General features: G+C 69.5%; 38 protein-coding genes and 1 tRNA gene (2 of these 39 only partly in view). 19 read left to right on the top strand and 20 right to left on the bottom strand.

Going from position 1 to position 57,671, the window contains the following annotated elements:
- On the top strand, nt 1-847 hold the 3' portion of the coding sequence (locus ACIA8G_RS02960; RefSeq protein WP_396416554.1) for a 5'-nucleotidase. It extends 26 nt beyond the left edge of the window; 847 of the gene's 873 nt are visible here — the last part of the coding sequence; its start codon lies off the left edge, out of view; the stop codon is at nt 845-847.
- Here the strand turns inward: ACIA8G_RS02960 and ACIA8G_RS02955 are convergent, their stop codons facing one another.
- The 5 genes from ACIA8G_RS02955 to ACIA8G_RS02935 all read right to left on the bottom strand — a co-directional run bounded on the left by ACIA8G_RS02955 (nt 848) and on the right by ACIA8G_RS02935 (nt 9,233).
- Nucleotides 848-1,504 carry a DUF2625 family protein gene (locus ACIA8G_RS02955; RefSeq protein ID WP_396416553.1) on the bottom strand — a complete coding sequence of 219 codons (657 nt, stop codon included), beginning with the start codon at nt 1,502-1,504 and terminating at the stop codon, nt 848-850.
- Nucleotides 1,505-1,553: 49 nt separating this feature from the next.
- On the bottom strand, nt 1,554-7,022 hold the full coding sequence (locus ACIA8G_RS02950; RefSeq protein WP_396416552.1) for a carboxyl transferase domain-containing protein: 5,469 nt from the start codon (nt 7,020-7,022) through the stop codon (nt 1,554-1,556).
- Nucleotides 7,023-7,182: 160 nt separating this feature from the next.
- The gene (locus ACIA8G_RS02945; RefSeq protein ID WP_396416551.1) at nt 7,183-8,409 is read right to left on the bottom strand and encodes an MFS transporter; all 1,227 of its coding nucleotides are present in this window, start codon (nt 8,407-8,409) and stop codon (nt 7,183-7,185) included.
- Nucleotides 8,410-8,416: 7 nt separating this feature from the next.
- Entirely contained in the window at nt 8,417-8,908 is a 492-nt protein-coding gene (locus ACIA8G_RS02940) for a Gmad2 immunoglobulin-like domain-containing protein (protein ID WP_396416550.1), read from the bottom strand.
- Nucleotides 8,909-9,153: 245 nt separating this feature from the next.
- Nucleotides 9,154-9,233, bottom strand: a tRNA-Tyr gene (locus ACIA8G_RS02935).
- A 133-nt stretch (nt 9,234-9,366) separates the two neighbouring features.
- On the opposite strand from ACIA8G_RS02935, the gene ACIA8G_RS02930 reads away from it, so the two are divergent.
- Entirely contained in the window at nt 9,367-11,943 is a 2,577-nt protein-coding gene (locus tag ACIA8G_RS02930; protein WP_396416549.1) for an ATP-binding protein, read from the top strand.
- Between the two features lie 69 nt (nt 11,944-12,012).
- On the top strand, nt 12,013-12,291 hold the full coding sequence (locus ACIA8G_RS02925; protein ID WP_396416548.1) for a hypothetical protein: 279 nt from the start codon (nt 12,013-12,015) through the stop codon (nt 12,289-12,291).
- Here the strand turns inward: ACIA8G_RS02925 and ACIA8G_RS02920 are convergent.
- The 3 genes from ACIA8G_RS02920 to lnt form a co-directional block, all read right to left on the bottom strand.
- Entirely contained in the window at nt 12,284-12,565 is a 282-nt protein-coding gene (locus ACIA8G_RS02920) for a hypothetical protein (RefSeq protein ID WP_396416547.1), read from the bottom strand. The two genes, ACIA8G_RS02925 and ACIA8G_RS02920, sit on opposite strands and share 8 nt — an antisense overlap.
- Nucleotides 12,566-12,655: 90 nt before the next feature.
- Nucleotides 12,656-13,423 (bottom strand): polyprenol monophosphomannose synthase, encoded by a 768-nt coding sequence (locus ACIA8G_RS02915; protein ID WP_396416546.1) that lies wholly within the window; start codon nt 13,421-13,423, stop codon nt 12,656-12,658.
- Nucleotides 13,407-14,954 (bottom strand): apolipoprotein N-acyltransferase, encoded by a 1,548-nt coding sequence (gene lnt / locus ACIA8G_RS02910; RefSeq protein ID WP_396416545.1) that lies wholly within the window; start codon nt 14,952-14,954, stop codon nt 13,407-13,409. The genes ACIA8G_RS02915 and lnt overlap by 17 nt, the downstream gene beginning before the upstream one ends.
- Before the next feature lie 235 nt (nt 14,955-15,189).
- Between lnt and ACIA8G_RS02905 the strand changes: the two genes are divergently transcribed.
- Nucleotides 15,190-15,795: a TetR/AcrR family transcriptional regulator gene (locus ACIA8G_RS02905; RefSeq protein ID WP_396416544.1), complete on the top strand. Its 606-nt coding sequence runs from the start codon at nt 15,190-15,192 to the stop codon at nt 15,793-15,795.
- Here ACIA8G_RS02905 and ACIA8G_RS02900 read toward each other — a convergent pair.
- A complete protein-coding gene (locus ACIA8G_RS02900) occupies nt 15,699-16,961 on the bottom strand; it encodes a hypothetical protein (RefSeq protein ID WP_396416543.1) in 1,263 nt (420 codons plus the stop codon). The genes ACIA8G_RS02905 and ACIA8G_RS02900 overlap by 97 nt on opposite strands.
- A gap of 133 nt (nt 16,962-17,094) precedes the next feature.
- Between ACIA8G_RS02900 and ACIA8G_RS02895 the strand changes: the two genes are divergently transcribed.
- Complete coding sequence (locus tag ACIA8G_RS02895) at nt 17,095-17,289, top strand: PspC domain-containing protein (protein WP_319971939.1); 195 nt, start codon at nt 17,095-17,097, stop codon at nt 17,287-17,289.
- Nucleotides 17,290-17,338: 49 nt separating this feature from the next.
- Here the strand turns inward: ACIA8G_RS02895 and ACIA8G_RS02890 are convergent, their stop codons facing one another.
- Genes ACIA8G_RS02890 through ACIA8G_RS02860 form a run of 7 tightly spaced genes read right to left on the bottom strand, consistent with a single transcriptional unit; the run spans nt 17,339 to nt 23,270 of the window.
- Nucleotides 17,339-18,271 (bottom strand): glycoside hydrolase family 6 protein, encoded by a 933-nt coding sequence (locus ACIA8G_RS02890; protein ID WP_396416542.1) that lies wholly within the window; start codon nt 18,269-18,271, stop codon nt 17,339-17,341.
- Nucleotides 18,272-18,295: 24 nt separating this feature from the next.
- On the bottom strand, nt 18,296-18,586 hold the full coding sequence (locus ACIA8G_RS02885; protein ID WP_396417332.1) for a hypothetical protein: 291 nt from the start codon (nt 18,584-18,586) through the stop codon (nt 18,296-18,298).
- Nucleotides 18,507-19,022, bottom strand: coding sequence for a phosphotransferase (locus ACIA8G_RS02880; protein WP_396416541.1), 516 nt, complete (start codon nt 19,020-19,022; stop codon nt 18,507-18,509). The genes ACIA8G_RS02885 and ACIA8G_RS02880 overlap by 80 nt, the downstream gene beginning before the upstream one ends.
- Before the next feature lie 11 nt (nt 19,023-19,033).
- On the bottom strand, nt 19,034-19,336 hold the full coding sequence (locus ACIA8G_RS02875) for a hypothetical protein (protein WP_396416540.1): 303 nt from the start codon (nt 19,334-19,336) through the stop codon (nt 19,034-19,036).
- 1 nt (nt 19,337) lies between these two features.
- Nucleotides 19,338-20,942: a glycerol-3-phosphate dehydrogenase/oxidase gene (locus ACIA8G_RS02870; protein WP_396416539.1), complete on the bottom strand. Its 1,605-nt coding sequence runs from the start codon at nt 20,940-20,942 to the stop codon at nt 19,338-19,340.
- A 21-nt stretch (nt 20,943-20,963) separates the two neighbouring features.
- Nucleotides 20,964-22,481 carry a glycerol kinase GlpK gene (glpK, locus tag ACIA8G_RS02865; RefSeq protein WP_396416538.1) on the bottom strand — a complete coding sequence of 506 codons (1,518 nt, stop codon included), beginning with the start codon at nt 22,479-22,481 and terminating at the stop codon, nt 20,964-20,966.
- 33 nt (nt 22,482-22,514) lie between these two features.
- Nucleotides 22,515-23,270, bottom strand: a complete 756-nt coding sequence (locus ACIA8G_RS02860; RefSeq protein ID WP_396416537.1) for an MIP/aquaporin family protein — start codon at nt 23,268-23,270, stop codon at nt 22,515-22,517.
- Nucleotides 23,271-23,514: 244 nt separating this feature from the next.
- On the opposite strand from ACIA8G_RS02860, the gene ACIA8G_RS02855 reads away from it, so the two are divergent.
- Nucleotides 23,515-24,279, top strand: coding sequence for an IclR family transcriptional regulator (locus ACIA8G_RS02855; protein WP_396416536.1), 765 nt, complete (start codon nt 23,515-23,517; stop codon nt 24,277-24,279).
- Nucleotides 24,280-24,304: 25 nt separating this feature from the next.
- Complete coding sequence (glpK, locus tag ACIA8G_RS02850; protein ID WP_396417299.1) at nt 24,305-25,798, top strand: glycerol kinase GlpK; 1,494 nt, start codon at nt 24,305-24,307, stop codon at nt 25,796-25,798.
- Here glpK (ACIA8G_RS02850) and ACIA8G_RS02845 read toward each other — a convergent pair.
- Entirely contained in the window at nt 25,795-27,171 is a 1,377-nt protein-coding gene (locus tag ACIA8G_RS02845) for an aminopeptidase P family protein (protein WP_396416535.1), read from the bottom strand. The two genes, glpK (ACIA8G_RS02850) and ACIA8G_RS02845, sit on opposite strands and share 4 nt — an antisense overlap.
- A gap of 416 nt (nt 27,172-27,587) precedes the next feature.
- Between ACIA8G_RS02845 and ACIA8G_RS02840 the strand changes: the two genes are divergently transcribed.
- The 3 genes from ACIA8G_RS02840 to ACIA8G_RS02830 are packed head-to-tail and all read left to right on the top strand — an operon-like array spanning nt 27,588 to nt 29,718.
- Nucleotides 27,588-27,851, top strand: a complete 264-nt coding sequence (locus ACIA8G_RS02840; protein WP_396416534.1) for a hypothetical protein — start codon at nt 27,588-27,590, stop codon at nt 27,849-27,851.
- 3 nt (nt 27,852-27,854) lie between these two features.
- The gene (locus ACIA8G_RS02835) at nt 27,855-28,748 is read left to right on the top strand and encodes a hypothetical protein (RefSeq protein ID WP_396416533.1); all 894 of its coding nucleotides are present in this window, start codon (nt 27,855-27,857) and stop codon (nt 28,746-28,748) included.
- A gap of 28 nt (nt 28,749-28,776) precedes the next feature.
- A complete protein-coding gene (locus ACIA8G_RS02830) occupies nt 28,777-29,718 on the top strand; it encodes a LysR family transcriptional regulator (RefSeq protein WP_396416532.1) in 942 nt (313 codons plus the stop codon).
- On the opposite strand, the gene ACIA8G_RS02825 is transcribed toward ACIA8G_RS02830, so the two are convergent.
- Entirely contained in the window at nt 29,702-31,039 is a 1,338-nt protein-coding gene (locus ACIA8G_RS02825) for a collagenase (RefSeq protein ID WP_396416531.1), read from the bottom strand. The genes ACIA8G_RS02830 and ACIA8G_RS02825 overlap by 17 nt on opposite strands.
- Nucleotides 31,040-31,224: 185 nt before the next feature.
- On the opposite strand from ACIA8G_RS02825, the gene ACIA8G_RS02820 reads away from it, so the two are divergent.
- Nucleotides 31,225-34,758, top strand: a complete 3,534-nt coding sequence (locus ACIA8G_RS02820) for a discoidin domain-containing protein (protein WP_396416530.1) — start codon at nt 31,225-31,227, stop codon at nt 34,756-34,758.
- On the opposite strand, the gene ACIA8G_RS02815 is transcribed toward ACIA8G_RS02820, so the two are convergent.
- Together ACIA8G_RS02815 and ACIA8G_RS02810 are read right to left on the bottom strand one after the other, a co-directional pair.
- Complete coding sequence (locus tag ACIA8G_RS02815) at nt 34,755-36,332, bottom strand: MFS transporter (protein ID WP_396416529.1); 1,578 nt, start codon at nt 36,330-36,332, stop codon at nt 34,755-34,757. The two genes, ACIA8G_RS02820 and ACIA8G_RS02815, sit on opposite strands and share 4 nt — an antisense overlap.
- 113 nt (nt 36,333-36,445) lie before the next feature.
- Nucleotides 36,446-37,549, bottom strand: coding sequence for a molybdopterin-dependent oxidoreductase (locus ACIA8G_RS02810; protein ID WP_396416528.1), 1,104 nt, complete (start codon nt 37,547-37,549; stop codon nt 36,446-36,448).
- 330 nt (nt 37,550-37,879) lie between these two features.
- On the opposite strand from ACIA8G_RS02810, the gene ACIA8G_RS02805 reads away from it, so the two are divergent.
- The 8 genes from ACIA8G_RS02805 to ACIA8G_RS02770 all read left to right on the top strand — a co-directional run.
- The gene (locus tag ACIA8G_RS02805) at nt 37,880-39,694 is read left to right on the top strand and encodes a hypothetical protein (RefSeq protein ID WP_396416527.1); all 1,815 of its coding nucleotides are present in this window, start codon (nt 37,880-37,882) and stop codon (nt 39,692-39,694) included.
- Between the two features lie 264 nt (nt 39,695-39,958).
- Nucleotides 39,959-40,717, top strand: coding sequence for an ESX secretion-associated protein EspG (locus ACIA8G_RS02800; protein ID WP_396416526.1), 759 nt, complete (start codon nt 39,959-39,961; stop codon nt 40,715-40,717).
- 386 nt (nt 40,718-41,103) lie between these two features.
- Nucleotides 41,104-41,484 (top strand): hypothetical protein, encoded by a 381-nt coding sequence (locus ACIA8G_RS02795; protein WP_396416525.1) that lies wholly within the window; start codon nt 41,104-41,106, stop codon nt 41,482-41,484.
- A gap of 43 nt (nt 41,485-41,527) precedes the next feature.
- The gene (locus ACIA8G_RS02790) at nt 41,528-43,069 is read left to right on the top strand and encodes a PPE domain-containing protein (protein ID WP_396416524.1); all 1,542 of its coding nucleotides are present in this window, start codon (nt 41,528-41,530) and stop codon (nt 43,067-43,069) included.
- Nucleotides 43,066-43,824 (top strand): ESX secretion-associated protein EspG, encoded by a 759-nt coding sequence (locus tag ACIA8G_RS02785; protein ID WP_396416523.1) that lies wholly within the window; start codon nt 43,066-43,068, stop codon nt 43,822-43,824. The genes ACIA8G_RS02790 and ACIA8G_RS02785 overlap by 4 nt, the downstream gene beginning before the upstream one ends.
- A gap of 41 nt (nt 43,825-43,865) precedes the next feature.
- The gene (locus ACIA8G_RS02780; protein WP_396416522.1) at nt 43,866-44,372 is read left to right on the top strand and encodes a YbaB/EbfC family nucleoid-associated protein; all 507 of its coding nucleotides are present in this window, start codon (nt 43,866-43,868) and stop codon (nt 44,370-44,372) included.
- Nucleotides 44,373-44,429: 57 nt separating this feature from the next.
- Complete coding sequence (locus tag ACIA8G_RS02775; RefSeq protein ID WP_396416521.1) at nt 44,430-46,142, top strand: hypothetical protein; 1,713 nt, start codon at nt 44,430-44,432, stop codon at nt 46,140-46,142.
- A gap of 168 nt (nt 46,143-46,310) precedes the next feature.
- Nucleotides 46,311-57,671, top strand: the 5' portion of a protein-coding gene (locus ACIA8G_RS02770) for a glycosyltransferase (RefSeq protein ID WP_396416520.1). 10,563 nt of this gene lie beyond the right edge of the window; only the first 11,361 of its 21,924 coding nucleotides appear in the window; it begins with the start codon at nt 46,311-46,313; its stop codon lies beyond the right edge, outside the window.

Genomic DNA, 57,671 nt, shown 5'->3' with positions numbered 1-57,671 from the left:
GGTCGTAGGCATCGCGTCGAGCGCGCTGTTCGACCTGACGCAGTCCGACGCCGTCTTCCACGCGTCGGGCGAGCAGGCCTACCGCGAGTACCAGTCGGCGCACCTCTCCGAACCCTTCGCGCCGGGGGTCGCGTTCCCGTTCATCCGCAGGCTGCTGCGGCTGAACTCCTTGGGACCACTGGTCGAGGTCATCGTGCTGTCGCGCAACTCCCCCGACACCGGCCTGCGCATCCTCCGCTCGGCCGCCCACCACTCCCTCGCGATCACCCGCGCGATCTTCACCCAGGGTCGCGCGCCGCACGAGTTCATGCCCGCCTTGAACATGTCGCTCTTCTTGTCCGCCAACGAGAACGACGTCCGCAAGGCGACTTCTGCTGGCTTGCCTGCCGGGCAGGTTCTCGCGTCGTCCTTTCAGGATGACGAGGATCCGGCGTTGCGGATCGCGTTCGACTTCGACGGGGTGCTGGCCGATGACGCGGCTGAGCGGGTTTATCAGACCGGTGGGCTTGATGAGTTCCAGCAGCACGAGGCGACCAACGTGGTGTCGCCGCTTGATCCTGGGCCGTTGCGGAACTTTCTCGCCGGGATCAACCGGATTCAGCGGCTGGCCGAGGATCGGATCCGGGTTTCGGTGGTCACGGCTCGGTCTGCGCCGGCTCATGAGCGGGCGATCAACAGTCTCCAGGCTTGGGGGCTCACGGTCAACGACGCGTTCTTCCTGGGTGGGCTGCAGAAGGCGCCTATCCTGGATGTGTTGCGGCCGCACATCTTTTTTGATGATCAGCGGCGGCATCTGGTTCAGACTGTGCCGTGCGTGCACATTCCGTTCGGGGTGTCTAACGAGTGATCAGGCCTCGCCGCCCAGGTGCAGCGAGTGGAGCTCACGCATCGGTACTGCCTTGCGGCTGGTGCCCGCGATGTTCTCGCGGCCTTCCTTCGACCAGAGCGGCGGATACATCGAGATCCCGTCCCGCAGGCCGAGTTCGGCCACCTCCTCCTGCCAGGAAGGCCAGAACAGCTCGGCGTAGAACGTCTCGGCTCCGCCGTCCAGCAGCCACAACAGCCACTGGCTGTGGCCACCTCCCAGGCCCACCTGTTCCAGCGTGTCCGGCCCGAAGTACACGACCTCACCGGAACCGTCCAAGGTGAACACACCGCCCAGCACGTCGTGCGCCACCACGAGCCGAGCCTGCGGCGCCCAGGCGGGATCGAACTGAGCCGGAAACCCGTTGACCTCGGCCAGACTCGGCAGCTCCCCACCAGACCCGCCGTACACCCGCAACCAGCCGTGGTGCAGCACCAGCCCGCCGCTGTTCAGCACCACCGCACCGAGCAACGACCGCGCGGTCACCTGCAGCTGCAGCAACGTGGCACGGCACCGCTCCAAATCCGGCGGCAACACAACGCATTCGGTACCACCGGCGCCGATGGCGTCCGTCACGACCGGCCACCCGGGATCGTCCACCTCGACCAACTCGGCGATGCCCCGCACAATCTCCCCCAAAAGAGAAAAGCCCGGCCACCCCAACGGTGACCGGGCTCAACCCTAGCTACTAGCGAGCAAGACCGTCCTCGATCGCCTTGATGATCGCCGGCCGCAACTCCGCAGCCGAGATGATCGCATCGACCGACCCGACCTCGACCGCCCGCTGCACGCTGTGCACCCGGTCGAACTCGGCAGCCATCTCGTTCAGCTTCTCCGTCCGCACCGACTGCCGCGTAGCAGCCAGCTCGGCGGTCAGAGCAGCACGCTCCGCACCGGAGGCCTCAGCCACCGAGGTCTCCAGCTTCTTCACCCGCGGGTCGTTGGCCGTACGGCCGTCGACCTCACGAGCGAACACCACGGCCGCGGCGGGCGCGCCGCCGATGACCGAGGCGTAGGAGCCCTCGACCGCGAGCACGGTCATCGACGGGTTCAGGGCCTTCGAGAAGACCACGAACGCGCCGCCGTGGTACCGCGAGATCACGCAGAACACGATGGGACCACTGAAGTTCACGATCGCGCGGCCGATCTCCGCGCCGTACTCCAGCTGCAGTTCCCGCATCGACTCCGGCGAGCCGTCGAACCCGGACAGGTTCGCCAGCACCACCAACGGGCGGTTGCCCGAGGCCGCGTTGATCGCGCGGGCCGCCTTCTTCGACGACTTCGGGAACAGCGTGCCTGCGGTGTAGGTGTCCGGGCCGTCGGTGGGCGGGAAGCCGGTGCGGGCCACACCGCGCGACTCGATGCCCAGCAGCGTCACCGGGATGCCGCCCAGGTGCACGTCCTGCACGACCGCGGTGTCGGCCTCGGCCATGCCCGCCCAGCGCTCCAGCACCTCGTGGTCCTGGTCGGACAGCGCGCGCATGACCGTGCGGATGTCGAACGGCTTCTTGCGGTCCGGGTTCGACTCGACCGAGAAGATCTCGCCGACCGTCGTGAACGGGCTGTCGCCGACCACGTGCGGGAACGACGACACGTCACGCGAAACCGGGTCGGACGAGGCGACCCGGCGCGGGCCGGCCTCACCGGGAGCGATGTAGCTGTGCTCGTAGTGGGCCAGCAGGACGTCGAAGGCGGAACGCAGGTTCGGTGCCCAGTACTGCGCCTGGCCGTTCGGGCCCATGACGCGGTCGTAGCCGCCGATGCCGTAGTTGTCCTCGGCCGAGACACCGCCGGAGAAGTCCAGCGCCTGCTTTCCGGTCAGCACCATCGCCGAGTCCGGGGTCATGACCAGGATGCCCTTGGTGTGCATGAGCATCGTGGCCTCGGCGTTCCAGTACGGCTGGGCGCCGACGTTGATGCCGTTGACCACGATGTTGATCTCGCCACCGGCCTGCGTGAACTCGACGATCCGCTTCAGCGCCGCGGCCACCCAGTCCATGTTCTCGACACCGGAGCTCATCGAGATCTTCGCGCCGGACGACAGCGAGAACCATTCCAGCGGAACGGAAAGCGAGGAAGCCAGGTCCAGCGCGTGGATCACGCGGGAGCACTCGGGCTCGGCCAGCGCGCCCAGCGACTTGGTCGGGTCGCCCAGCAGGACCACGCGCTTCATGCCCTCGGGGTACGCCGCGGTCGGCGTCGTCACCACACCGACGACGATGCCCGCCTTGTTGCCGCCACGCGGGCGGTCCACCGGCACCAGGGCGCCGTCGACGAGGTCGTGCTCCACAAAGGACCCACCGTCGCCGACGAGCATGTCGACCAGCTCGTACGGGTAGATCGTGCCGCGCGACTGGGCCCGCAGGACGTTCTGGCGGTAGTCGTCGAGCGGCTGGATCGGGTCGGTCGGCGGCTGCACGAACGAGAACCGCACGCCCGAACCGGCGTCGTTGGCGATGCGCACACCGATGTCGGTGAGCTCGCCGGACACCGCGTCCTTGCGGCGCGCCAGGAACAGGACCTCCTCCAGGTCCAGGCCCGTGGTCGTGGGCAGCACGCGCGACGCGACCGCGTCCAGGTCCGTCGAGGACAGGTCGGTGGGCGGCCACGCGTAGAGCACGACCCGGTTCGTGGCCAGGCGAGTCCGGCCACCGGCCTGCGCACGGGCCCGGCGGATGCCGTCCAGGCAGGTCGCCAGCACGTCCTCGGCGGCGGGCATGGCCACGATCCGGCCGTCGTCGTCGCGCAACGGGGTCAGGTCGCGGACCTGGCCCAGTGCCACGAGACGCTCGTCGGACTTGTTGGCCTTGGCCACCGCGCGGAACAGGTAGACGTCCTCGTCCACGGAGGGCAGCCGGGTGAGGTCGAACTCCCGCAGCCGCTCCAGCTGCATGCGTTCGGCGATGCGCGGGTGGAGCCCGCGCACCAGCCTCTCCTCGGCGAACCCGTTGGAGGACGGGCGGAACGTGAAGTGGTGGTGCATCGACTCGCCGCGACGGCCCGCCACCGTGGTGGTGATGCGGGTGATCGTCGGCGGCAGCTGGTGCGCGGCCAGTGCCGCGCCCAGGCCGGCGGCCATCTCGTCCTGGTCGGACGGACCGTCGGTCCAGTTGACGTAGAGGTCCGCGACGACGGAGCCGCCGTTGGCGTGGTTCACCACGTCACCGATCGCGGCCGACAGCGCGGGGAACTCGACGGCGGTGCTGACCAGGCGGGTCCGCTCCGGCTCGTTCTCCGCGATGAAGAACGCGCCGCTCACCCGCGCGTTCTCCAGCGCCTTCTTGGTGTAGTAGCGCCGGGCCAGGACCTCGAGCAGCGGGGTGTTGTCCGCGCCGGGCTTGCCGATGCGCTGGCCGAGCAGGCGCACCAGCGGTTCGGCCGAGGCCACCATGGCGGCGATCCGCTCTTCGCGGTCGGCGGCCTGGGGCTGGGCGTCCAGGTGGATCAGGTGCTTGCGGACCTCGCTGTGCACGCGGGCGCGGTTGCGGCGCACCAGCGGCTGCGCGAACCAGGTGAACACGACGCTGCGGGCCAGGTCTGCCACCGCGGGGTAGCGGACCTGCGTCGCGGCGACGATGTGCTCCAGCACGAGGCCGATCTGCACCTGCTCGGACTCGACCGGCGGCGCCTCCTGCACCCACTGGCGCAGCAGGGTCGTCGCGACGGCCGCGTCGAACACACCGCGGCGCAGCGCCACGAAGATGCGGAAGACGGCCTGCTCCAGCTCCGGCGTGCGGTCGAGCTCGGTGATGCCGTAGTGGCCGATCACGTTCTGCAGGCGGGCGCGGAAGCCCTCCGGCAGCGCGGCTCGGTCCGCGTCCAGCGTCTTCAGGTAGGTGTGGAAGTGCTCGCGCGGAGAGTGGATGTGGTTCTCCGGCTTGCTGTCCTCACCGGCGGGGCGGTTGCGGGAGAGGTCGCACAGGTCGGCGAAGATGCCGAGCAGCTTCGCCTCCTCGACCAGCGGCCGCTCCATCAGGTCGTGCCGCGCGCCCATGTAGTTCGCGAGCACGCGCTCGGTGTCGGCGGCGGTCGTGTCGAAGCCCAGCAGCAGGGCCCGCAGGTCGTCGAGACAGCGGGAGACGAGCTTCTCGGCCTGGACGCCGGCCGGCGCGGCAGGCAGCTCCAGTTCCACGGTGGACTCGGACTTCGAGGTCTCCTCGGCGGCGTCCGCCGAGTCCTCGATCTCCTCCAGCTTCAGCAACGCACCACCGGCGGGCACCTGGGTGCCGACGACGACGTTGAGCTCCTTCAGCCGGGCGCGGAACGGCGCGCGCAGCACCGTCTCCATCTTCATCGCCTCGAGGACCAGCACCGGTGCGCCGGCCTCGACCTCGGCACCGACCGCCAGCGGGGTGGCGACGACCAGCGCGGGCATCGGCGAGCGCAGCACGCCGCCCTCGTCGCGGGTCACGCGGTGGGTGACGCCGTCGACCTCGACCTGGTGGACCACGCCGTGCGTGCCGGTGACGACGCGGAACCGGGTGCCGTTCACGGTGACCTGGCCGACGTGGTGGTCGAACCGCTCGACGTCGACGTCACCGCTGAGCACGACGTCGGAGTCGGCCGCGGAGACACCCACGCGGTACTTGGCGGCGCCGATGCGCGCGACGGTGACCAGGTAGGGCTGGCCGCGCAGCACGAACTCCAGCTTGACCGCGCCCTCGTGGTTGGTGCGCGGCTGGCCGCCGCGCGAGGACGCGAGCAGCTCGGTGCGGTTGATCTGCTCCTCGTCCTCGTAGACCTCGATGCCCGCGGCCGCCAGCGCGATCGCCGAGTGGCGGTGCGAGATCAGGCCGCCGTCGGCGCGGACGCGGTCGATCCAGCTGGTGTCGGCCGAGCCGTCGATCACGGCCGGCTCGTCCAGCAGGTCGAGCACGAAGCTCTTGTTGGTCGTGCCGCCTTCGATGATCACGGTCGTCTCGGCCATGGCGCGGCGCAGCTTGCCCAGCGCCTCGTCGCGGTCGCGGCCGTACGCGATGATCTTCGCGATCATCGAGTCGAAGTCGGCGGGGATCTGCGAGCCCTCGGCCACACCGGTGTCGACCCGGATACCGGGACCGGCGGGCAGCTCCAGACGAACGATCGTGCCGGGGCACGGCGCGAAGTCGCGGTCCGGGTCCTCGGCGTTCAGGCGGGCCTCGACCGCGTGGCCGAGCTCGACCGGCTTGGCGCCCTCGAGCTTGCCGCCGCCAGCGACGTGCAGCTGGGCCTTGACCAGGTCGAAGCTCGTGGTGATCTCGGTGATCGGGTGCTCGACCTGCAGGCGGGTGTTGACCTCGAGGAACGCGAAGAGCTTCTCACCGGGGTGGTAGAGGAACTCGACGGTGCACGCGCCGCGGTAGCCCACCGCGTTCGCGAGGCGCTCGGCCGAGGCCTTCAGCTCGTCGACCTGGTGCTGTTCCAGCACGCAGGAGGCCGACTCCTCGATGATCTTCTGGTTGCGCCGCTGCACCGAGCAGTCGCGGACGCCGAGCGCCCACGCCGTGCCCTGGCCGTCGGAGATGACCTGCACCTCGACGTGCCGTGCGCCGGTGACCAGGCGCTCCAGGAACATCACGCCGGAGCCGAACGCGCGCGCGGCCTCCAGGCTGGTGCGCTCGAAGTTCTCTTCCATCTCCTCGGGCGAGGTGATCTTGCGGATGCCTCGGCCACCACCACCGGCGGTCGCCTTCAGCATCAACGGGTAGGTCACCTCCTCGGCCACCTTCAGCGCGTGCTCGAGGTTCTCGACGGCGCCGCGGCTCCACGGCGCGACGGGAACGCCGACCTCCTCGGCGATCAGCTTCGAGCCGATCTTGTCGCCGAGTTTGCGCATGGCCTCGGCGGACGGACCGACGAAGGTGACGCCGACCTTCTCGCACAGTTCGGCGAACTCGGGGATCTCGGCGACGAAGCCCCAGCCGACCCACGCGGCATCGGCCTTCGTCTCGACGAGTGCCTTCTCCAGCACCTCGAGGTTGAGGTACGGACGATCGGCCGCCAGGCCGAGGTTGTAGGCGAGATCGGCTTCCCTGACGAAGGGCGCCGACTTGTCGACATCGGTGTACAGGGCGACGGTCTCGATCCGTTCCCCTGACTCGGCGGCGAGCTCACGGACGGCGTGGATCAGCCGCATAGCGGCTTCCCCGCGGTTGACGATCGCTACACGACTGAACAACGACTTGGCTCCTCGCGGACATTACGACCTCGGCGGCTGTCGCCGCCCAATCGAAGTACACACTCTCGTCTACTACCCGGTAGGAAAACCGCTAGATCGAAGCGAGTTGAGCAGCAGTGTTTGTATGAAACCAACAACCCGCCAGGTCCCCGGCACAGAATCACTTGAGTCCGTGTCCCAACTCACGGCTGCTTCGCTTGTCCATCTGCGACCAGCCGATGACCGCCGCGAGCACGAGCGGTGACGACGTGATCACCAGGGCGGACCGGACGGAGAGCTCGTCGGCGAGCACTCCCCCGGCCAGCGCCCCGATCGGCTGCCCGACCCCGAAGGTCACCATCCGCCCCACCAGGTTGACCCTCCCCTGCAACCGGTCGGGCGTGACGAGCTGGCGGACCGTGATGCCGTTGACGATCACGATCGTCGAGGTCAGACCCCACAGGGCGGTGCTGATGACGGCCGTCCACCACTGGTGCACCCCGATCAGCACCCCCATCACGCCGACCCCGGCGGAGAGCCCGATCGTCGTCACCAGCCGGGGCGAGCAGACGTCGCTGATCCTGGGCATGACGACCGCCGCGGCGAACGACCCGACCGCCAGCGCGCTGAACAGCACCCCGATCCTGGCGTCGTTCTGCGGCACGGCGAACACCCGGAACGCGTAGACCACCAGCAACCCGGACACCGCGCCACCCGCGATCGCCTGACCGATCCCCAAGGCGGTGAAGAGCCGGACTGTGGGTTCCCTCCACAGGAACTCGAGCCCTTCCCGGATGTCCGCTTTGAGCGAGATTCGAGGCTCTCTTGCTTCGTTCAGGGGCCGCTGGATCATTCGGACCAACGCCGCCGACGCCGCGAAGCTGACCGCGTCGAGCGACATCGTCCCGGCCGGCCCGATGACGGCGATCAGCACTCCGGCGGCCGACGGTGCCGCGATGTACACCGCGGTGCTCGCCGACCAGATCGCGCTGTTGGCCCGCACGAGGTTGCCGCTGCCGACGAGCGCGGGCACGGCCCCGAAGTTGGCAGCGTCGAACCACACGGTGACGCTCGCCACCCCGCCCGCCACGACGAGGAGGTGCAGCGGGGTCAGCGCGTCGAACGCGCCCGCCACGGGCACGCTCGCGAGGAGCACGGCACTGGCGAGGTCGGTGACGACCATGACCGTGCGCCGGTGCATGCGGTCGACGAGCGCTCCCGCGAGCAGCCCGAACACGAGGTAGGGCGCGGCGGTGAGAGCCGCGAGCGCACCCGTGTACAGGGCGCTGCCGGTGAGCGAGTACATGAGGACGGGCAGCGCGACGCCCGACACCGCGGAACCGGCCGTGGAGATCAACCTGGCGAGCCAGAGCTTGACGAACTCCCGGTCCGACCACAGCGTCCTCAACGCGGGGTCAGGATTGCGGAACGCGGATCACGCTCCCCGGGTTGATCACGTTGGGGTCGGTGATGACGTGCGGGTTCGCCCGCACCAGTCGCGTGTAGAGGTTGCCGGAGCCGTAGAAGTGCGTGGCGATCGACCACAACGTGTCGCCGGGCTTGATCGTGTACTCCTGGTAGACGCGGTAGCCCGGCACGATCCGCGGCCCGTACACGACGGGCACGATGATCTTGTCGAGTTCCGCGCCGTTCTGGGGCGACACCCAGAACACCTCGACGAACAACCGGTCGAGCGCGAACGCCGCACCGGACACGTCGACGCTCACCTGGAACTGCCCGTGGCCACCGACCCCGTCACCGGCCTGGAAACCGCCGACGACCTCGTCGTGTCCTTCGTGGATCCGGTAGTTGAACTGCGCCTCGAACGCCCCGCCCGCGGTGCCGGCGAGTTGCACCCGGCCCCCGACGAGGCCGAGCGGACGTGGCTGCTGGACATCGATCGACATGGGACTTCCCCCTTCCACCCAGGTAGTCGTGGGGCGGCGGGTGGACGTTGCCCAGGGTCACCCCGGTGGCGCAACGGCTGGGGCCTGTATCGAAGTCTGGTTCGATGAGAGTCGCGCTTGAGGTGGTTCCTGGCGGTGCGGCCGAACGGCCCGCATACCGGTGTTGTATGTGGGCCGTTCGGCCGTGCCGCCAGGGGCCGCCTCAGGCCCGGCTATCGCGGACCAGACTTCGATACAGGCCCCAGTGGTGGAGGGCGGAGTCGAACCGCCTTCGCGCGAGCTCCCGTTTTACAGACGGGCGGGGCTCCACAGCCCCATCTCCACCATTGCCAGAATTCAATTTGTCACGCTTCTGACCAGCGTCGATGTGAATATCATGACGTTGCCTCCCTACTTCGATCAACTGAATTTCGGCGTATTCGCGAAACACGGTCCGGCACGAGGGCGATATCCAGGTCGTGAGGGTGGTCGGGCGCAGCCGTGAACTGGCAGCGATGCGGTCGTGGCTGGCGGCGGAGACCGGCGGACTGGTGCTGTGCGGCGGCGAACCGGGCATCGGCAAGACCCGGCTGGCCCAGGAACTGGCCGGGCACGCCCTCGCGCTGGACCGCGAGGTCGTGTGGGGGCACTGCGTCGAGACCGAAGGCGCGCCGGCGTTCTGGCCGTGGCGGCAGGTGCTGACAGCGGCGGGCGCCGACCCGGACGTCGTGCTGGCCCACGACGCCGAGGTGCCGCAGGACCGGTTCCGGGTGTTCGACGCGATCGCGACCGCGCTCGACCGGGACGGCCTGGTGATCGTCGTCGAGGACGTGCACTGGGCCGACGCGGCGTCACTGCTCGTGCTCTCCCATCTGGCCGTGCGGCTGCGAAACGTCCTGATGTTCGCCACCTTCCGCGACCCTTGCCCCGCGGTCGCCGACCTCATGCGCTCCGCCCGGCGCATCGACCTGCGGGGACTGTCGGCCGACGAGGTCGCCGAGCTGGTCGGTGTCGAGCACGCCGCCACCGTTGCCGCACTGACCAGCGGAAACCCGTTGTTCGTCACGGAGATCGCCCGCGCGGTGCAGGACGGCACCTGGCGCCCGGACCAACCGCCGCGCAGTGTCCGGGACATCGTGACCGCACGGCTCGACCGGCTCGCACCCGACGCCGCGGCGCTCGTCAGGACCGCCGCGCTGATCGGCCGCGACTTCGACCCCGACCTCACCGCCGCGGCGTCCGGGGTGCCGATCAGCGCGCTGGACCAGGCAGCCACGCTGATCGACGCGACCGGGCACCGGTTCGTGCACGCGCTGACCCGTGACGCCGTGGACGCCTCGCTGACCACCGCTGAGCGCCGCACCCTGCACCGCAGGATCGCCGAGGAGATGGTGGCCTCAGGTGCTGGGCACTACGCCGACATAGCCCGGCACTGGAGTGCTTGCGGTGAAACGGAAACCGCCCGCACGTGGACGATCCGCGCCGCCGAGGACGCGGTCACCCGGCTCGCTTACGAGGAGGGCGTGCGGCTCTACCGCGCGGCGGCGTCCATTGAGGACAGCTGCGAAATCCAGGTACGACTGGGGAAAGCGGCGTACTTCGCGGGCGACCTGCCGGGCTGCGTCCAGGCCGCCGAGCGCGCCGCCGACCTGGCGTCGACTCCCGAGCAGATCGCCGAGGCCGCGCTCGTGCTGGAGGCCGCGCCGGGCGCCGGCGTGAACGCGGTGGCGACCCCGTTGTGCGACAACGCACTTCGCCAGCCGACCAGCACCGCCACCCGCGCCCGGCTGCTCGCCCAGCGCAGCCACCTCGCGTTCTACCGCGGCGAGCAGCACCGCCTGGACGGCCTGAGCCGCGAGGCACTCGACCTGGCCCGCCGCTGCGGCGACGACCGCGCCCTCGCTGAGGCGCTGCACGCCCGTCAGGAGGCCTGCCCCGGGCCTTCCGGCCGTGCCGAACGCCTGGCGCTGGCCACGCAGATGATCGAACTCGCCCACCGCGTCCGCAGTCCGCGCGGGGCGATGTGGGGCGAGCAGTGGCGGATCCACGCGCTGATCGAGAGCGGCGAACTCGCGGCCGCCCAGGAGGAACTGCCCGCGCTGGCGCTCGCCTGCGACCGCGTCGGCGGCCAGGCGGCGTTGTGGCACCTCGAGGTCGTGACCGCGTGCCTGGCCCAGGCGCAGGGCCGGTTCGCGCAGGCGCAGGAGGTCGGCCGGCGCGCCTACGACCGCATGCGCGTCATCGAGCACGAACCCGCGTCCGGCGCCTACTTCGCCCTGCAGTGCGGCCTCGCGAACCACCTCGGCGTGACCGAGGACGGCCTCACGCTCGCCCGCCACTTCCACGACTCGCCACCGAGGTTCCGCCTGATGTCGAAGCTGACGCGGGCGTTCCTGTTGCTGCGCGCGGGTTTCCGCGACGAGGCGCTGGAGTGGTACCACCGCGCAGGCCCGATCGCCGAGTGGGACCTGCCGGCGTTCTTCGTGCTGCCGGGCCTGGTCGACAGCGTGCTGGTGACGTCGGGCCTGGGCCTGCTGGACGACCTCGGCGTGATCCTCCCCCGCCTCGCCGAGTTCCGCGGCGCGCACGCGGCCGGCAACGGCGTCGCGTACATGGGCCCGGTGTCACTGGCGCTGGGCCGCGGCCACCTCGCCCTGGGCGACGTCCGCCAGGCCGCCGTCGACCTCACCACCGCCGTCGCCGAGGCCTCCCAGGCGGGCGCCCCCGCGTTCGCCGCCGAGGCCCGCTGGTACCTCGCCGCCGCGTTGCGCGCGCTGGGCCAGGACGCCGACGCCGTCCAGCGCGCCGCCGACCGCGCCATCCGCACCCTGGGCATGACCGCGTTCACGACGGTCGACCTGAGCAGCCGCGAACACGAGGTCGCCAGCCTCGTCGCCGAGGGCCTCACCAACCGCGAGATCGCGGGCCGGCTCGTGATCTCCGAGCGCACCGCCCAGAACCACGTCCAGCACATCCTCACCAAGCTCGGCTTCCGCACCCGCAGCCAGATCGCGGCGTGGATGAGTACCTCATCGAGTACTCCGGCGGATGGCTGACCAGCGCGTTCTTCCTACCGTTCAGGGACACCCACGGAGTTCAGGGGACACCCACGGAGGAGGACCATCATGTGGCTCACCATCGCAACGCCGCCCACCCGGTCGCTCGAGAAGCTCGACGAGTTGACGGGGTCGCTCACCCCCGAGGGCCTGCGGGCCCGCTACGTCTGCCAGGCCGACGGCGAGTTCCGGATCATCGCCGTCTGGGAGTCGAAGGACCACGCCGACCGCTTCTTCCGCGAGGTGCTCGGCCCGATCCTGGCCCGCGTGCTCGGGCCGGAGCCGTCGGGGGCGCCCGAGACGGTCGGCATGGAGGTGCTGCGGGAGTTCGTGCCCGCTCTCAGCTGAGCGCCCGCACTATCCCGAGGATCGTGGCCCTGCTCGGCCTGGCCCGTTCGGCGGGTTCGAGCAGGGCCAGCTCGTCCACCAGCACCGCTTCCCGGATCTCCGCGTCCCGGCCGGGCGCCTCGGCCCGCAACGCGTCCACCAGCCGCGACCGCAACGCCCGGCCCGCGGGATCGTCCGTCGGCAGCAACCGCCAGTGCGCGCGCAGCACCCGTGCCGCCACGTCCTCGCCGCCGACCGCCCAGAGCAGGCGGATCATCCGGTCGGCGAGGCCCATGCGAACAAGGCTGCGGGCCGATAGTTGCCGTCACAACCGCCGGACATGCGAATGGCCCCGGCGCCACGCCGGGGCCATTCGTCAGCAGCGCTACTTCTTCTTGCCGGTGAACAGGTCCTTGACCTGGTTGCCACGGCGGCGCAGGCCCCACTTCGTCACGCGGATCAGTGCCTCGCGGACGATGTTGCCGCTCATCTTCGACTCGCCGAACTCGCGCTCCAGGAACGTGATCGGCACCTCGCGGACGCGGAAACCCAGCTCCAGCGTGCGCCACAGCAGGTCGATCTGGAAGCAGTAGCCGGCCGACGCGACCGAGACGAGGTTCAGCTTGCGCAGGGTGTCCGCGCGGAACGCCCGGTAGCCGCCCGTCATGTCGCGGATGTTCGCGCCCAGCGCCAGCCGCGAGTACAGCGAGCCGCCCAGCGACAGGAACTTGCGCTTCGCCGGCCAGTTCACGACCTCGCCGCCCGGCACCCAGCGCGAGCCCAGCACGAGGTCGGCCTGCGGCAGTGCGTCCAGGAGGCGGTGCAGCTGCTCGGGAGCGTGCGAGCCGTCGGCGTCCATCTCGCAGATGACGCCGTAGTTGCGGTCCAGCGCCCACTGGAAGCCCGCGACGTACGCGGCGCCCAGCCCGGCCTTCTCGGTGCGGTGCATGACGTGGACGCGGTCGTCGGCGGCCGCCATCTCGTCGGCGAGCTGGCCGGTGCCATCGGGGCTGCCGTCGTCGACCACCAGCACGTGCACTTCGGGCAGTGCCGTGTGCAGTCTCTTGACGATCTTTCCGATGTTGTCCCGTTCGTTGTACGTCGGGATCACCACCAGCACCTGCCCGAGTTCCTGGTCAGGCTGCTGCGCCATTCGAGTCCTTCCGTCGTCGGGTGAAGCCCAGCGCCAACGCCACTAGGCCCGCAGCGGTCAGCACCCACTCGGGCCAGGCTCCTAGCCAAGTCGCCAGCGTAGTCTGTGACCTCAGCGGCAGTGTCGCGACCAGGGCGTCGGGCACGAAAAGGCCAGTCTTCTGAGTGACGGAACCGTCAGGTTCGACGATGGCGCTCACCCCCGAAGTGGCGGCCACGACCACTGCCCTGCCGTGCTCCACCGCACGCACCCTTGACATGGAAAGCTGCTGGTAGGTCATCTCCGTGTAGCCGAACGTGGCGTTGTTCGTCGGGATCGCGATGATCGTCGCGCCGGCCGTCACCGTGTCGCGGACCACTGAGTCGAACGCCACTTCGTAACATGTGTCAATCGCGACCTTCGCGGGCCCCATGACGAAACCGTCCGGGTCCGAACCAGGCTGGAACACCCCCGCGCGGTCCACCGTGGACGTGAACAGCCGGAAGAACGACCGCAGCGGCATCGTCTCGCCGAACGGCTGCAGCTTGCGCTTGGTGTAGGTGTCCGTCGGCCCCTTCTCCGGGTCCCACAGCACGACGGTGTTGCGCGGCAGCCCGTCGCCCCGGTCGACGACCACGGCCCCCACCGCGATCGGCGCCTTGATCGCCTTCGCCGCCGCGCTGATCACGGCGGAGGCGTCGACGTTCCGGAATGGATCGATGTCGGACGAGTTCTCCGGCCAGATCACGATGTCCGGCTGCTTGGCCTCGCCCCGCCCGACCGCGGCGGCGAGCTCCATCGTCCTCTTGGCATGGTTGTCGAGCACGGCCCGGCGCTGCGAGTTGAAGTCGAGCCCCGCGCGCGGCACGTTGCCCTGGATCGCCGCCACGGTGACGGTGCCGGCGGACGCGTCCACCCCGACGGGCACCGCGAACCCGGCCACCAGCGGCACCACGAACAGCGGCAGGCCGAGCTTCCAGTTCTTCACCAGCCAGAACAGCCCGAACCCGGTCAGCGCCACCGCGAACGACAGCAGCGGCGCCCCGCCCAGCGACGCGAGCGGCAGGAACCAGCCCTCCGGCTGCCCGAACGCGATCTTGCCCCAGGTGAACCCGCCGAACGGGAACACGCCTCGCAGCGCCTCGTCCGCGACCCACAGGCACGCCGCCCACAGCGGCCACCCCGGCACCCGCGAGATGAACGCCATCGCGGTCGTGCCGATCGAGATCATCAACGCGCAGGCCAGCGCCAGCGGCAGCCACGCGACCAGCCCGACGAACTCCCCGGTCCAGCGCAGCAACGGCACCATGAACCCGAGCCCGAAGAGCAGCCCGTAGCCGAACCCGGCCCGCGCGCGCCGCTCGTGGATCACGGCGGCCAGCAGCGCGAACCCGAGCGGCGCCAGGAACCACAGCGGCCGCGGCGGGAAGCTCAGGTAGATCAGCACGCCACCGGTGATGGCGAGTGCCGTGCGCGCCAGGACCGGACGGCTCAGCCGCCGTCGGCGAGCGGGCGATTCCGGCGATTCCGGCGCAATGGGGGGTGCGACCACCCGATCAGCCTACGAGGCGTCGGCGTACGCAGGACGTAGGCCTGCGTCGTTGCCTGCTCACGCCTGCTTGACGACTTCCTCGTCACGCTTCGGTCATCGCCGAACCGGGTGAGCTTTCTCAGCTCGGAGGCGTCACGATCGCGCTTCAGCCCCCTTTGCCCTGGGTGGGAAAGGTCGACAAGCGCAAGCTTCACTCCCTGTTTCGGTAAGGTTCGAGGTAATCAGGAGGTGACGGATGCCCCGTCCAAGCGTGGAAGCCGAACGCAAGGCGCAGATCCTCGCGTCCACCTGCAAGGTGATCGCGGCTGAGGGCTTCCGCCACCTCCGGGTCTCCGACGTGGCCAAGGACGCCGGTGTCTCCGGCGGCACCGTGCACTACTACTTCGAGACCAAGCGCGAGCTCACCGACGCCGCGTTCGAGCACTGCTTCGAGCTGTCGGTCTCGCGCCGCCGCTGGATCCTCGAGTCCGACGAGCCCCCGCTCTCGCGCCTGCGCATGGTCGTCGAGTCGTACCTGCCGGAAGGCGCCGAGACGGTCGAGGCCTGGAAGGTCTGGGCCGAGCTGTGGGTCGAGGCCATCCGCAGCCCCGAGCTGCAGGAGCTGAACGAGCGCTTCTACGGCGAGTGGCGCGACATCGTGGCGAGCATCTTCCGCGACGGCCAGGAGTCCGGCGACATCCTGTCGTCAGGTGATCCGGTCGAGCTGGCGAACATGATGGTCAGCATGCTCGACGGCCTCGCGCTTCAGGTGCTGGCCGGCTCGAAGGCCATGACCGTGGACGCCATGCGCACGACCTGCCTGAGGTTCGTCGACCAGCTCTCCACCGCGTCCGTCGGGTAGCTCAGCCCGCCGGCCGCCACGCAGAGCACCAGCAGCAAGACCACCGGCGTGCGGGTGAAACCCAGGAACAGCAACCCCTTCGGCACCGGCACGGTCTCCGCGAACCGCTGCGCCTCGCTCAGCAGCAACCCCGCGAACATCAGGAACAGCACCGCCAGTGGCAACGTCCGCCCGATCACGCCCACGGTGATCAGGCTCGTGCCGGCCAGCACGACGAGCGCCGCCGTGAACCACCAGTGGTGGGGCGTGTGCCAGGGCTCCTTCGCCGACCGGGCCATGAGCCAGCTGCCGAACAGCACCGCGACGCACGTGAGCACGAGCACCCGCATCGCCGTCAGCGCACCCTGCCCGTCGGGCTCGTACACGATCGGCAGGTAGGCGAGTCCGAGCACGAGCAACGGCGTCACCGCGAGCCCACGCGCGACCCGCATCACCGCCGGCCGCAGCTCCGGCCCCGGCCGCATCGCCACCCTGGCCCTGGTGCGCTCCGCCTCACCGATCTTGCTCCGCGCGGCCTCGCTGTCGCCCTGCTCCCAGACCACCCACACCAGCCCGAGGAACACGACGACGCCGAGCACGACCGCGTACCCGGTCAACTGCCGCGGCCCGTAGACCCAGCCGACGGCGCCGACCAGGACGCACAGGGCGAGCCTGATCAACGACCCCACCTCGGGCCGCGCGCTGCGCCACGTCTTCTGCGGCCACGACGTCAGCACGAGCCGCCGCATGACGAACCAGACGCTCGCTCCCACCGCGACGGCCGCCAGCCACATCGCCAGCCCCACCCCGGGCTGCCGCAGCGACCTCGTGTCGCCGAACAGCAGCATCACCCCGACCAGCAACACCACCGCCGCCGGAACCCTGAGGCGCCCCAACGCCCACAGGTGCGCCCGCACCCAGCGCTGGCGGTTGCGCCACGCCGACTCCGCGGCCACCAGGGTGAGCAGCCCGAGCGCTCCGAAGCCCACGGGGTTGCCGGTGAGGTGCGCGACCGCCAGCACGACGATCGGCACCGCTCGCGGATACGGACTCTCCGCGAGCGTGATGCTGCGCAGCGGTGACGGCGGCCCGGTCTCTTCTTTCACCCGGAGCCACCGCCAGGCGTGCCACAGCAGCGGCACGTACACCGCGATGAAAACCGTGTCGACGAGAAATCCAACGCTCATCTCGGCTCCCCAAGGTTCGGGTAACCGTGCTGTCGCAGGTCAGAGCCTCAGGGTTACGCGCTGTAACACGTCCGGGTGAATTCAGGGTTCATCCCCGATGCAACATCTGGACCAACAGGCGCATTGTGGGTATATGACCACGACAGTTGCTTTGAGCAGGCCCAGGACCAACCGGATGATCGCGGGTGTCTGCGCGGGGCTCGCCCAGCGCTGGGGGATGAAGGCGAGCACGGTGCGCCTTCTCTTCGTGTTGTCCTGCCTTCTGCCCGGACCGCAGTTCGTCGTCTACCTCGTGCTCTGGGTGATCATGCCCGACCGCGGCTACTGATGAGGCGGCACCGGCGACATGGAGGCGTCGCCGGTGCAAGCCGGGTCACTCAGTGGCCGTACACGAGGTCATAGGCGAGTTGCGGGTCGAACTTGCCGGCGTCCACGTTCGGCGCCTTGCCGCAGCGGCCGTCCGAGTCGCCGGGCACCTTGACCCACAACAACATCTCCGCGCCACCACCGGTGCGCGCGGGCGTGCCGAGCTTGCGGCCGCCGGGGTTGCACCACTGTCCGTTGTGGCCGTTGCCGTTGCGGCTGGTGTCGATCACGTACGGCTTGGTGTAGCCGGGAAGTGCGCCGCTGACGGCGTTGCCGTACGAGGTCGAGGCCGCCGTGGTGTGGTAGTTCGACACGTTGATCGAGAAGCCGCGGACGTTGCGCACACCGGCCGAGTCCAACCGCGAGGCCATCGCCGGAGCCGGCACCCACTGCGCGTTGCCGGCGTCGAGGTAGGCCCACGTGTTGGGCGCCTTGGCCTTGAACTGCTCGGTGGCGTACTTGATCATCGCCGTGCGTTCGGCGATCTTGGCGGCGTCCATGCAGCCGAAGTCGGCCAGCGAGTCGGGCTCGACGATCACGACCGCGGGACGTGAGCCGATGGCGGTGGCGAAGGCGGAGATCCAGGCGCGGTAGGCCTCCGGCGTGCCGGCGCCGCCGCCGGAGTGGCCGCCGCACGCGTCGCGGCCGGGGATGTTGTAGGCGACCAGGACGGGAAGTTTGGTGCTGGTCTTGGCCACGTAGCCGCTGACGGCGGTCTTGATGTCGCCGCTCCAGTTGCCGAACCAGCGGGCGATCGGCTTGGCCGAGATGTTCGCCTTGATCGCGGCCTGCCTGCCGTCACCGGCGTGGTCACGCACCCAGACGGCGGGGTTGGAGTCCGGGTCGACGTAGAAGCCGTTGGTCAGGCTGATCGGGCTTGCGGCGTGCGCGGCGGGTGCGGTTGCCACGACAGCCAGGAGGGCCAGCGCTAGTGCTCTCATCATGACCAGCACGTTCGCGCTGTGCGCTTAAGGGGCGGTAAGTCCGGACGTCAACGCGACCCGGTGCGCACCAACCCATTCGTACGCGGCGCGCACGGACCGGGCGGCACCCGAGTCGCACAGACGCACCATCGCCGAGTCCCCCGCCGCCGCACCGGCCTCCATGCCGCGCCAGCAGCGGTCCTGCCACCACAGGACGGTCTCCACCACCCTGCCGCGATCGGCGAAGCCATAGGCGTCACACATCAAGCGCAGCCGCTGCGCCGTCGCGGCGAGATCGTCCACCGCCGGGCCGAGATCCAGGTACTGCCAGCACATGTGCGCGACATCGTGGACACGAGCACCCGACGCGGCGCCGTCCCAGTCGAGGAAGGCGACCGGCAGCGTCGCGATACACCGTGTTCTTGGGCGACAAGTCGTTGTGACAGACCACTTCCTGGTCACCGGCCAGCGGCGTTCCCGCCGTCAGGTCGTGGAACCGGCGAACGAGCCGGGCGACCTGCGCCAGGCTCTCGGCCGAACTGACCCGATCCGTCGGGGACTGCCAGGCGACGTGGCCGTCCAGGAACGTCAGCACCTCACGGCCGTGCTCGTCCACGCCGAGCAACCTCGGAGCGCCCGTCCAGCCGTGCTGCTCGAAGTGGCGCAACAGCTGATGGACGAACTCGGCACGAGCTCCAAGGCCGCGTCGCACCGTGTCGCCGACCCGGACGACACTGTTGATGAAGCCACCCCGCAACGGTTCCTCGACCATCGGAACCCAACCTACTCGGCACCACCGACGATCCCGGACTGCAACGGCAGCAGCGGCGCGACCACCCGCCCGAACAACCCGCTGCGGGTGATCCCGCCACCCGGCCCCGCGAACGGCGCCGCGGCGTCGAGCGAGTCGGGCAGCCGCGCGTAGGCCGCCCACCGCTCATCCCACGCCTGGACCACTTCGAGATGCCCGCCGGGCAGGAACCGGGACAGGTGCACGCCGGCGACCTGCCCGGTGTTGCCCAGCAGCGGTAACAGCCGGAAGCCGCCCTCCCGGCGCAGCCGCTCGATCAGCTCCGCGCTGTCCATCTCATCTCGCCACCATCTCCGTGCTAGCCAGATACGCCTGCACCGCGGCATCACGTTCGGCGGCCGACCAGCCGAGCGGGCCGGCGATCAGATCGGCGACCGCGGGAGCGACGGACGCACCGGCGTCGAGGTGCTCGATGGCGATCCGGGTACGGCGCGCCAGCACGTCCTCCAGCCCCAACGCACCCTCGTGCGTGACCGCGTACACGATCTCCGCCGCGAGATACCCCGCCACATCCGAAGCGAGCGAGGCGTCCTGGGCGATCAACGCCAGCACGTCGGACACCGCGGAGCCGTAGCGCTGCAGCAGATGCTCCACAGTGGACAGGGGCAGGCCGGACTCGGCGGCGACACGAGCCCGGTCTGCCCACAGCTCTTGGAAGCCGACGGCACCGCACAGCGGCAACCGGGAGGTCAGGGAAGGTGCGACCGCGCGCCCCAGACCGGCGACCGCGGCGTTCACCACGTCCGCGGCCATCACGCGGTAGGTCGTGTACTTGCCGCCGGCGATCACGAAGAACCCCGGCTCCGGCTGGGCCACCGCGTGTTCGCGGGACAACTTGGCCGTGTCACCCGAGGCGCCGTCGAGCAGCGGCCGCAAACCCGCATACACACCAACCACATCGTCGACGTTCAACGGCGAGCGCAGCACGGCGTTGACGTGATCGAGGATGTAGGAGAGATCCTCCGGAGTAGCGGTCACGGCGGCAGGATCGCCGTCGTAGGGCGTGTCGGTGGTGCCGATGATCCAGTGGCGGCCCCACGGAATCACGAACAGCACGGACTTCTCGGTCTGCGTGATCAGCCCGCCGTCCAGCTGGATCTTCGAGCGGTCCACCAGCACGTGCACGCCCTTGGACATCCGCACGTGGAACGGCGGAGCGCCAGGGCTCAGCGCGTTCAGCGAGTCGGTCCACACCCCGGTGGCGCTGATCACCCGCCGGGCGCGCACCTCGACGACGGACCCGTCCACGTCGACACGAGCCCCTGAGACAACACCGTCGGAACGCAGCAACGAGTCGACCCGGGCCCGCGAAACCACCGTCGCACCGTGCTGTGCCGCAGTGCGAACCAGCGTCAGCACCAGCCGGGCGTCGTCCATCTGCGCGTCGTAGTACCGAATCGCACCCGCGAACGCCGAGGAGTCGAGCGACGGACCCAAAGCAGCCATCTTGCGGCGGGAGAGGTGCCGGTGCATCGGCACCGCCCCAGCGCCACCGATCGAGTCGTACAGCAGCACTCCGGCACCCACGTAGGCGCGTTCCCACTGCTTCTTCAGAGGAAAGAGGAACGGCACCGGCCGCACCAGGTGCGGTGCCAGCCGGCGCAGCAACAACCCGCGTTCCTTCAGAGCTTCCCGGACCAGCTTGAACTCCAGCTGCTCCAGGTACCGCAGCCCGCCGTGGACGAGCTTGCTGGACCGGCTCGACGTGCCCGCCGCCCAGTCGTCTGCCTCGACCAGCGCGACGGAGAGGCCGCGTGACGCCGCATCAAGAGCAGCGCCCGCTCCGACCACGCCGCCTCCCACGACGAGCACGTCGAACTCCGTGCTCGTCAGGGAACGCAGCGAATCAGCACGCCGAGCCGGATCCAGCCTTGCGAACAACTTCAGCTCCTAAATACGAAGTCAGCGAACGTCGGAGTCGACCCAGTCGAACGACTTGGTGACGGCCTTCTTCCAGTTGCGGTACTGGCGCTCGCGCTCGTCGGCCTCCAGCGCGGGCGTCCAGCGCTTGTCCTCCGCCCAGTTCGCGCGCAGTTCGTCGAGCGACGACCAGTAGCCGACGGCCAGGCCCGCGGCGTACGCGGCACCCAGCGCGGTCGTCTCGGCGACGACGGGGCGCACCACCGGCACGTCCAGCACATCCGCCTGGAACTGCATGAGCAGCTCGTTCTGGACCATGCCGCCGTCGACCTTCAGCTCGGTCAGCGGCACACCGGAGTCGGCGTTCATCGCGTCCAGCACCTCGCGGGTCTGGAACGCCGTCGCCTCCAGCACGGCCCGTGCCAGGTGGCCCTTGTTGACGAACCGGGTCAGGCCGACGACCGCGCCGCGCGCGTCCGCCCGCCAGTACGGTGCGAACAGGCCGGAGAACGCCGGGACGACGTACGCGCCACCGTTGTCCTCGACCGAACGGGCCAGCTCCTCGATCTCCGGGGCCGAGGAGATGATGCCCAGGTTGTCGCGCAGCCACTGCACCAGCGAGCCGGTGACCGCGATCGAGCCTTCCAGCGCGTAGACGGGGGCCTCGTCGCCGATCTTGTAGCAGACCGTGGTCAGCAGGCCGTTCTTCGACGCCACCTTCTCGGTACCGGTGTTGAGCAGCATGAAGTTGCCGGTGCCGTAGGTGTTCTTGGCGGTGCCGGGCTCGTAGCAGACCTGGCCGAACGTCGCGGCCTGCTGGTCGCCGAGGATGCCCGCGATCGGCACGCCCTTCAGCACACCGCCGGGGCCACCCGTGCCGTAGACCTCCGAGGAGGAACGGATCTCCGGCAGCATCGACAGCGGGATGCCCATGTCAGCGGCGATGGACTCGTCCCACTGCAGCGTGTCGAGGTCCATCAGCATGGTGCGCGACGCGTTGGTCACGTCGGTGGCGTGCACGCCGCCGTTCGGGCCGCCGGTGAGGTTCCACAGCGTCCACGTGTCGGTGTTGCCGAACAGCAGGTCGCCGGCCTCTGCCCGCTCGCGAGCACCCTCGACGTTGTCGAGGATCCAGCGGATCTTGGGTCCGGAGAAGTAGGTCGCGAGCGGCAGGCCGACCTTCGCCTTGTAGCGCTCGGCGCCGCCGCCGAGAGCGCCGAGCTCCTCGACGATCGCCTGGGTGCGGGTGTCCTGCCAGACGATGGCGTTGTAGACGGGCTCGCCGGTGTTCTTGTCCCACACCACCGCGGTCTCGCGCTGGTTGGTGATGCCGACCGCGGCGAGGTCACCGGTGTTCAGGTCGGCCGTGGCGAGCGCCTGGCCGATCACGAACCGGGTGTTCTCCGAGATCTCGACCGGGTTGTGCTCGACCCAGCCGGCCTTCGGGAAGATCTGCTCGTGCTCCTTCTGCCCCACCGACACGATCGAGCCGCTGTGGTCGAAGATGATCGCCCGCGTGCTGGTCGTGCCCTGGTCGACGGCGAGAACGTACTGCGTCATCGAAAAGTCCTTTCGGGATGGTCAGAACACGCGTCAGAACACGAGCGAGGCGATGACACCGGCGAGCGCGCCGCCGACGATCGGGCCGACGACCGGCACCCACGAGTAGCCCCAGTCGGAGTCCTTCTTGCCCACGGCCTCACCCTCGGTGCCCTTGTAGGACAGCGGCAGCAGGGCGTGCGCGATGCGCGGGCCGAGGTCACGAGCCGGGTTGATCGCGTAGCCGGTGGGACCACCGAGCGAGGCACCGATACCGACGACCAGAAGTGCGGCGGCCAGCGGGCCGATCTGGGTCGGGGTCTTGCCGAACGCGAGGATCACGAAGACCAGGACGAACGTGCCGATGACCTCGCACACCAGGTTCCAGGTGTAGCTGCGGATCGCCGGACCGGTGGAGAAGACGGCGAGCTTCAGACCCTCGTCGGGCGTCTCGTCGAAGTGCGGCTTGTACGCGAGCCACGCGAGCACGGCGCCGAGGAACGCGCCGAGCATCTCGCCGGCGAAGTAGACGAGCGTCGAGCCGAAGCCCACCGGAACACCGGGGGCGTACTCGGCCGCGCCACTGGTGAGGATGCCCACCGTCACCGCGGGGTTGAGGTGCGCACCCGACTTGTAAGCGACGTACACACCGGCGAAGACACCGAGTCCCCAGCCGAAGTTGATCAACAGCCAACCGCCGTCGAAACCCTTCGACTTGGCGAGCAGCACGTTGGCCACCACGCCCGCACCCAGCAACAGCAGGACGCCCGTACCGAGCACCTCGCTGAGGAACACTGACCCGAGACCCACGCTGGCCTCCCATTCGACTCTGAACGGCTGATCACCCTGTGGTGAGTGAGGCGGAACGTAATGACCCGCGTCACTCCTGCTCAATGGGTACGTTTCGACAATGTCGACACCAGGTGACCCGTGAGCTGTGACCGACCGGTCACGCTGTGCTCCCACAAGGCGTTTTCAGCGGTTTTCCAGGGGAAACAGCGCCGGAAGCAGTTCGACATTGCCGACACGGGTCGTCTCAATTACGTTTGCCGCCGTGCCGGGACCCATCCAGTCGATCGAACGCGCCGCAGCCGTGCTGCGGCTCCTGGCGCGCGGCTCCGGCCACCACGGTCTCACGGAGATCTCCGACTCGCTCGGTCTCGCGCGGGGCACCGCACACGGGATTCTCCGTACGCTGCAACGGGTCGGGTTCGTCGAACAGGATCAGGCCACCGGCCGCTACCGGCTCGGCGCCGCCCTGCTGCACCTCGGCACGTCGTACCTCGACGCGAACGAGCTGCGCTCGCGGTCGATCAACTGGGCCGACACGCTCGCCGCGCGATCCGGCCAGGAGGTCAGGATCGGCATGCACCACGACGGCGCCGTGCTCGTCGTGCACCACGTGTTCCGGCCCGATGACTCTGCGCAAACACTCGGCATCGGCGCGATGCTGCCGCTGCACGCCACCGCGCTCGGCAAGGTGCTGCTCGCCTACGACCCGGACCTGTCCGCCGCCGTGCGCAGGCGCGAGCTGACGTCGTTGACACGTAGGACGATCGTGCGTCCGGCCGCGCTGGAGAGGGTGCTGACGGAGGTACGCGGGCAAGGCTGGGCAGGCGAGGCTGAGGAGTACATGCCGGGCGAGGCGAGCATCGCCGCGCCCATCCGGATACCGGGTGGCCTCGTGGTCGGCGCGATCGGGATCTCCGGTGCCGTGGACCGCCTGTGCGACTCCACGGGACGGCCTCGCGCGGCGCTCGTGCGCCAGGTCTGCCAGGCGGCGGAAGCAGTGACCACTTCTCTCGTGGACGAGAACTGAGAGGCTTGGCGTGCAACGGTTTGTGATGGCGATCGACCAGGGCACCACGTCGACGCGGTGCATCGTGTTCGACCAGAACGCCCGCCTGGTCGCGGTCGCCCAGCGCGAGCACCGCCAGTACCACCCCCGCCCGGGCTGGGTGGAGCAGGACGCCGTCGAGATCTGGCGCAACGTCGACCGGATCATGCCGCAGGCGTTGCGGCAGTCCGGGATCACCGCCGACCAGGTCGTCGCGCTCGGCATCACGAACCAGCGCGAGACGTTCGTGCTGTGGGACCGGCACACCGGTGTCCCGATCGGGCGCGCGATCGTCTGGGAGGACATCCGCACCGAGGAACTGGTGGCGCAACTGGAGAAGCAGCCGGGCATCGAGGAGGTGCGCGAACGCTGTGGCCTGCCGCTGGCGACCTACTTCTCCGCGCCCTCGCTGCGGTGGCTGCTGGACAACGTGGCCGGCCTGCGGGAGAAGGCGGAGCGCGGCGACGTCCTGTTCGGCACGATGGACACCTGGCTGATCTGGAACCTCACCGGTGGCGTCAACGGCGGTCTGCACGTCACCGACGTGACCAACGCGTCGCGGACCATGCTGATGAACCTCAGCACCCGGCAGTGGGATCCGATGCTGCTGGAGTTCTTCGGGGTGCCCGCGGCGATCCTGCCGGAGATCAGGCCCTCGACCGAGATCAGCGGCACGACCACGCGCGTGGTGCCGGGCATCTCGATCACGGCGGCTCTGGGCGACCAGCACGCGGCGTTGTTCGGGCAGACGTGCTTCGAGAAGGGGTCGATCAAGGGCACGTACGGCACCGGCGGGTTCCTGTTGATGAACACCGGCGACGAGCTGGTGCGGTCGAAGCACGGGCTGCTGACCACGATCGGCTACCAGATCGGCCCGGAGCCCACCTACGCGCTGGAGGGCTCGATCGCCGTCGCCGGGTCATTGGTGCAGTGGTTCCGCGACAACCTCGGGCTGATCCACAGCGCGCCGGAGATCGAGACGCTCGCGCGCACGGTGAAGGACAACGGCGGTTGCTACATCGTGCCCGCGTTCTCCGGCCTGTTCGCGCCGCACTGGCTGTCCCAGGCGCGCGGGATCGTCGTCGGGCTGACGTCGTACATCAACAAGGGGCACCTGGCGCGGGCCGTGCTGGAGGCGACCGGCTGGCAGACGCGGGAGGTCGTCGACGCGATGAACGCCGACCTCGGGGCGCCGACTCCGGTGCTGAAGGTGGACGGCGGCATGACCGCCGACCACCTCCTGATGCAGTTCATCGCGGACGTGCTGGACATCCCGGTGACGCGGCCGCTGGTCGCCGAGACGGTGTCGCTCGGCGCGGCGTACGCGGCGGGGCTCGCGGCCGGCTATTGGCCGGACCTGGAAGGCCTGCGCCGCAACTGGCACCTGGCCGCGCGGTGGAACCCCGCGATGGACCCGCGGCACCGCGAGAACGAGTACGCGAACTGGAAGCGGGCCATCGAGCTGACGTTCGCCTGGGCCCGCTCCACTCCGTCCACTTAGGAACGCTGCTTGCGCACCCAGGCGGCGATGCCGTCGGCGTCGATCGGCAACGCGTCCGACAGGACCTCCGCGCCGGTCGACGTCACGACCAGGTCGTCCTCGATCCGCACGCCGATGCCGCGCAGCTCCGGCGGCAGCGTCTCGTCGTTCGGGTGGAAGTACAGGCCGGGCTCGACGGTCAGCGCCATGCCGCGCTCGAGAATGCCCTTCTGGTAGGCCTCCTCGCGGGCGTCGGCGCAGTCGTGCACGTCCAGGCCGAGGAAGTGGCCGGTGCCGCAGACGATGTAGCGGCGGTGGTGCTGGCCGGACGGGTCGAGCGCCTTGTCGACGCTCACCGGCAGCAGGCCCCAGTCGTGCAGGCCCTCGGCGAGCACGCGCATCGCGGTGTGGTGGAAGGCGCCGTAGTCGTTGCCCGGCTTGACTTCCGCCAGCGCGGCCACGTGCGAGGCGTGCACGAGGTCGTAGACCTGGCGCTGCGGCGCGGAGAACTCACCGCTGACCGGGAACGTGCGGGTGACGTCCGCGGTGTAGAGGGAGTTCATCTCGACACCCGCGTCGAGCAGCAGCAGGTCGGCGTCGTTCACCCGGCCGTCGCAGCGCGTCCAGTGCAGGACGGGGGCGTGCGGGCCGGACGCGATGATCGAGGTGTAGCCGGGGCCGTTGCCCTCGGTGCGGGCGCGGCGGTCGAAGGTGCCCTGCAGCCACCGCTCTCCCCCGCCGCGCACGGCCTGCGCGAGCTCCATGCCGACGTCGGCGAAGCCCTTCACCGTGGCGCCGACGGCCTGGCGGAGCTGGTCGATCTCCCAGTCGTCCTTGATCCGGCGCAGTTCGGCGAGCGTGGTGCGCAGCTCGTCGCTGTGGCTGCCGGTGAGCGCGTCGAGCAGCGGGTCGAGGCCCTTGGCGGTGAGGGTTTCCGGATGCCGGCCTCGCAGGGCGTGCGCGAGGTCCTCCAACGGACGCGCGGTGATGCCGAGCGCCTCGCCCCACTCCTTCGGCCCGGCCGCGGCGCCGATCCAGAACGGGCTGCGGTCGGCGTCGCCGAAGAAGTCGACGCTGTGTGGCTCCGACGGCACCGGCACGAACAGCGTGGCGTCCTGCTCGGACAGCACCAGCACGGCGCCCTCGACCTGGCAGCCGGTCAGCCACACGAAGTCGCTGTCGGCGCGGAACTCGTGGAACGTGTCGTTCGACCGCACGTGCGCGCGCCCCGCGGCCAGCGCGATCCGCTTGCCAGGAAACGCCTGCACGAGCCTCGCCCGGTGGGCCTGAGCCGCCTCGGCGGTGCCGCCGGGGAGATCGATGGGGTTGTCCCACGCTCCCCAGCCGTCGCGGATGTAGGTGCGGAAACCGTCCGCTTCCACCAATTTCGCCATGTCACGGCGTGTGCGGGCCACTCGTCGTCCTTTCGCTGAGTCTGGGGCCCAGCCTTCGTTGGTCCGAACGTTCGCACCAATCCCAGTTGGCCATAGCTCTGAGCTATGGATCGCGGCGGTGTATCCACCGGTCGGCGGCAAGCCTCTACCTACAAGAGGAGGTATCCGCCATGAGCCGCCGAACCTGCATCCTTCTCCTGGCCATCACAACTCTGGCCGCCTGCGGGCAGCCGCCTTCGCCCGGCACGCCGAGAGCCGTGCCGCAGGCTGAAGCCACGACAACGCCGACCACAACGACGCCCGCTACAACAGCGCCGCCACCGCCTGCCACCACGACTCCGCCGCCGAAACCGCCGCCGCCGCGGACGACGACGACCAAGCCGCCACCACCGAAACCCAAGCCCCCGAATCGCTTGGTGATCACCTCCGGACTGCGCGGGTCCATCGAGAGTCGCACCGGCCAGTCGTTCCCCGATGCGTGGGCGGGGATGCAGACCGACCTGGAAGGTTTGTGCCCCGCCAAGAAGCCGTGCGTGGGATATGCGCTGGTGGCCGATCCGACCATCGAAAGTGACCAAGACTGCTACATCGGCAAGAACGGCATCAAGGTTCCGGATCCCCTGTACGAGGACGGCAAGATCACGTTCAGGGTCAACAACACCCGCTGTCCCAAGGGCTGAGCCGTGCGCGCCGCACCCGCCAGGCCGAAGGAGGAGGCACCGTCCAAAGCGTTGCGGGTCTTCGGTTCCCTGCTCGCACCGACCACTGTGCTGACCGCGCTGCTGTTCTACTTCGGCACCCGGCACGCGACGTTCTTCTGCGAGTGGTTCGGCGTGCACTACTCGGTGCTCGGCCTGTCCGCGCCGGACTACCTGATCCGCAGCGCGGACGGCATGTTCGTCCCGCTGACAGTGCTGGCGGCCGCGGGGCTCGTGGTGTTGTGGGGCTACCGCTTCCTGCGCTCCGCCCTGGCGCCGAGGACGTGGCGCGTCCTGACCCGGCGCGCCGTGCCGGTGCTGGTGTCGCTGGGCTTCGTGCTCCTGCTGCTCGGGCTCACCGGCCTCGCGATACCCGCCCTGCTCTACGCCGTGGCCGGCCTGCCAGGGCTCTGCGTGGCACTGGGCGTGATCCTCTTCCCGTTGGCGGAGCGCCTGCACGCGACGCTGTCCGGCAAGCACGCCGCCGGCGTCGTGCCGGTGATCCAGTGGACCTTCACGTTCGTGCTCGCGACCATCGGCCTGTTCTGGGCGGTCACCGACTACTCGGCGGCGGTCGGGCAGGCCAGGGGCTACGAGTACGAGACGAAGCTCGGCGAGTTGCCGGAGACGGTCGTGTTCAGCACCAAGGACATCGGGGTCCGCGGGCCGGGAGTCACCATGACCGCGTGCACCGCGGCGGACGCGGCCTTCCGGTTCCGCTACGACGGCCTCGTCCTGGTGCTGCAGTCGAGCAGCCAGAGCTTCCTGCTGCCGAAGGGGTGGAACAGCCGTGACGGCGTGGCCCTGCTGCTGCCCCGTTCCGGCGACTCGCGCCTGGAGTTCTCGCCGGCCCGTGGCGAACGTGAGCGCTCCTGCTGACCCGCCGACCCGCGTATAGCCTCGCGCTATGGAACTGGAGATCCGGCACCTGCGGGCGATCTGCGCCATCGGCGACGCGGGCAGCCTCTCGCGGGCGGCGACGCAGCTCGGCATCTCCCAGCCGTCGCTCACGACCCTGCTGCAGCGGGTCGAGCGGATGGTCGGCGGCAAGCTCTTCGACCGCGGCCGCGCCGGTGCCGTTCCCACGCCGCTCGGCACGCAAATGCTGCAACGGGCCCGGTTGCTGCTGGTGGAGCTCGAGGCGTTCGGCGCGACGGTGCCGGTCGGCGGACCGGTGCGGTTCGGGTCGGTGCACATGGAGTGCGTGGCCGTGCTGTTCTCCCGGTTGGAGCGGGTGTTGTCGGACGTGACCTTGTACGTCGACCCGTCGTCGACGGCGCTGGCGCTGGCGTTGGGCAAGGGGCACCTCGACGCGGCGGTGATCGCGGTCGACGAGGAGCAGGACCTCGGGCTGCCGCGCGGCGTGGCGCAGCGGATCGTCGTGCCGTGGGTGCCGGTGTACATCGCGTTGCCCGCCTCTCATCCGCTGGCGGCGTTGCCGGAGGTGGAGCTGGCCGCGCTCTCCGGTGAGGCGTGGGTGGGGCCGCCGGGGGCCGAGGACGGGTCGCTGACGGCGTTGCGCGCGGCCTGCCGGGCGGAGGGGTTCGTCCCGCGGATCCGGTTCGAGGTCCCGAGCGGGGCCGGACGGCAGCTGATCGCCGCCGGTAAAGCCGTGCAGCTGGTCGAACCGACGTCGCAGGGCGGTCCGGGGGTGGCGGTGCGGCCGTTGGCGGGAGCACCGATGCGGATGCGGCTGGTGTTCGCGTGGCGGCGGGAGCGGCTGACCTGGAGCCAGGCCAGCCGCGTGTACGCCGAGGTGCTGGGTGCCTATGCGGACCAGGCGATGGCCAGTCCGGCGTTCCGGCCCTGGTGGGAGGAACGCGGCGCGGCCCTCACTTCAGCGCGCTGAGCCAGCCAGCCCAGTCCGCGTCGTACCTGGTCCCGATCACGCGCGTCACGTGGTCGCGCGCGCCGGCCCAGTCACCGGCCCGGTACTTCGCGAGCACCGCGGCCACGTCCTCCGGGTGCTTCTCGAGCAGATACCTGACCGCGAGATAGCCCCAGTTGTAGACCCGCTTGGTGTCGTGGTCGTACGTCGTGTCGAAGAGCGCGCTCAACGCGTACGTGCCCTTCTTCGCCTCCGCCAGCGCAGCGTCGTAGACCTGGTTGCGGTAGCTGTAGGACAGGTACTCGGCGAAGCCCTCGATCCACCACACCGTCGGCGTGGTCATGTTCTCCTCGAAGTCGCCGTGCATGTCGAACCGGCCGTCGAGGTAGTGGGTGTACTCGTGGTTGAGGTTCCAGATCTGGAACTGCGGCCGCGTCCACTCGGCCTCGTACGCGATGAACCGCGCCTGGTTGAGCGCCGGGTCGCCCTCGAGGTACATGCCGCCGTTGTTGGTGGAGATGTCGAACAGCACCCCGGCGTACGTGCGGTAGTCGGTGCTGGAGTCGAAGACGACGACCTCCAGCGAGGTGTTGCGGTCGCCGGCGACCGGGCCCGGGTCGCGCACCAGTCCGTGGAAGGCCGAGTCCTGCCCCGCGAGGCTGCTGCACGTCTGGCGCAGCTGGGCCGTGGTCAGGTGCTGGGCCCTGATGCGCAGGGTGGCGCTGCAGGTGTGCCGGACGGTCAGGACCCTGCGGTCGATCTTGGCGCGGAAGTCGCACGTGCGGTAGCGGCCGCACTGAGCCTTGTCGTACCAGTCGACCATCTCGGCGATTCCCACCCACAGCGGTGCCAGCCGTCCGACGACGTCACCCCGGCCGACCATGTCGATGAGCAGCGGGCGGACGCGTGAGGCGATGTCCGCGTGCTGAAGGAATCTGCCGAGCTCGCGGGTCGCGTTCGTGACCAGGTACGAGCGGTCGGTGCCGAACAGCGAGAGGTTGCGCACGACGAAACGGCGCAGTGCACGCAGGATCTCGGGCTCGGCCCGCACGGCGGCCAGGAACTCGGGGTGGGCGTGGCCGTAGTAGAGCATGATCATGCCGGCGTGCACGGCGGCGTCGTCCGCGCCGGTGTAGTTGTCCAGCAGGCGGGTCAGCGCGCGTAGTTCCGCCGGGTAGTCGGCGGCGACGTAGATGGTCGACAGAGGGGCGCTGTGCGGGTGGAGGTCGCGGGCGATCTCGGGTGGCAGCAGCGGGCTGTTGGGCGTGCCCGGGGCGGCTTGCGCAGTGGCCGGGACCAGCAATCCGGCCAGCAGGGCAAGGACGAGTGCGGCTAATCGCATGAGTGTCCTCCGCAGGGGATGTGAGGTGCTCAGGAGCGTCACACCCGGCGCGGTCCCGCGATCATCCCTTCCGCTCATAGCCCGCTGCTATGGACAACCTTGTCATCTTGTCCTGCTTGTCCACTTGACCCTGAAACGATCAACAGCCAAAGCTGTCGGTGGGCGCCCGATCGCATGGAGAGTTGATGTCGCACGAGCTGTCCCGTCGTGTCTTCCTCACCGCGAACGCAGGCTTACTCGCCAGCGTCGCACTGTCCCCCCGAGCACTCGCCAGCCAGGAGAAGGCAGCCCCCGCGGTGACCGATCTCGCCCTCAACCGGCCTGTTTCCGCCTCTTCCTCCGCCTACGCCGCCACTCCCCCGCAGTTCGTCACCGACGGGTTGCAGCAGGTCGGAGTGCGTGGATCCGGCTGGCGAGCGGCGAGCGGCGATCCACAGTGGCTGGTGGTCGACCTGCAGGCGGTGTGCAAGGTCGAGTCGTTCGTCCTGGTCTTCGAGGCGAAGCTGGGCGATCCGACGTTCGTGCCGGCGCCGAGCTACCAGCCCCGCACCGACACGGTCGGCACCGAGATCCTGTCCGCCGCGGCCTTGTCCTTCCGGGTCGACGTGAGCACGGACAACCAGACGTGGCGCGAAGTCCACCGCACCGACGACGGCCAGGGCGCGGAAATGCGGATCGCGCTGGAGAAGCCGGTCAACACGCGTTACGTGCGACTGGTGGCCACTCGCCGCTCGAACGGCAACCCGGTGGGGCTCAACGGTTTCCAGGTCTACGGCACGTCCGACCGGAACCGTCCCTCCGTCAAGGGCTGGACGGACTGGCGCAGCAAGGGCACCGTTCCCGCCCTCAAGCCGGGGCCGGACAACACGGTCGAGCTGAACTCCGGCTGGCACCTCACCATGGACGACTTCGCGGGCACCGGAGACGGCGCCGCACTGGCCAAGACCGGCGTCGACACGTCGCGGTGGCTGGACGCGACGGTGCCAGGCACCGTCCTCACCTCGCTCGTCGACCAGGGACACTTCCCGGATCCGGTGTCCGGTATGCACAACATGAAGATCCCGGAGGCGCTGTCGCGGCACACCTGGTGGTACCGCAGGGCGTTCCCGCTGCCCAAGGGTTTCGCCGGCCGCCGGGTGTGGCTGGAGCTGGACGGCGTGATGCAGCGCGCCGAGATCTGGCTCAACGGCACCAGGATCGGCGAGGTCACGAACCCGTTCGTCCGCGGCTCGTTCGACCTCACGCCGGCGCTCAAGCAGGGCGAGCAGGTGCTGGCGCTCAGGCTCGACCCGATGGCGCACCCCGGCAGCCCGACCGACAAGGGCAGCGACGGCGGCGCGTTCCCGAACTCCGGCAAGCTCTACCTCGACTCGCCGACCTACCTGTGCATCTCCGGCTGGGACTGGATGCCCGCCGTGCGCGACCGCGGCACCGGCATCTGGGACCACATCCGGTTGCGCGCCACCGGTGACGCGGTCCTCGGCGATCCCCGCGTCACGACAACGTTGTCAGCCGACCACAAGACCGCCGAAGTGACGATCAGCGTGCCCGTGCGCAACGCCGGCACGGCTCCGCTACCGGTCACGGTGCAGGCGTCGTTCTCCGGCGCGAAGCTGGCGAAGGCCGTCATCGTCCAGCCCGGCACCACCGAGGTCGCGCTCGGCACGCAGCGCATGACCGACCCGAAGCTGTGGTGGCCCAACGGGTACGGCGACCCGTACCTGCACGACCTCACCCTCACCGTGACGGCGAACGGCGCCGAGAGCGACCGGCGGACCACTCACTTCGGCATCCGCGAGTTCAAGTACGAGCACGAGCTGCCGATCGAGTTCCCGCCCGGCCAGAACGCCGTCACGCAGACCGTCGACCTCGGCGCACAGAACGCCCGGTACGTGCGCATCCAGTCGCAGCGCAGGGCCACCGGCTGGGGTGTCTCGATGTGGTCGCTGTCCGTTGTGGACGGTGAGACGGACCTCGCGCGCGGCAAGGAGGCCACCGCTTCCTCGTCCGACAACGAGTGGAACAAGGCGCCGAACGTCGTCGACGGCGACCCCGGCACCCGCTGGTCGTCGGAGTACCGGGACAACGAGTGGATCCAGGTCGACCTGGGCGCGCAGGCCACGTTCGACAAGGTCGTGATCTCCTGGGAACGCGCCTACGCCGTGCTGTACAAGGTGCAGGTCTCCGACGACGGTGCGGCGTGGCGTGACGTCGAGCAGGTCAACAACGCGCCGAAGCCGTTGAAGATCCGGGTGAACGGCGTGCCGATCTACTGCCGCGGCGGCAACTGGGGCTTCGACGAGCTGCTGCGCCGGATGCCGGCCGAGCGGATGGACGCGGTGATCTCGCTGCACCGCGACATGAACTTCACGATGATCCGCAACTGGATCGGCGCCAGCAACCGCGACGAGTTCTTCGCGGCCTGCGACCGGTACGGAATCTTGGTGTGGAACGACTTCTGGGTCGTCGGCTACTTCCCCGACGACATCCCCGGCTACCTCGACACGGCCCGCGACACCGTCACCCGCTACCGCCACCACCCGAGCATCGTCGTGTGGTGCGGCGCGAACGAGGCCTCCCCGCCGCCGAACACCGACGCCGGCCTGCGCAAGATCGTCGCCGAGCAGCACAGCGACATCTACTACCAGAGCCACTCGGCGGACGGCAGCGTCTCCGGCCACGGCCCCTACTACTGGGTCGAGCCGGCGAAGTACTTCGACGCCAACACCTACGACACGGTCAACTTCGGCTTCCACACCGAGATCGGCATGCCGACCGTGCCGGTCGCCGAGACCATGCGCAACCTGATCGGCGACGAGCAGGCGTGGCCGATCGGCGATGTCTGGTACGCGCACGACTGGTGCACCAACGGCAACCAGCGCCCGCAGCTCTACCAGGCCGCGATCGACGCCAGGCTCGGCGCCTCGACGGGCCTGGACGAGTTCTGCCGCAAGGCGCAGTTCGTGAACTACGAGAACATGCGGGCGATGTTCGAGGCGTGGAACCACAACCTGTGGGACGACGCCTCGGCGTTGCTGCTGTGGATGTCGCACCCCGCGTGGCACTCCACGGTGTGGCAGACCTACGACTACGACATGGACGTCAACGGCACGTACTTCGGCGCTCGCAAGGCGTGCGAACCGCAGCACGTCCAGGCCTCTTTGGACACCTGGAAGGTGTCGGTTCTCAACCACACCACGGGTGTTCTGCGCGGCCGTGTGGAGGCGACCGTGCACGCGCTGAACGGCGCCGTGCTGAGCACGCAGAAGGCGGACGTCGAGGTCGGCCCGTCCGCCAGGACCCACCTGTTCGAGGTGACCAAGCACGACTCGCCGTTGCACCTGGTGCGGTTGCGGCTCTTCGACGGAACCCGGTTGCTGTCCGAGAACACCTACTGGCGCTACCGCGCGCCGTCGGACATGCAGGGGCTGAACTCGCTGGGCCGCACGAAGATCTCTCTTGCCGTCGGCAGCACCCGGCGCGACGGCGACCGGCGGCGGCTCGCCGTGACCGTACGCAACACGGGCAAGGTCGTGGCGGCGATGACCCGGCTCGGCCTGCGGGACCGGCGGTCCGGCGAGCGCGTGCTGCCGACGACGTACAGCGACAACTACCTGTGGCTGCTGCCCGGTGAGTCGCGTGAGATCACGTTGTCGTGGCACAAGCGGGACCTCACCTCGGAGCAGCCGAAGGTGACAGTCGAGGCCTACAACGCCTAGTCAGGACTCTTGGGTTCGGCATAGACCAGGTGCCGCACGAGCGCATCGCCACTCGCGAGCGCGCGTGCGGCCTCCTGGTTGAGCTGGTCGACGACGGTGCCGCGTTCGAGGTGCTGGCGCAGGTGCTCCTGCCAGGTGGCGACGGTGAAGGTCTCCAGGAACGTGCCCGGCTTCTCGGTGTCGCGGAACAGGCCCCACATCGTGGCGCCGGTGCGGCGGCGCGCCCGGCCGACCTTCTGCATGGCATCGACGAACGCGTCGGCGTTCTCGTCGGCGACCGGCCACTCCACGGTGACCAGGACCGGCCCGACGTCCGTGTCGTCGAGCTCCGGTGGTTCCTCCCAGTAGGTCGCGGGGCTGACGTCGAGCGGGCGGTCGTTGAGCGGCAGCCACTTCGTCGCCAGGAGCGCCGCGACGGCCATCGCGATCGCGGGCGCGACCATCGCGACCCTGAGGTCGTACGCGTCCGCCATGGCACCCCACACGACGGCGCCGAGGGCCTGCCCGCCCATCAGGATCAGCTGGTAGTAGGCCAGCGCGCGGGCCCTCGTCCAGGCGGGCAGCAGGATCTGGGCGGTGGCGTTGAACGTCGACAGCGTGGCGATCCAGCAGGCACCGGAGAGCAGCATCGCCACGATCACCAGCGCCAGGTTCTGCGTGAGCACCGCGGTGCTGGTGGCGGCCGCGTAGATCCAGGTGGCGAACAGGACCATGCGGTTCTTGCTCATGCGCTGCAACAGCTTCGGCACCACGAACGCGCCGAGGATCGCACCGGTGCCGACACTGCCGAGCAGCACGCCGTACCCGCTGGCGTCGAGCCGCAGCGGACCGCGGGCGATGGCAGGCAGCAGCGCCCACAGCCCGCTGCCGAACACGATGAACAGCAGGCACCTGGTGAGCACCCGCCGGAACAACGGCGAACTGGCAACGTATCGCGCGCCGGTACGCACGGCGGTGGCGATGTGCTCGGTCCCGAGTGGACGGTGGTCGGACGGGCGGCGCCACCGCATGAGCACGACCAGCACGCCGAGGAACGAGACCGTGTTGAACGCGAACGTCGCCTCCGGCCCGGCCAGCGCGATCAGCAGCCCGCCGAGCGCGGGCCCGATGGCGCGGCCGACGTTCATGTTGACGCCGTTGAGCAGCGCGGCCTGCGGGATCTCCTCGCGCGACACCAGCTCCGGCTGGATGGCCTGGAACGACGGCATGGACAGCGCCTGCCCGATAGCCATCACCGCGAGCAGCCCGAGCAGACTCGCCGGCGTGGCTCTGTTGGTCCCGGCGAGCAGCATCAGCCCGCCCGCACCGGCCAGCATCAGCGCCTGGCCGTACACGAGCACCCGGCGGCGGTCGAGGATGTCGCCGAGCGCGCCGGCCGGGACCACCAGCAGGAACACCGGCAGGGTCGTGGCGGTCTGGACGAGCGCGACCTGCAGTGACGTGCCGCCGAGGTCGCCCATGAGCCACTGGGCGCCGACGGTCTGCGCCCACGTGCCGATGTTGGAGGCGAACTGGGCGAGCCACAGCGCGCGGAAGGCGCTGCGGCGCAGGGGCGCCCACGCGGAGACTGTCACCTACTGATCTTCACACTCCTGGGGCGGGTTCGCCGAGCCCGCCGGGGTGTCGGTGCTGGTCGTTAGGATCGAGATTGGGGGTGCCTGGCCGGAGTCGTGTGTGTGGTGCGCGCTCACACCACAGTGACCGGGTGCCGGACAACGGCCCCGAACAGGTACCCCTGAGTGTTGTAGGGCGCCGACTCCGGCTGCCCATCCGCCCGAACCCGCAACACATGAGCCCCCGGCGTCGCCTGCCACGGAATCTGCCACCGCGTCCAAGCCCCACGCGACACCGGAGTGGCCAGCCGCCAAGTCCGCCCATCGGTCGACACCTCGACCCGGCGCACCCCGACCGGCGACCAAGACCGCCCAGTCAACACCTGCCTCCCAGCGGGCAAGGTGGCATTCAACGCGAGCTCGAACGCACTCTTAGCGACCTGCGTGGTCACCACGGTCCCATCAACCGGATAAGTAGGACCAAGCAGCCGGTAGTACTGCGTGTCCCAAGGCGAGTGCAGCGGAGAAGCCGAAACCTCCAACGACCCCAGCCACTTGATGCTCGCGATCCCGACCCACCCCGGCACCACCAGCCGCGCCGGAAACCCGTGGTCCGGCGGCAACGGCGAGCCGTTCATCTCGTAGGCGACCAGCACGTCGTCCAAAGCCTTGTCCACCGGCAGCGGCCGGCGGACCCGCCCCAGGTTCACCCCGCCCGTCACGTACTCCGCGTCCAGCCCGACCGGCAGCACGTCAACCGCGGACCGCCGCAGCCCCGCCAGCCGCAGCAGCAACCGCAGCGACACTCCGCGCCAGCGAGCGTTGCCGATCGCGCCGAGTTGCCAGGGTGTGCCGGCGACGGTCTGGCCCTGCTGGGAGGCGAAGAAGCTGCGGCCGTTGCCCGCGCATTCGATCACCGCCTCCACCTCGCACGACGGCAGCGCCTGCAACTCCCGCAACGACAGCGACAACGGCCGCGAAATTCCGGAGCCGTGGATCTGCAGCCGCCACGAGACCGGGTCCAGCGAGGGCGTCGAGGTGTGGTTGCGGACGAAGAACTTCGAGATCGGCGTCAGGTGATCTACGCCGCGCAACGCCTCCCAGCGCGTCTCCGCGTTGGTGCCGTGCAACACGAAGTCGGTGGCAGGCAACGGCTTCACGATCGAAGGAGCCGCGAACGCGCGAGAAGGCAGCATCGTCAGGCCTGCCGCCACCAGTACTCCACGCCGAGAGATCATGCTCCTGACGGTAACCAGGCACCACAAGAGGTGGTCCCACATCGCGGGAGCCTCGGACACCGAGGTACACAGAGGTACACAGAGGCATACAGGAGACGAACAAGAATCGTGCGCGGCTCCAGCGAACTGCGAGCCGCGCACGACCTCCCCTCCCTCACGAACGGCCTGGGGGGCCCGTTCGTTCTGCCCCGGTCCCGCCGCCTCCCACTCCGGACGGAACCGGTCGTCCCAATGCATTGCCGCCCAAAGCAATCCACGTTCGACGGTCACCAACTGAGGCGTTCCACCCCGTTCCACGCCCGTTCCACCCGGTCTGCTTGGGTGTGCGGCGTGACGCTGGAGTCGTTGTTGGCAGCTGGAACCCGAGCGCTGGCGGAGAACGGGGATCTGCGCACCAGCCGGGAGAGGTTCGCCGAGGCCTACGAGGCCGCCGCGGACACCGGTGACGTGCCCACGCTCGTCGCGGCCGCGCTCGGGGCCGGCGGGGTCTGGGTGCACGAGCACCGCACCGCCGCGGAAGCGGAACTGGTGCGCTCGCGGATCAAGCACGCGCTGACACTGGTGGAACCCCGGTCGGACATCGCGTTGCGGCTCAGGCTCAGGCTCACGGCGGAAAGCGATTACCAGGCCAACACGCACGCGGACGTCCTCGCGTTGCTGGACGAGGCCCGGCAGGTCGCCGACCCGGTCGTGCGGGTCGAGGCGCTGAGTCTCGCGCACCACTGCGTACTCGGGCCGGAGCACGGGGAGCTGCGGCAGGAACTGGCCGCGGAGATGATCGGTGAGAGTCTGCGGAGCAGACGGCGCGGCGACCTCGCGATGGCGTTGATGTGGCAGGTGGTCGACCACTTCCTCGCCGGCGACCCGCACGCCGTGCGCCGCCTCACCGATCTGCAGGAACGGCTCAAGCACGAGGACCACCTGGCCGTGCGGTTCGTGGTCAGCGCGGTCGAGGTGATGCTCGCGATCCGGGATGGACGGTTCGGCGAGGCGGAGCAGCTCGCCGGTGTGAGCGCCCAGCTCGGCGCCGCGGCCGGGGACGTCGACGCCACGGCCTGGTACGGCGCGCAGATCTGCGCGATCCGCTGGTACCAGGGGCGCACGGCCGAGCTCTTCCCGTTGCTCGACCACCTCGTGCACTCGCCGACGCTGAGCACCGTCGACAACTCGTTCTTCAGCGCGCTCGCGGTGGCCGCCGCGCTGTCTGGGGACAGGCGCAAGGCCGAGGGCGCGCTCGCGATGCTGTGCCGGCGCGGGCTGGATTCGTTGCCGCGCTCCAGCACTTGGCTCGTGACGATGAGCGGGGTCGCGGACGCCGCCCACCTGCTCGGCGACGTCGAGGTCGCGCGGGAGGTGTACGGGTTGCTGCTGCCGTTCGCGCGGCTGCCGTTGATGGCGAGCCTCGCCGTCACGTGCTTCGGGTCGGCACAGCACCCCCTCGGCCTGGCCGCGCTGACGTTCGGTGACGCCGGCGTGGCGGTGACGCATCTGCGGGCGGCGGTGCGGGACAACCTCGCGCTGGGCCACTGGCCGGCGGCGCTGTCGTCACGGCGGAAGTACGCGGAGGCGCTGGAACGGTCCGGTGATGTCGAGGAGGCACGGCGTCAGCTCGCCACGTGCGCTTCGGAGGCCGCGGCGCTGGGAGTCACCGCGCCCGACGTGGAACTCTCGGTGCGGCGCGAGGGCAAGAAGTGGCTCGTCCGGCTCGGCGGCCGCCGCGTGCTCGTGGACGGCGGCGTCGGGATGGCGCACCTCGCGGTCCTCGTCGCCAATCCCGGGCGCGAGATCGACGCCGCCGAGCTCGTCGCCGGCGCCGAGGCGCTGACCGAGGAGATCACCGCGCAGGACCAGCTCGACCTGGAAGCGTTGCGGCAGTACCGGAACAGGCTCGCGGAGCTGCGCGGGCGCGAGCTCTCCCCCGCCGAACGCACCGAGCACGACTGGCTCGCCGGTGAGATCGCGGCGGCCACCGGGCTGGGCGGCCGGACGCGGACGTTCTCCGATTCGGGCGAGCGTGCCCGGATCGCCGTCGGCAAGGCGATCCGGCGTGCGGTGAGCGCTCTCTCGTCGGCCGATCCGCTGATCGGAGACCACGTGCGCGAGCGCGTCCGGACAGGTCGCCGCTGCAGTTACTCACCGGAGTGATTTGAGTCACAGGCCTGCTCGACAAAGGCCTATTCCGGGAAAGCGAACGCCGATTCGGGCATTTGGTACCGAACGCTCCCATTTACCTGCAGAAACGATCTTTCGGCTCATGTCACGTTCATCCGGAAGCAGCCCGAATGGGCAACTCAGCGCCGATTGAAAGGGCAGAGACCAACCGGGTACGTATCCGATGAATCGGGAACGGATGCCCGGGATCTGCCCGATACTTGCCCGCATGTTCGACGTCATCGAGAACGGGCAGTCATGATCGCGCCCGAATACCTCCTGTCGCTGCGGGAGTTCGAGGTGCTGTGGCAGACGTTGCGACTCGGCAGGATGCCGTACCCGCTGGACGTGCCCAGCGAAGGAGCGACCGAGCAGGAGCTCAAAGCGCTGCAGAACAGGACGCTCGCCGGGCTGCGTGATCGCGGACTGGCCGACGATGTGCAGCTCGAGGACCTGCTACGACTGCTCGGCGACCACGAGGTGTCCGTGGACGCCGTCGCCGGGCTGGACCGCACCCTGCGAGCGCTGGCCGCCTCCGACGGCCGGCGGGCCGTGCTGGCGATCATCGACGACGACCGCATCGGCCTGCTGGAGATCAGGCCCACCGGACTCGCGCGCGAAATCGTCCAGGTACTACCGGAAGGCGAGGCCGGCCCTGGCAGCGCGCTGTCCGTGCGGGTGGACGCATTGCAGCAGGCAGTCGCACTCCAGGAGGCCGAGGAGGAGGACTCCGAGGACCCGTGGGGCGCGGCCGAGGACGAGCTCGACGACAGGCAGGCGCTGCAGCGGGCAGGCCTGTCCGGCCAGGACGCCAAGCAGGTCAGCGAGCTCGCGGCCGCCCGCGTCGCGGGTGGCCAGTTCGGGGTGACCCGCCGGCAGCAGCGTTCGGACGTGGTCATCAACTGGTTCGACACCCACCAGGGCCGCTACCTGATGGTCAACTCCGACGGATGGCTCAGCGTCTCGCCGAGCGACAACGGCCGCATCGCCGCCCGCATCGACTCCGTTCTGGCATAACAAGATTGATCAACAATGAATCGCGGGCGTGCCTCTTGGGGCGCACCCGCGTTAGTCTGATCACATCACCCGTTCCGGTGAACGACGAACTTGAGCGTGACCGCCTCAAGAACGCCCCAAATTCCCGGCATTCCCCGGTGTGATTTAGGCCACAGTCACCGCTGGTCAAGGCCCGTTCCGGTGATGTGAACGGAGATCCAAAACCGGGACAAGCGGCGCCCCGAGAGCGCTCCCACAACCAGGGCAAACGATCTTCCCGATCACCGAAGTTCACCCGATAGTGGCCCGTTTTGGTTCGTCGCGACGCATTGTGAACGCAAGTCTCAATTGGTCAAACGCGCGATGGAAAGCGAGCAATACACCTTTAGACACCCGATAATGCCCACATGTACATCGTCGGTGACAACGATGCTGTCGCGCTTCGCGACACAGTGAGCTCGGGTCAGGTGCAGTTGGACCCGACCGCGGGCGAGGAGCTGCGCAAGCAACTGCAGGCTCAGATCGACCAGGTCGACTCGTGGCTCGAACGCGCGGACAACAGCATCGCCCGCCCCGCGGCGCTGGGCGCCAATCCGGTCGGCGACAAGATGCGCGACAAGTTCACCCATCGGGCCGAGGGTGAGCAGTACTCGTTCGTCAGCGTCATGAGCGCGTATCGCACTGTCCTGGAACAGACGAAGAACTCGGTGGTCGAGGCCATCGAGAACTTCACCCGCCTCGACGAGGACCAGCAGGCCGAACTGAAGAAGCACATGGGTAACAGCTGATCCTCGGACCAGTTGATCCCTCGACGCGAGAGGCGAGCCGGTCATGCCCCCCGAGACCGACCCGATCGAGAACATCCCGGTCCTGACGGACCCGCAGAACTGGGCGTCGCGCTCGCATCAAGAGCTCTACGCCGCGGTGCACAACAACAACGACCCCGGTCAGGCCGGCCAGATCAGCTCCGACTGGGGCAAGTACGGCACCGAGCTGACCGAGGCCTCGACGACGATCAACCAGATCATCACCGCCTCCGAGGCCAAGTGGACAGGTGACGCCGCCGAGGCCGCGCGTGCCGCGATGAAGAAACTCGGCGACTGGGTCGACGAGACCGCGCGCACCGCCGTCGAAGTAGGCAACAAAGTTGCCGAACAGGGCCGTGTCATGGAGAACGCCAGGGCGCAGATGCCGGCGCCGGTCCAGTTCGACTGGAACAAGGCAGCGGCCGCGCTCTCTCAGCCCGGCACGCCCGCTTTCGTGCTCGCCTCCGTCGACATCGCGATCGCCAACGCCTCCTCGCGCGCGGCGCACGACCAGGCGGTCTCCGTGATGACCAACATGGAGAACACCTCCCGGCAGATCGACTCGTCGGTGCCGACCTTCAAGCCACCGTTCAACCCGAACACCGGCAAGGTCGAGGAGCCGGTGATGGCGGTGCCGACCGCGGGTGGCGCTCCCACGCTCGGCGGCGTCGACTCCCTCATGGCCGCGCGGGCCCAGAGTGCCGGTGCCGGCACGGCTCCCGCGCCCACCCCGAGCGGTGGCGCTCCGAGCGGTGGCTCTCCGCAGGCCCCGGCGGCGTACACGCCGTCCGCGCCGGGCTACACCCCGCCCGGTGAAGGCGGCGGTGGTGGCGGTGGCGCCGGCGGCTACACCCCGCAGATGCCCAGTTCGCCGCAGAACCCGGGCAACACCAACGTGGCCGCCGCGTCGTACACGCCGAGCGCGCCGGGCTACACCCCGCCGCCGCCCGCCGGTGGCGGCACCTACACCAGCGGCAGCAACTACACGCCGCAGTTCCCCACTGGTGGCGCGCCGTACACGCCCACCATGGGTCCGGCAGGCTCGACCCCGCGGCAGAACCCGAACTACGTGTCGCAGAACCCCAACGCCCCCAAGCCCTTCACCCCCACGGCGCCGGGCTACACCGGTCCGGGCAACCCCGGCGGTGGTGGCGGCGGTGGTGGTGCCGGCGGCGGTGGCGGCGGTGGCGCGGCGGGCATGAAGCCCGGTGCGATGCCGAACTTCGGCGCGGCCGGTGGTGGCGCGGGTGCGTTCGGTGCCGGTGGCGCCGGCGGTGCCGGTGGCGCGATGCAGCCGGGTGGCACGGCCGGTGTGCAGGGCCAGGGAGCACGGCCCGGTATGCCGATGGGCATGACGGGACCCGGCGCGGCCTCCGCGGCCGGTGCCCCGATGGGCGGCGCGCCGATGGGCGGTGCCCAGGGCGGCAAGGGCGACGAGGACAAGGAACACCGTTCCGCCAGCTACATCATGGGCGGCGACCTGTTCGAGGTGCCCGGCGAGAACCTGCCCCCGTCCGTGATCGGTGCGGGCAAGCCCAAGAAGCAGAAGGGTGCCGAGCCCTCGTGATCACGCCCGAGTACCTGCTCTCGCCACGCGAGTTCGACGTGCTGTGGCACGAGCTGCGGCTCGGCCGGATGCCGTACCCGCTCGACGTGCCCAGCGAGGGTGACACCGAGCAGGAACGCCGTGTCCTGCGCGACAAGACGCTCGAAGAACTGCGCGGGCGCGGCCTGGCCGATGACGACCGGCTGATGGACTACCTGCGGCTGCTCGGCGACCACGAGGTGTCCGTGGACGCCGTCGCCGGGCTGGACCGCACGGTGCGTGCGCTCGCCGTCTCCCACCGCGGGCAGGCCGTGCTGGCGATCATCGACGACGACCGGATCGGTCTGCTGGAGATCAGGGAGACCGGTCTGGCCCGCGAGATCGTCCGGGTGCTGCCCGACGGTGAGGCCGGTCCCGGCACCGCGATGAACGTGCGGGTGGACACGCTCCAGCAGGCCGTCGTGCTGCAGGAGGCCGAGGAGGCAGCGGACTCCGAGGACGACCTCTGGGGTGACGACGAGCTGGACGACAGACAGGCGTTGCAGAGCGCCGGTCTGTCCGCCCAGGACGCCAGGCAGATGAGTGAGCTCACCGCCAACCGCGTCGCGGGCGGCCAGTTCGGCATCACGCGCGGGCACACCCGCTCGAACGTGGTGATCAACTGGTTCGACACTCACCAGGGCCGTTACCTGATGGTCAACTCGGACGGCTGGCTCAGCCTCTCGCCGACCGACAACAGCCGCATCGCCACCCGAATCGACGCTGTGCTCGCGTGAATTGACGCGTCGCAGTTGAACCGCCGCCGCCGGAGGACCGTGTGAATCCCGCGAACCCTTATCAGTGGGTCGAAGAGTACGAAGCCAAGCTGGCCGATCTGAAGAAGAAGTCGGAGGACCTGCAGGAGAACTTCGCCGCGTCCAGCGCGACCGTCACCAGCAAGGACGGTTCGGTGACGGTGACGGTAGGCCCCAACGGCGGCCTGCAGAACATCTCGTTCGGGCACCGTGCGATGGAGTTGGGCGGGCCCAGGCTCACCGCGCTGATCCTGGAAACCGCGCGGCACGCCCAGAAGCAGGCCGCGGAGAAGGTCCTGGAGGTCTTCAAGCCGCTCGGTGAGGGCACCGAGGCCTACCAGATGGTCTCCGACGCCATCCCGGACGACGAGGAGCTCGAGGAGGGCACCGACGCGTACGACGAGATCGACGAGGAGCCGGAGCCCGCTCCCCAGCCGGTCAGGACCCCTGCGGCGGCACCGCAGCCGGCGCCCGTCCGCGGACGCCGTCGCGCGGACGACGACGAAGACGACGACAACCAGCCTTGGTGACAGAAAGCAGGAACGGCGATGACTGCGCCTGAAACTCCACTCCCGTCTCCTCCCGGGATGAAGATCACCGAGGAGAACAAGCTCAAGGGCTCGCTGTTCATCGAGGCCTACGGCAGCCTGATCGACGGCATCAGCAAGGACGCCGAGACCGAGACCGAGAAGGCGCTGGACATCACGTTCAACGCCATCGGTGCCGCGTCGGCCACGGTCATGTTCGTGATGGACCCGCTCGGCAGCATCATCGGTGCCGGTATCGGCTGGCTGATCGAGCACGTGAGCTTCCTGCGTGACGCCCTGAACCAGCTGATGGGCAACCCGGAGGAGATCCAGGCCAACGTCGAGGCGAACAAGGCGCGCGCCGCCGAGCTGCGCGTGCTGGCCGAGGACCACAAGAACGGGCTGGCGACGTTCGACGGCTGGTCCGGCGTCTCGTCGGAGCGCTTCAAGGCGTCCATGGACGGCATGAGCCAGGAGCTCGACGACCTCGCCAACGCGGTCGAGAGCAAGGCCAAGATCGTCGCGATCATGGGCATGCTCGTCACCGTGCTGCGCGACATCGTCCGCGACCTGATCGCCCAGCTGCTCGGTTCGCTGATCGGCGGCGCCCTGCTCGCGGCCGCCGCCATGATCCCGACCTTCGGCGCCTCGATCCCGGCCTTCATCGGCTTCGCGGTCGGCAAGGCCGTCGCGCTGGGCACGAACATCGCCTCCCGCGTCGCCCGCGTCATCGCCGCCCTCGGCCGGCAGATGAAGCGGATCGGCGACCTCGACGACATCATGAAGAAGGTCAGCAAGGGCTGGGAGCGCTTCGAGAACTCCGCCGACGTCGCCGAGATCTCCTACGAGGGTTACAAGGCCTCGAAGGACGTCGACAAGAAGATCGACGAGGCGGTGAAGAACAACCAATCCGGTGGTGGCGGCGGCGACGCCTCCGGTGGCAAGCCGTCCCAGGGCGACGCGGCACTCGCCAACGCCCGCGTGGGCACGGTTCAGGCGGGAATGCCGACCCCGGGCGATGCGCAACTCACCAACCGCGTCGGGACGGTTCAGGCGGGCATGCCGAGTCCGGGCGAGGAGGCGATCGCCAGCGCTCGCGTCGGGACGGTTCAGGGGAGCATGCCGGAGGGCTTCCAGGCGGCCGCGGGGGCCAGGGTCATGGCCTCCGAGCCGTTGCAGGCCTCTGAACGTATCGCGATGACGCCGGCGGAGCCGATGCAGCAGGCCCTCCGGCCCACCCAGATGAGCGCGGCGGAACCTCTGCAGCCCGCGTATCGAGCGGAGGCCGCTGAGCCGGTGCAGGGCACGCGGCCCACTCACATGACTGCCGCGGAACCTCTGCAGCCCGCGTACCGAGTCGAAGCCGCCGAGCCGGTGCAGGGTCGGATGGCTTACGGCACAACGGACTCCACGATGGCATCCGGCGTCAGCATGACGGCGGGGACGCCCGTCCACGAGGCCCTCCAGCCGATGCAGGCGCGCGAGGCCTACGTCCAGGGCACGCCGGCCGAGCCCCTGCAGCAGGCCACCCTCGCCCAGGAGCCGATCGCGCGGACGCAGATGTCCCAGACGTTCGAGGCGCTCGAGCCGACCCAGGCTCGCGAGGCCTACGTCCAGGGCACGCCGGTCCAGCAGGGCGTCAACCCGCTCGTGGCCGGTGAACCGCTCCGCCACGCGTCGGCCTTCGAGGCGGACACCCAGGCCGGTGGCGCCGCCTCCGCGCCGCTGCGGCCGACCGTTTCCGGCGAAAAGCCCACCCGCCAGTCCGAGTAAGCCCGCGGACAGCCGGGATCCCGCTCACCCTGCTTTGTTCTGACGCAGTACTGGAGACACGCCGCCATGGCCAAGGGGAACGTCAATCCGAATCCGGCGTCGAGTCCGCCGCCGAGCACCTCGCCGAACCCCTCAGCGCCACCGTCCACAGGAACCGGTGGGGGCAACGTGCCCACCGGCAACAGCGGCTTCTCCATGAACGACTCCTCGATGCAGGGGTTGCAGAGCAAAGCGGGTGACCTGGGGTCCCGGCTGTCGAGCATCTCGAGCGGCCTGCGGGGCCTCAACTTCAGCGGCAACGCGCTCGGCCCGATCGGCCTGTTCGCGGTACCCGCGCTGAACGCGTCCAACGACAACGCCGTCTCCCAGGCCGACCGGGGCTCCAAGGCGTTCACCGACGTCCAGTCGAACCTGAAGGCCACCCACCAGACGGCCACCAACACCGACCAGGCCCAGCAGAAGAACTTCAGCTCGTTCGACACCAGCACCAACGCCAAGCCGCCGCCCGGCAGCGCGAACACCACCGCCGGCAACAAGACGCCCGGCGGGCCTCAGGTGCAGGGGCCGCAGTCGATCAACGGCGGTGGCGTCAACACGGCTGGCAACAAGACGCAGACCGGCCCCCAGGTGAAGGGGCCGCAGTCGATCGCCGGCGGCGGTGTCAACACCGCGGGCAACAAGACCGCGGGCGGCCCCTCGGTCTCCAACGCGCCCACCATCAAGGGCGGCCCCGGTACCACCGGTGCCGGTGGACCCAAGGGGCCCGGTGGCCCCTCGGTGTCGGCCGCGCCGAACATCAAGGGCGGCGGCGGCTCTGTCGGTACGGGCGGCCTGAACACGTCCGGCGGCCCGTCGGTCTCGGCCGCGCCCAACGTCAAGGGCGGCGGCGGTCCGGTCGGCACCGGCCCCAAGGGTGTTGGCGGTCCGTCGGTTTCGGCCGCTCCGAACGTCAAGGGTGGCGGCGGCCCTGTCGGCACCGGCGGTGGCTCGAAGGGCGTTGGCGGTCCCGGTGTGGGCGCGCCGCCGGTCATCGGTGGCGCCACGCCCGGCGCACCCGGTTCGGCCAAGCCCGGCAGCACGCCCGGTGGCAAGGGCGGCGGTGTGCCGACCGTGCCGGGAAGTACCGGTGCGGGCACGAAGGGCGCCACGCCGCCCGGCTCGGTTCCCGGCCCCAAGTCCGGCGTCGGCCCGCAGAGCGCCGTGACGTCGCCGTCGACCGGCGGTTCGCGCGGCGCCACTCCGCCCGGCATGTCGCCTGGCATGGCTCCGCCGATGGGTCCTGGTGCGACTGGTGGTCAGGCCGGCGGTGAGCGAGGTGGCAGCAAGTTCGGCACCGGCGGCGGCAAGGGCGTCTTCGACGCACCCAAGCCGGGCACGCCGGACAGCACCATCACCAAGGCTCCGCCCAGCTCGGCCTCGACTCCCCCGCCCGCGCCGAAGCCGGGCACGCCGGGTTCCGGTGTCCCCGGCGGCCCGACGCCGGGCACCCCTGGCGCGGCGACGCCGGGAACGCCTGGTGCTGGCACCCCCAAGCCGGGCGTCACGCCGGCGCCGGGCACTCCGACCACGCCGGGCCCGCAGAGCTCGGTGACCGCGCCGACCCAGAGCGGCGGCCCGCGCGGCGGCGCCGGCCTCACACCCGGACCGACGCCCCCCGCCGCCAGCCCCGGCATGGCCCCGCCCATGGCACCCGGCGCCACGCCGGCCGCCGCGGGCGGTGAGCGGGGCGGCAGCAAGTTCGCCACCAGCGGCGGCAAAGGCGTCTTCGACGCGCCCAAGCCCCCCACGCCCGACAACACCATCACCAGGGCACCGGGAACCTCGCCGTCCACGCCTCCACCGGCCCCCAAGCCGACGCCGCTGACGCCGCAGCCGTCCACGAACGTGCCGCCGACCACCGCGCCGCCCGTGCAGTCGCGGCCTGCTCCGGGCACGCCGCCGGTGTCGTCGCCGAACGCACCGTCACCTGCGCCTGCCCCCAGGGCCGACACTACGCCGCCCGTGCAGTCGCGGCCCGCGCCGGGCACGCCGCCGGTGTCGTCGCCAAACACGCCGTCACCCGCGCCTGCCCCCAGGGCCGACACCGCGCCGCCGGTTCAGTCGCGGCCTGCTCCGGCCACGAACGTGCCGCCGGTGAACGCGCCTTCGCCCGCGCCCAACGTCAACACGCCGCCGACGAACACGCCGAACGTCAACTCGCCGTCGCCCAACCCGGCGACGAACGTCCCGCCGGCGAACACGCCTTCGCCCAGGCCTGACGTCGCGCCGTCCACGCAGACGCCCAAGACCGATGCACCGCCGGTGCAGACGCGGCCCGCACCGGCGCCGAACGTGCCGCCCGTCAGCACGCCGAACGTCAACACGCCGTCGCCGAACCCGGCGACAAACGTGCCGCCCGTCAACACGCCATCGCCCACGCCCAACGTCAACACCCCGCCGCCCAACCCAGCGGCGAACGTGCCACCGGTCAACGCACCGTCGCCGAACCCCAACACTCCCCCGGCCAACGCGCCCTCGCCGAGGCCGGAGGCCAACGTCCCACCGGCGAACACGCCGCCTCCCGCGCAGACGCGTCCAGCACCGGCCCCGCCCGTGAACACCCCACCGGTGAACACCCCGAATACGCCACCGGTCAACACCCCGACGAACGTGCCGGGCCCCGCGCCGACCATCACCCCGGCGGCCAACCAGAACACCACGAGCCCCAACGCGGCACCGGACCTCGTCGTAGCCCCGGTCGTCACCCCAGCCCCGAACACCAGCCAGAACCCGTCCACCAGCGCGACCCCCAAGCCCAGCCCGAACGTGCTGCCGAGGTCGAACCCGGCCGCCGCGAACTTCCAGGCGCAGACGCGTCCGGAAGGCAGCAAGGGCAAGAAGCGGGCCGCGATCAAGAAGTACCTCGGCGTCAACTTCATCAAGGGCCTGTTCAACAAGAAGTCCCCCAGCGCAGCGCCGAACCCGAACACCAGCGCCAACCCGAACACCAGCACCAACCAGAACACCAGCACCAAGCCGCCGAACCCGTTCACCGATCTCTTCACGAACCCGAACACCAACGCCGCGACCATCGACATCCCCGCGGTCAAGGCCGAGATCGACACGGCGGTCAACGACGGCAAGCCCGCCAACGCGCGCATCCTGATCAACCGGCTCAAGGGCACGCCGCAGGGTGCCGAGTTGCAGGCGCACTACGACCAGGCCGTCCAGAACAAGGGCGACGCGGGCAAGGTCGAGGTGCCCAAGCAGCTGAACTTCGCCTGGTTCGGCAACACGCCGACGCCCGACTCGGTCAACGGCATGCTGGAGTGGGCCGCGCAGACCAACGAGAACAACGGGTGGAAGGCCACGCTGTGGACTGACGGTTCCAGCGCGAACTGGGACCCGGCGGTCAAGCAGCAGCTGGCCGACGCCGGCATCGAGATCAACTCCGATGTCGACTCGATGGTCGACGACCTGTCGAACTCCATTCCGCCGACCGACCAGGGCACGACGCTCAAAGACGTCTACACGGCCGCGCAGAACCCGGACGCCAAGGCGTACAACCTCGCGTCGGACATCGCGCGGTACGCGGTGCTGGCCAAGAACGGCGGCGTGTACGTCGACGTCGACATCAAGCCGGGCACGGTGTCGCTGGACACCGTGCCCGACATGAAGATGCACCCGACCGACGTGCCGGTGATCGGCCCTCGGCTGCGGGACACCAAGAGCGTGCAGAACGCGCTCGGCAACCCCGACGCACAGCTGACCCCGGACAACGTCCAGGCGGCGGCCGACGCGCGGTGGAACGAAGGCGAGCTCGGCAACGCCTTCATCGTCACGCCGCCGAACGGCGCGCTGATCAACAAGTTCGCCGAGGTCATCCCGCAGAAGTTCGACACGCTCAACTCGCGCGTCACCCCGGAGAACCTGCCGGCCGAGCTCAAGAAGCAGGCGCCGGACGTGTCCGGGCCCAACGCGCTCGCCGACAACGGCCTCACGCCGCAGATCGGGCTCATCGGCCAGGTCGCGATGGACCCCAACGGACTCAACCTGGGCTTCAACCCCGGCTACATGCCGTCGGACGTGCCCGCGGTCCAGAAGACCGACTTCCAGGCGATGTTCGACCCGGACGTCAAGAACCAGTGGGCCGGCCTGGAGTGGGTGACGCCGGAGAGCGAGAGCCAGCTCGACTCCGACCCCAAGCCCGGCACCGACGACAACAGCAAGCCCGGTCCGAGCAACACCCAGGACAGCAACCAGGACGGCAATCAGGACAGCAGCCGTTCCGCGCCGGACACCGACGCCAACGTCGAGACCAACACCGACACCGAGGTCAACAACGCCGACGCGCCGCTGGACCCGGCTGTGGTCGAGGTGGTCAAGAACAAGGTCGCCGACCTGACCGCCGACGCCATGCAGAACGCCAACCAGCAAGTCAAGGACGTCGAAGCAGCACTGAAGAACAACCCCAAGCAGTACCTCAACCACGAGGCAGGCCTCGACCTGCTCGGCGCGTCGGTCGTGCTCGACACCAAGACCTCGGACATCCACCAGCTGATCAAGACTCACGGCGCGGAGAACGTTGCGGAGGCGTTCCGCCAGCAGTTCAACCGCCCGATGATCGAAAGCACCCAGATCGAGGCCTTCAAAGACCCGAAGACCGGCGAGAAGTCCTTCACCAACTGGTCGCACCAGCTCTGGTCCTCGATCAACAACGAACCCAAGTACGCGAACAACCCCGACGCCGTCGCCTCGGACCTCTTCGACCACGAAAAGGGCTACAACCGGGCCACGAACTTCGCCCAGGCCCCCATGCAGGCCGAACTCCTCGGCGCCCCGCAGCTCGAGGACTCCATCGCCGTCACGCCGCCGCCCGCCAAGGACACCAGCAGCCAGGCGTCGTGGATGTTCCAGGTCCTGTCCGACGCGCAGATCATCAAGAACGACGGCAGCACCAACGCCGCAGACTTCACCAAAGCCGTCACCACCCACAAAGCCGCGCTCGAAGCGGGACTCAAGGCCGAACTCGACGAATCGAAGATCAACGACCTACGCAACGAACTCGTCGACTACAGCCTGCTCGACGACACCCCCGTCGCCGACACCAACGCCAACACCGAGACCAACACCGAAGCGGCCGCGAACACCGACACGACTGGGCCGACCAACACCGCGGACACCGACAGCCGTCCCGCACCGACCAGGGACGCCCCGCCCGCTCCCCCGCCGCCTCCCGCGCCGGCCAGCAACACGAACACCGACGCGCCCAAGCAGGTCAAGAGCGGTGGCGCGCCGCCGAAGATGACGCCGCCGACCCCGGAATCCCACCAGGGCAAGGACGTCATCACCGACGAGTCCTGGCGGCACGACCCGGCCAAGACCGCCGACTGGTCCACGCCGAACAACCCGGCCGACCGCAGCACGTGGGCCGACCGCCGCAACGACACCGACGTCCGCACCGTCGACCATGTCGTCCACGACGTCCGCACCGACAGCACGCCGACGGACATCAAGTCCTACCAAGGACTCATCAACTACGACCTGCGCCGCATCGAAACGAGTCCCGGCAACTTCGTGCAGGAGTACACCGTCAAGGTGCACGTCGACCCTGCCGCGAACGTCGACCCGGAGACCGTGGCGCAGGTCAAGGAGAACGCCACCAACGGCGTCAACAACCTGCTGAACCAGGGCTTCCGGCTCCCGAGCGGTGACCAGTTCCACCTCAACCTCGAGTTCACCGACAACAAGGCCGACGCGCACACCAGCATCAAGGTCGACCCGAACAACCCCAACGTCGACCAGACCCACTGGAACCCGGACACCAGCCCCGAGGTCCTGGCGCACGAAACCCTGCACTACCTGGGCATCCCGGACGAGTACAGCGACTCGTCCCGCGTGTTCCAGCAGCACGACACGAACACCGGCGTCCACAAGAACGACGGCGGCATGATGGGCTCCGACGTCCACCTGGACGACCCCGGCGTCCGGCCGCGGCACCTGTGGCTGATCGAACGCACCGCCAACAGCCAGGTCATGGTGCCCGACACCACGATCAACCCGGCCGGCCCGGCCACCGTGCCGCCGCCCACCGGGTGGACCCCGCCCGCCGACACCACGCCCGACACGCAGCCCGCCCCGCAGCCGAGTTCCAACCTGGACGTCGAGGGCGACAAGCGACCGGCGCCCATGCCCGGCTCGTTCCCCGGTGACGTCGACGCGGACATCGACGCCGACAACCGCCCCCAGCAGACGCACCTGCCGAACCTCGACAGCGTCGGGCTGGTCGAGTCGGTGCTGCGCAGCGCGGCGTTCCAGAACGCGCCGGTGCCGAACGCGTCACCGCTGGTCGGCCAGAGCGACGTGCAGTCCACTGTGGACTCCATCGTCGACGACGTCCGGCAGAACCCGCAGAACCACGACCACGCCGGGCTCAACGCGCCCGGCCTGTCGAACTGGGTCGCGAGCAAGGTCGATCCGGACACGCTGGCGAAGTTCCACTTCGACCTGGAACCGAACCCGGGCTCCCCCAACACCGACGCCAAGGTGCAGCAGTGGCAGGCCGCGCTCGCGAACGACCTCGCGACCGGGTCGTCCAGGCGCTGGCAGATCGTGAACGCCGGCCTCGACACCGATGGCATGACTCCGGGCGACGTCGACGTGCTCAACCACGTCACCCAGTCCGTCAAGGACAACGGGGCGCTGCCGACGTCGGCCGACCTGGTCGTCAAGGGTCTGCAGACGCCGTCGTGGAACGACTCCCAGGTCGGCAAGCACCTGCCCGACACGGTGGCGCAGGCGTTGAACGTGCAGCTCGTCGTCGACAACAACGGCGTGCAAACCGTTCACGGCCCGGCGAACGCGCCGCAGGTGCAGGTCAACTCCCAGAACGGCACGTTCGGCGCGCTCGGTGCCCCGACGCCCCAGGAAGTGCGCGCGGGCATGGAGGCCTGGCTCGGCGGCAAGTCCGCCGCGGAGGTCAACCAGACCATCGGCGACCTGTACAAGGGCCGTCAGGATGAGGGCCTCTACAAGGCGGCGCAGCAGACGCAGCTGATCAAGCGCGCGGCCGCGCACCCGGACGGTCCGCGGGGCTTCATGAACGATCTGCTGGAGCAGCAGGCGAAGCTCGAGAGCCGGATCGAGGACACGAAGTCCAAGTCCACCTGGAAGCCCGAAGCGCTCCAGACGAAGCAGGATCGCGAGAACCAAGCCCAGATCAAGCAGGACGTCGCGAGGGACACCGATCTCCTCAACAACGTCAACAAGCAGATCGGCGACCTGAGGGCCGCGGGCCCCAAGGTGGGCCTGACCCACGCCATCGACACCTACGTCGCGGGTCCGAACGCGGACGGGCTCGCGAAGCTCGGGCCGGCCGCGCGCGCCCAGCTCGAAGCCCACCTGGCGCAGGAGATCGCGGCGGCGGAGAACGCCGGGTTCGACACCACGGACCTGAAGGCCCTGCAGACGCGGTTGCAGAACGAGGCGGACGCGCGCGCCGCGGTCGCGCAGGTGATGCGGCACGGCGTGGACGGGCTGACCGCCCAGGTCGACAAGGCCAACCAGGTGTTGCAGGACTTCCGCGACGGCAAGGAAGACCACACCGGTTTCAACGGCTTCATGAACCGCTGGTTCGGCACCGGCGAGGACCACAGCTCCTTCGACTTCGACGGCAAGATCGCCGAAGCCGAGGCGGTGGTGAAGCAGTCAGAGCACCAGCTGTCGTTCGTGACCGACCCCGAGTACAGCAACCGCTTCGACAAGATCGCGGACATGAACGCGAAGCTGGACCGGCTGGAACAGCTGAGCAAGAACCTCGGTGAGGGCGCGCAGCGCCAGGCGGAGCTCCAGGCCAAGATCGACGAAGCCCGGCAGGCTCGTGAGGCGCAGGCGAACCAGCTCTCTCAGAACACTCCTGAGTCCGACGTGCAGTCCGACGTCGACGTGCGGCCAGAGACCCCTCAGGTCACTCCGCGGGAGGAGCACGCCGCGTTCAAGGCGTCGCTGTTCGGCAAGTCCTCCGCCGAGCTCAACGACCTGGCCGAGCAGTACCGCGACAACCCGGACCGCTCGTACGAGATCGACCAGATGGCCCGCAACCAGGAGATCGCCCAGAAGCAGGGCGGCATCGGGCAACACCTGCGGGACCTCGAGAGCGAGATCAAGGAGACGCACAACCAGATCGGCGACCTGAAGCACGTCACCGACGCGCTGCCGGACGCGTGGAAGACCGAACTGATGCGCACCGACCAGGCCCAGCGCCAGGCGGAGCAGCAGACCCTCAAGTCGCACGAGACGCAGCTCAACAACGAGCTGCGGAGGCTGCAGTACGACCGCAACGACGCGCTCACCGCGTATGCGCTGAACCTGCCCTCCGACCCGAACGCGCCGGGCTGGCAGTCGGTGACGCCCCAGGACGCCGTGGACCTCGAGAACCACGTCGAGAACCTGATCAACGACGCACGCGTCGGCGGCCAGCCGAACCCGGCGCTGAGCCGGCTGCTCGACACGCTCACGGGCATGCGGATCGACGACTCGGCGTCGGTGCGCTCGAACGACGCACCGTCGGTCCACGCGGACGACTCGGCGCCGGTCCAGCCGGACAACGACGTCCAGGACCGCGCCCCGGCCAACGAGAACCAGCAGAGTCAGCCCGAGCCCAGCCCGCAATCGCGGCCGTTCATGCAGGACCCGTCGGCACGGCCCGCGAACCCGGACGTGGACATCGTCGTCCCCGGCGGCTTCGGCCCCATCCAGGAGGGCACGCCCCAGCGGTCGTTCGAGGCGTCGCTGTACGGTCTGGACTCCGCGGCGCTGCGCGACATGCAGCAGAACCCGGCCTACACCAGCAACCCGGACCGCGCGGCCGCGATCCAGAACGCGCTCGACCTCTCCCGGGGCGTCAACAGTCCCCAGGCTTACGACGCGCGAATGCGGGCCGCCCAGCAAGGTCTCGCCAAGGCCGAGGCCGCCCGCGCCCAGTGGAACGCCGCCGACCTGGTGCCGGACAGCCTCAAGCCCCAGTCGGTGCTCGACGAGCAGGCAGCCCGCCAGGAGCGGGCGGACCGCGAGGTCCAGCGCGCGCAGAACCGGGTCGACCAGCTCACGAACAACCGCGACGCGGCGCTCACCGTGTACGCGCTCCAGCAGCCCGCCGACCCGAACTCGTACGGCTGGCGCCAGTTCAGCGACAGCGACCTGGCGGCCGTGCAGAGCCACGTCGAGCAGCAGATCCAGGACGCGCAGGCGGGCGGCCACCCGACCGATCACCTCACGGACCTCCGGGACTTCACCCAGCAGCTCCAAGAAGACCGGAGCCAGCAGAACGCGACCAACACCAACACGGCCGCGGACAGCGACACGACCGGGCGGAACACCCCGGCCGAGACCCGTCCCGCACCGACCAGGGACGTCCCTCCTGCTCCCCCGGCGCCGATCTTCGACGCGAAGACCGACGCGCCGAAGATCAAGAGTGGTGGCGCGCCGCCCGCCATGACGCCCCCGACCCCGGAATCCCACCGGGGCAAGGACGTCATCACCGACGAGTCGTGGCGGCACGACCCGGCCAAGACCGCCGACTGGTCCACTCCGAACAACCCGGCCGACCGCAGCACGTGGGCCGACCGCCGCAACGACACCGACGTCCGCACCGTCGACGTGGTCGTGCACGACGTGCGCACCGACAGCACGCCCACGGACATCAAGTCGTACCAAGGACTCATCAACTACGACCTGCGCCGCATCGAGACCAGCCCCGGCAACTTCGTGCAGGAGTACACCGTCAAGGTGCACGTCGATCCTGCGACGGGCGTCAGCCCGGAGATGGTGGCGCAGGTCAAGGAGAACGCCAGCAACGGCGTGAACTCCATGCTGAACCAGGGTTTCCGGCTGCCCAGTGGCGACCAGTTCCACCTCAACCTCGAGTTCACCGACAACAAGGCGGACGCGCACACCAGCATCAAGGTCGACAACAACGTCGCCAACCCGGACCAGACGCACTGGAACCCCAACACCAGCCCCGAGGTCCTGGCGCACGAGACGCTGCACTACCTCGGCATTCCCGACGAGTACAGCGACAAGTCGCGGGTCTTCCAGCAGCACGACACCAACACCGGCGTCCACAAGAACGACGGCGGCATGATGGGCTCCGACGTCCACCTGGACGACCCCGGCGTGCGACCGCGCCACCTCTGGCTCATCGAACGCACCGCCAACAGCCAGGTCATGGTGCCCGACACCAGGCTCGACGCACCCGGCCCCGCCACCGTGCCGCCTCCTGCGCCTGACACCGCCAAGCCGGACACCTCCAAGCCGGACGCCGACGGCGACGCCCGGCAGATGCCCAAGCACAGCCGGAACTCGGACAGCGACAGCGAAGCCGGTCCGGCCGACGACCGGCCCACCAAGCGGAAGCCCGCCGCGGACGCCTGGGTGGACCCGGACTCCGCGATGGACGTCGACAACGCGGCTACCCAGGCCGACGGTGACGTCGACATGGACGCCCAGAACGACAACCAGCTGGACAACCTGGCCGATCAGTTCGACACCCTGTCGCTGGGCAACGTCGACTTCAAGTACAACCCCGCGTTCGCGAACCTGGCGAGCGGCCCGATCGACCTGCCCACCAAGGAGAACTACCTCGCGAAGCTCAAGGAGAGCGTCGAGGGGAACAAGCAGCCGTCGTTCGTGATCAACATGATCGTCGGCCACAACCAGCTGGGCGAGATCAACAGTGTCATCGACGCCATCACCAAGGATGCCGGTGACATCAAGGAAAACATGGTGTTCGTCGTCGGCGTGAACGGCCGCGCCGACTCCAACGCCGACATGAGCTCGCACATCGACGATGCGAACACCTCTGTCGCGCACCGCAAAGAGCCGATCGCGCTCGTGCCGTTGTCCGAGGTGAAGGCCAACGAGAGCTTCCCCTTCGGCAAGATGCGCAACGAGACGATGAACAGCTCCGCCACGAAGTTCGCCGTCGGCGCGCTGAACGGCAAGGACACCCACCCGTACCTGTCGATCCAGGACTTCGACTCCGGCTCGCGCCAGGTGCCGTCGGGCAAGGACGTCTTCAACCACTTCAACGAGACGCTGAACTCGCCGGACACCGGCCCGCTCCGCCCGCTGATGCACGCGGGCGGCTACCGCGTCGGTGACCCCGACGCGCTCGTCGCGGACGTCGAGAAGCGGATCGCCAAGGAGCAGCAGGCGCTCAACGACGACAAGTCGCTCGACAAGAAGAAGCGGGCCGACCGGCAGCGGCAGCTGGACCTGGCTCGCGACTACATCAAGCCGGAGAACCAGAAGGCGTTCGTCGAGAAGTTCCAGCAGGCGATGAACGACGACATGGACGCGCGGGTCCGGCAGGCGGACTCGGCACCCCTGCTGCCGTACTCGCCAGAGCCCAACCTGTTCATCGACGCGAACGTCCCGCTGATCGACTCGACGGTGAAGTTCAGCGACGGCGAGGCCGAGTTCAACGGTCTCGGCAAGTCGATGAACAAGTTCGCGGGCAACGAGCTGGTGGACATCCACACGAACCAGCTG

The sequence above is a fragment of the Lentzea sp. NPDC051213 genome, assembly GCF_044455585.1.
Lineage (GTDB): Bacteria > Actinomycetota > Actinomycetes > Mycobacteriales > Pseudonocardiaceae > Lentzea.
Note: the sequence above shows the minus strand (reverse complement) of the source record. Positions and strands in the feature narration are given on the sequence as shown.

Coding starts and splice junctions, on each gene's coding strand:
- ACIA8G_RS02940 (WP_396416550.1), bottom strand. CDS start 8,908: ATGTCGATCGATGTCCAGCAGCCACGTCCGCTCGGCCTCGTCGGGGGC.
- ACIA8G_RS02925 (WP_396416548.1), top strand. CDS start 12,013: ATGTGGCTCACCATCGCAACGCCGCCCACCCGGTCGCTCGAGAAGCTC.
- ACIA8G_RS02920 (WP_396416547.1), bottom strand. CDS start 12,565: ATGGGCCTCGCCGACCGGATGATCCGCCTGCTCTGGGCGGTCGGCGGC.
- ACIA8G_RS02915 (WP_396416546.1), bottom strand. CDS start 13,423: ATGGCGCAGCAGCCTGACCAGGAACTCGGGCAGGTGCTGGTGGTGATC.
- ACIA8G_RS02905 (WP_396416544.1), top strand. CDS start 15,190: ATGCCCCGTCCAAGCGTGGAAGCCGAACGCAAGGCGCAGATCCTCGCG.
- ACIA8G_RS02900 (WP_396416543.1), bottom strand. CDS start 16,961: ATGAGCGTTGGATTTCTCGTCGACACGGTTTTCATCGCGGTGTACGTG.
- ACIA8G_RS02895 (WP_319971939.1), top strand. CDS start 17,095: ATGACCACGACAGTTGCTTTGAGCAGGCCCAGGACCAACCGGATGATC.
- ACIA8G_RS02890 (WP_396416542.1), bottom strand. CDS start 18,271: ATGATGAGAGCACTAGCGCTGGCCCTCCTGGCTGTCGTGGCAACCGCA.
- ACIA8G_RS02885 (WP_396417332.1), bottom strand. CDS start 18,586: ATGTGCTGGCAGTACCTGGATCTCGGCCCGGCGGTGGACGATCTCGCC.
- ACIA8G_RS02880 (WP_396416541.1), bottom strand. CDS start 19,022: ATGGTCGAGGAACCGTTGCGGGGTGGCTTCATCAACAGTGTCGTCCGG.
- ACIA8G_RS02875 (WP_396416540.1), bottom strand. CDS start 19,336: ATGGACAGCGCGGAGCTGATCGAGCGGCTGCGCCGGGAGGGCGGCTTC.
- glpK (WP_396416538.1), bottom strand. CDS start 22,481: ATGACGCAGTACGTTCTCGCCGTCGACCAGGGCACGACCAGCACGCGG.
- glpK (WP_396417299.1), top strand. CDS start 24,305: ATGGCGATCGACCAGGGCACCACGTCGACGCGGTGCATCGTGTTCGAC.
- ACIA8G_RS02845 (WP_396416535.1), bottom strand. CDS start 27,171: ATGGCGAAATTGGTGGAAGCGGACGGTTTCCGCACCTACATCCGCGAC.
- ACIA8G_RS02830 (WP_396416532.1), top strand. CDS start 28,777: ATGGAACTGGAGATCCGGCACCTGCGGGCGATCTGCGCCATCGGCGAC.
- ACIA8G_RS02825 (WP_396416531.1), bottom strand. CDS start 31,039: ATGCGATTAGCCGCACTCGTCCTTGCCCTGCTGGCCGGATTGCTGGTC.
- ACIA8G_RS02820 (WP_396416530.1), top strand. CDS start 31,225: ATGTCGCACGAGCTGTCCCGTCGTGTCTTCCTCACCGCGAACGCAGGC.
- ACIA8G_RS02810 (WP_396416528.1), bottom strand. CDS start 37,549: ATGATCTCTCGGCGTGGAGTACTGGTGGCGGCAGGCCTGACGATGCTG.
- ACIA8G_RS02800 (WP_396416526.1), top strand. CDS start 39,959: ATGATCGCGCCCGAATACCTCCTGTCGCTGCGGGAGTTCGAGGTGCTG.
- ACIA8G_RS02795 (WP_396416525.1), top strand. CDS start 41,104: ATGTACATCGTCGGTGACAACGATGCTGTCGCGCTTCGCGACACAGTG.
- ACIA8G_RS02790 (WP_396416524.1), top strand. CDS start 41,528: ATGCCCCCCGAGACCGACCCGATCGAGAACATCCCGGTCCTGACGGAC.
- ACIA8G_RS02775 (WP_396416521.1), top strand. CDS start 44,430: ATGAAGATCACCGAGGAGAACAAGCTCAAGGGCTCGCTGTTCATCGAG.